48 protein-coding genes, 2 pseudogenes and 1 CRISPR repeat array (2 of these 51 running past the window's edge) are annotated in these 57,671 nt (G+C 61.2%); of the genes and pseudogenes, 45 read left to right on the top strand and 5 right to left on the bottom strand.

The features are described 5' to 3' along the window. From ACYQ0Z_RS08540 to dapA, 27 genes are all read left to right on the top strand, one after another. Positions 1-636, top strand: the 3' portion of a protein-coding gene (locus ACYQ0Z_RS08540) for a phosphatidate cytidylyltransferase (RefSeq protein ID WP_459866739.1). It extends 150 nt beyond the left edge of the window; the window shows 636 of its 786 coding nt (coding positions 151-786); its start codon lies off the left edge, out of view; the stop codon is at positions 634-636. Positions 637-682: 46 nt separating this feature from the next. Beyond that, entirely contained in the window at positions 683-1,837 is a 1,155-nt protein-coding gene (locus tag ACYQ0Z_RS08535; RefSeq protein ID WP_459868817.1) for a 1-deoxy-D-xylulose-5-phosphate reductoisomerase, read from the top strand. A gap of 15 nt (positions 1,838-1,852) precedes the next feature. Then, a complete protein-coding gene (gene rseP, locus ACYQ0Z_RS08530) occupies positions 1,853-3,130 on the top strand; it encodes an RIP metalloprotease RseP (RefSeq protein ID WP_459866736.1) in 1,278 nt (425 codons plus the stop codon). A gap of 12 nt (positions 3,131-3,142) precedes the next feature. Then, the gene (gene ispG, locus ACYQ0Z_RS08525) at positions 3,143-4,237 is read left to right on the top strand and encodes a flavodoxin-dependent (E)-4-hydroxy-3-methylbut-2-enyl-diphosphate synthase (RefSeq protein ID WP_459866733.1); all 1,095 of its coding nucleotides are present in this window, start codon (positions 3,143-3,145) and stop codon (positions 4,235-4,237) included. A 75-nt stretch (positions 4,238-4,312) separates the two neighbouring features. Next, positions 4,313-6,040, top strand: a complete 1,728-nt coding sequence (locus ACYQ0Z_RS08520; RefSeq protein ID WP_459866730.1) for a proline--tRNA ligase — start codon at positions 4,313-4,315, stop codon at positions 6,038-6,040. A 68-nt stretch (positions 6,041-6,108) separates the two neighbouring features. Beyond that, positions 6,109-10,419 (top strand): PolC-type DNA polymerase III, encoded by a 4,311-nt coding sequence (locus tag ACYQ0Z_RS08515; RefSeq protein WP_459866727.1) that lies wholly within the window; start codon positions 6,109-6,111, stop codon positions 10,417-10,419. A gap of 125 nt (positions 10,420-10,544) precedes the next feature. Then, on the top strand, positions 10,545-11,015 hold the full coding sequence (gene rimP, locus ACYQ0Z_RS08510) for a ribosome maturation factor RimP (protein ID WP_459866724.1): 471 nt from the start codon (positions 10,545-10,547) through the stop codon (positions 11,013-11,015). Between the two features lie 41 nt (positions 11,016-11,056). Further along, a complete protein-coding gene (gene nusA / locus ACYQ0Z_RS08505) occupies positions 11,057-12,286 on the top strand; it encodes a transcription termination factor NusA (protein WP_459866721.1) in 1,230 nt (409 codons plus the stop codon). Between the two features lie 37 nt (positions 12,287-12,323). Beyond that, on the top strand, positions 12,324-12,599 hold the full coding sequence (gene rnpM, locus ACYQ0Z_RS08500) for an RNase P modulator RnpM (protein ID WP_459866718.1): 276 nt from the start codon (positions 12,324-12,326) through the stop codon (positions 12,597-12,599). Beyond that, positions 12,592-12,915 (top strand): YlxQ family RNA-binding protein, encoded by a 324-nt coding sequence (locus tag ACYQ0Z_RS08495; RefSeq protein ID WP_459866715.1) that lies wholly within the window; start codon positions 12,592-12,594, stop codon positions 12,913-12,915. The genes rnpM and ACYQ0Z_RS08495 overlap by 8 nt, the downstream gene beginning before the upstream one ends. Beyond that, on the top strand, positions 12,912-15,326 hold the full coding sequence (infB, locus tag ACYQ0Z_RS08490) for a translation initiation factor IF-2 (protein WP_459866712.1): 2,415 nt from the start codon (positions 12,912-12,914) through the stop codon (positions 15,324-15,326). The genes ACYQ0Z_RS08495 and infB overlap by 4 nt, the downstream gene beginning before the upstream one ends. Next, a complete protein-coding gene (locus ACYQ0Z_RS08485) occupies positions 15,323-15,604 on the top strand; it encodes a DUF503 domain-containing protein (protein ID WP_459866709.1) in 282 nt (93 codons plus the stop codon). Before infB ends, ACYQ0Z_RS08485 begins: the two co-directional genes overlap by 4 nt. A 26-nt stretch (positions 15,605-15,630) precedes the next feature. After that, positions 15,631-16,041, top strand: a complete 411-nt coding sequence (gene rbfA / locus ACYQ0Z_RS08480; RefSeq protein WP_459868814.1) for a 30S ribosome-binding factor RbfA — start codon at positions 15,631-15,633, stop codon at positions 16,039-16,041. Then, complete coding sequence (locus tag ACYQ0Z_RS08475) at positions 16,031-17,032, top strand: DHH family phosphoesterase (protein WP_459866706.1); 1,002 nt, start codon at positions 16,031-16,033, stop codon at positions 17,030-17,032. The genes rbfA and ACYQ0Z_RS08475 overlap by 11 nt, the downstream gene beginning before the upstream one ends. Beyond that, complete coding sequence (truB, locus tag ACYQ0Z_RS08470; RefSeq protein WP_459866703.1) at positions 17,022-17,936, top strand: tRNA pseudouridine(55) synthase TruB; 915 nt, start codon at positions 17,022-17,024, stop codon at positions 17,934-17,936. Before ACYQ0Z_RS08475 ends, truB begins: the two co-directional genes overlap by 11 nt. Continuing rightward, positions 17,933-18,865 (top strand): bifunctional riboflavin kinase/FAD synthetase, encoded by a 933-nt coding sequence (locus ACYQ0Z_RS08465; protein WP_459866700.1) that lies wholly within the window; start codon positions 17,933-17,935, stop codon positions 18,863-18,865. Before truB ends, ACYQ0Z_RS08465 begins: the two co-directional genes overlap by 4 nt. A gap of 159 nt (positions 18,866-19,024) precedes the next feature. Next, complete coding sequence (gene rpsO, locus ACYQ0Z_RS08460; RefSeq protein ID WP_459866697.1) at positions 19,025-19,294, top strand: 30S ribosomal protein S15; 270 nt, start codon at positions 19,025-19,027, stop codon at positions 19,292-19,294. 94 nt (positions 19,295-19,388) lie between these two features. After that, entirely contained in the window at positions 19,389-21,512 is a 2,124-nt protein-coding gene (gene pnp / locus ACYQ0Z_RS08455) for a polyribonucleotide nucleotidyltransferase (protein ID WP_459866694.1), read from the top strand. 91 nt (positions 21,513-21,603) lie between these two features. Further along, positions 21,604-22,605, top strand: a complete 1,002-nt coding sequence (locus ACYQ0Z_RS08450) for a polysaccharide deacetylase family protein (protein ID WP_459866691.1) — start codon at positions 21,604-21,606, stop codon at positions 22,603-22,605. Positions 22,606-22,687: 82 nt separating this feature from the next. Beyond that, a complete protein-coding gene (locus ACYQ0Z_RS08445; protein WP_459866688.1) occupies positions 22,688-23,941 on the top strand; it encodes a M16 family metallopeptidase in 1,254 nt (417 codons plus the stop codon). After that, positions 23,928-24,377: a dUTP diphosphatase gene (gene dut / locus ACYQ0Z_RS08440; protein ID WP_459866685.1), complete on the top strand. Its 450-nt coding sequence runs from the start codon at positions 23,928-23,930 to the stop codon at positions 24,375-24,377. The genes ACYQ0Z_RS08445 and dut overlap by 14 nt, the downstream gene beginning before the upstream one ends. A 108-nt stretch (positions 24,378-24,485) precedes the next feature. Continuing rightward, positions 24,486-24,752 (top strand): YlmC/YmxH family sporulation protein, encoded by a 267-nt coding sequence (locus ACYQ0Z_RS08435; protein WP_459866682.1) that lies wholly within the window; start codon positions 24,486-24,488, stop codon positions 24,750-24,752. 145 nt (positions 24,753-24,897) lie between these two features. Continuing rightward, the gene (gene dpsA / locus ACYQ0Z_RS08430) at positions 24,898-25,797 is read left to right on the top strand and encodes a dipicolinate synthase subunit DpsA (protein ID WP_459866679.1); all 900 of its coding nucleotides are present in this window, start codon (positions 24,898-24,900) and stop codon (positions 25,795-25,797) included. Next, on the top strand, positions 25,794-26,396 hold the full coding sequence (locus ACYQ0Z_RS08425) for a dipicolinate synthase subunit B (protein WP_459866676.1): 603 nt from the start codon (positions 25,794-25,796) through the stop codon (positions 26,394-26,396). Before dpsA ends, ACYQ0Z_RS08425 begins: the two co-directional genes overlap by 4 nt. A gap of 110 nt (positions 26,397-26,506) precedes the next feature. After that, on the top strand, positions 26,507-27,526 hold the full coding sequence (locus ACYQ0Z_RS08420) for an aspartate-semialdehyde dehydrogenase (protein ID WP_459866673.1): 1,020 nt from the start codon (positions 26,507-26,509) through the stop codon (positions 27,524-27,526). Positions 27,527-27,542: 16 nt separating this feature from the next. After that, a complete protein-coding gene (gene dapG, locus ACYQ0Z_RS08415; RefSeq protein WP_459866670.1) occupies positions 27,543-28,781 on the top strand; it encodes an aspartate kinase in 1,239 nt (412 codons plus the stop codon). 5 nt (positions 28,782-28,786) lie between these two features. Next, positions 28,787-29,656, top strand: a complete 870-nt coding sequence (gene dapA, locus ACYQ0Z_RS08410; protein ID WP_459866667.1) for a 4-hydroxy-tetrahydrodipicolinate synthase — start codon at positions 28,787-28,789, stop codon at positions 29,654-29,656. A 31-nt stretch (positions 29,657-29,687) separates the two neighbouring features. Here the strand turns inward: dapA and ACYQ0Z_RS08405 are convergent, their stop codons facing one another. Next, positions 29,688-30,908, bottom strand: a complete 1,221-nt coding sequence (locus ACYQ0Z_RS08405; protein WP_459866664.1) for an ISL3 family transposase — start codon at positions 30,906-30,908, stop codon at positions 29,688-29,690. Positions 30,909-31,110: 202 nt separating this feature from the next. Between ACYQ0Z_RS08405 and ACYQ0Z_RS08400 the strand changes: the two genes are divergently transcribed. The 4 genes from ACYQ0Z_RS08400 to ACYQ0Z_RS08385 all read left to right on the top strand — a co-directional run bounded on the left by ACYQ0Z_RS08400 (position 31,111) and on the right by ACYQ0Z_RS08385 (position 37,283). Then, positions 31,111-32,790: a ribonuclease J gene (locus ACYQ0Z_RS08400; RefSeq protein WP_459866661.1), complete on the top strand. Its 1,680-nt coding sequence runs from the start codon at positions 31,111-31,113 to the stop codon at positions 32,788-32,790. 608 nt (positions 32,791-33,398) lie between these two features. Next, a CRISPR array of direct repeats spans positions 33,399-34,034; the repeat unit is 30 nt; unit sequence GTTTGTAGACTACCTATGAGGGATTGAAAC. 165 nt (positions 34,035-34,199) lie between these two features. Further along, a complete protein-coding gene (locus tag ACYQ0Z_RS08395; RefSeq protein WP_459863884.1) occupies positions 34,200-35,486 on the top strand; it encodes an IS110 family RNA-guided transposase in 1,287 nt (428 codons plus the stop codon). 1,146 nt (positions 35,487-36,632) lie between these two features. Next, the gene (locus ACYQ0Z_RS08390) at positions 36,633-36,956 is read left to right on the top strand and encodes a hypothetical protein (RefSeq protein ID WP_459866658.1); all 324 of its coding nucleotides are present in this window, start codon (positions 36,633-36,635) and stop codon (positions 36,954-36,956) included. Between the two features lie 111 nt (positions 36,957-37,067). Beyond that, positions 37,068-37,283, top strand: a complete 216-nt coding sequence (locus tag ACYQ0Z_RS08385) for a WYL domain-containing protein (protein ID WP_459866655.1) — start codon at positions 37,068-37,070, stop codon at positions 37,281-37,283. A gap of 347 nt (positions 37,284-37,630) precedes the next feature. Here ACYQ0Z_RS08385 and ACYQ0Z_RS08380 read toward each other — a convergent pair whose 3' ends face one another. Next, entirely contained in the window at positions 37,631-37,756 is a 126-nt protein-coding gene (locus tag ACYQ0Z_RS08380; protein ID WP_459866652.1) for a hypothetical protein, read from the bottom strand. Between the two features lie 1,078 nt (positions 37,757-38,834). Here ACYQ0Z_RS08380 and ACYQ0Z_RS08375 point away from each other — a divergent pair. Beyond that, positions 38,835-39,254: pseudogene (locus ACYQ0Z_RS08375) on the top strand (N-acetylmuramoyl-L-alanine amidase family protein); the annotation flags it as partial. 97 nt (positions 39,255-39,351) lie between these two features. Beyond that, positions 39,352-40,839 carry an IS1182 family transposase gene (locus ACYQ0Z_RS08370; RefSeq protein ID WP_459866649.1) on the top strand — a complete coding sequence of 496 codons (1,488 nt, stop codon included), beginning with the start codon at positions 39,352-39,354 and terminating at the stop codon, positions 40,837-40,839. Between the two features lie 92 nt (positions 40,840-40,931). Here ACYQ0Z_RS08370 and ACYQ0Z_RS08365 read toward each other — a convergent pair whose 3' ends face one another. Next, positions 40,932-42,101 carry an SH3 domain-containing protein gene (locus ACYQ0Z_RS08365; RefSeq protein WP_459866646.1) on the bottom strand — a complete coding sequence of 390 codons (1,170 nt, stop codon included), beginning with the start codon at positions 42,099-42,101 and terminating at the stop codon, positions 40,932-40,934. Between the two features lie 916 nt (positions 42,102-43,017). Between ACYQ0Z_RS08365 and ACYQ0Z_RS08360 the strand changes: the two genes are divergently transcribed. The 3 genes from ACYQ0Z_RS08360 (at position 43,018) to mgtE (ending at position 45,650) form a co-directional block, all read left to right on the top strand. Further along, positions 43,018-43,158 (top strand): hypothetical protein, encoded by a 141-nt coding sequence (locus ACYQ0Z_RS08360; RefSeq protein ID WP_459866643.1) that lies wholly within the window; start codon positions 43,018-43,020, stop codon positions 43,156-43,158. A gap of 153 nt (positions 43,159-43,311) precedes the next feature. Beyond that, the gene (locus ACYQ0Z_RS08355; RefSeq protein ID WP_459866640.1) at positions 43,312-44,133 is read left to right on the top strand and encodes a HAMP domain-containing protein; all 822 of its coding nucleotides are present in this window, start codon (positions 43,312-43,314) and stop codon (positions 44,131-44,133) included. A gap of 155 nt (positions 44,134-44,288) precedes the next feature. Continuing rightward, the gene (mgtE, locus tag ACYQ0Z_RS08350) at positions 44,289-45,650 is read left to right on the top strand and encodes a magnesium transporter (RefSeq protein WP_459866637.1); all 1,362 of its coding nucleotides are present in this window, start codon (positions 44,289-44,291) and stop codon (positions 45,648-45,650) included. A 141-nt stretch (positions 45,651-45,791) separates the two neighbouring features. On the opposite strand, the gene bcaP is transcribed toward mgtE, so the two are convergent. Next, on the bottom strand, positions 45,792-47,219 hold the full coding sequence (bcaP, locus tag ACYQ0Z_RS08345) for a branched-chain amino acid transporter BcaP (protein ID WP_459866634.1): 1,428 nt from the start codon (positions 47,217-47,219) through the stop codon (positions 45,792-45,794). A gap of 378 nt (positions 47,220-47,597) precedes the next feature. Here bcaP and ACYQ0Z_RS08340 point away from each other — a divergent pair, with 378 nt between their 5' ends. After that, a complete protein-coding gene (locus ACYQ0Z_RS08340) occupies positions 47,598-48,392 on the top strand; it encodes a GAF domain-containing protein (RefSeq protein ID WP_459866631.1) in 795 nt (264 codons plus the stop codon). A 325-nt stretch (positions 48,393-48,717) separates the two neighbouring features. On the opposite strand, the pseudogene ACYQ0Z_RS08335 reads toward ACYQ0Z_RS08340, so the two are convergent. Then, positions 48,718-48,810: pseudogene (locus ACYQ0Z_RS08335) on the bottom strand (alcohol dehydrogenase catalytic domain-containing protein); the annotation flags it as partial. 44 nt (positions 48,811-48,854) lie between these two features. Between ACYQ0Z_RS08335 and ACYQ0Z_RS08330 the strand changes: the two are divergent. The 8 genes from ACYQ0Z_RS08330 to ACYQ0Z_RS08295 form a co-directional block, all read left to right on the top strand. Beyond that, positions 48,855-49,286, top strand: coding sequence for a GNAT family N-acetyltransferase (locus tag ACYQ0Z_RS08330; protein WP_459866628.1), 432 nt, complete (start codon positions 48,855-48,857; stop codon positions 49,284-49,286). Between the two features lie 293 nt (positions 49,287-49,579). After that, a complete protein-coding gene (locus ACYQ0Z_RS08325) occupies positions 49,580-50,272 on the top strand; it encodes a ClpP family protease (protein WP_459868811.1) in 693 nt (230 codons plus the stop codon). Next, positions 50,269-50,493 carry a YlzJ-like family protein gene (locus tag ACYQ0Z_RS08320; RefSeq protein WP_459866625.1) on the top strand — a complete coding sequence of 75 codons (225 nt, stop codon included), beginning with the start codon at positions 50,269-50,271 and terminating at the stop codon, positions 50,491-50,493. Before ACYQ0Z_RS08325 ends, ACYQ0Z_RS08320 begins: the two co-directional genes overlap by 4 nt. A gap of 113 nt (positions 50,494-50,606) precedes the next feature. Further along, positions 50,607-53,027 carry a DNA translocase FtsK gene (locus ACYQ0Z_RS08315; protein ID WP_459866622.1) on the top strand — a complete coding sequence of 807 codons (2,421 nt, stop codon included), beginning with the start codon at positions 50,607-50,609 and terminating at the stop codon, positions 53,025-53,027. Positions 53,028-53,138: 111 nt separating this feature from the next. Further along, positions 53,139-53,867, top strand: a complete 729-nt coding sequence (locus tag ACYQ0Z_RS08310) for a GntR family transcriptional regulator (RefSeq protein WP_459866619.1) — start codon at positions 53,139-53,141, stop codon at positions 53,865-53,867. A gap of 114 nt (positions 53,868-53,981) precedes the next feature. Continuing rightward, the gene (locus ACYQ0Z_RS08305; RefSeq protein ID WP_459866616.1) at positions 53,982-55,049 is read left to right on the top strand and encodes a BMP family lipoprotein; all 1,068 of its coding nucleotides are present in this window, start codon (positions 53,982-53,984) and stop codon (positions 55,047-55,049) included. A 104-nt stretch (positions 55,050-55,153) separates the two neighbouring features. Further along, positions 55,154-56,665, top strand: coding sequence for an ABC transporter ATP-binding protein (locus ACYQ0Z_RS08300; RefSeq protein WP_459868808.1), 1,512 nt, complete (start codon positions 55,154-55,156; stop codon positions 56,663-56,665). Beyond that, positions 56,662-57,671 carry the 5' portion of an ABC transporter permease gene (locus ACYQ0Z_RS08295; protein ID WP_459866613.1) on the top strand. The gene runs 106 nt beyond the window's last position, so 1,010 of the gene's 1,116 nt are visible here — the first part of the coding sequence; the start codon lies at positions 56,662-56,664; the stop codon falls past the right edge of the window. The genes ACYQ0Z_RS08300 and ACYQ0Z_RS08295 overlap by 4 nt, the downstream gene beginning before the upstream one ends.

Raw genomic sequence — 57,671 nt, 5'->3', positions numbered from 1 at the left:
CTCCGGATCGACGTGGCGCTGGCACTGATTGGCGTGTGGGGACTGGTGGCCATGCCCCTGGCGGCCGACTCGCCGGCGTGGACGCGCGGGGTGCTCACCGGCGTGGTGTTTTCCCTGTTTGCCGTTCCCGTCTTGACGGCCAACCGCATTCGCGTTGCAGACGTGGCGTATCTTTTTTTTGGTGCGTGCTATGTTGGCCTTGGCTTTGCGGCCTTTTTGTCCGCACGGCAGGAAGGGCTGGCGTGGGTGCTCAGTGTGATTGCCTGCGTGTGGGCGACGGACACCGGCGCCTATTTTGCGGGCCGCTTCTGGGGTCGCCGCAAGCTGTGGCCGGCGATTTCCCCCAACAAGACGCGCGAAGGATTTCTCGGGGGGCTGGTGTGCAGCATGGCGGTCGCGGCCGTCGCCCAGGCGGTGGGGGACGGCTTCGGGTCGTTGCCCCTGGCGCTGGCCTATGGGGCAGCCGTCGGGGTGATTGCCCCCCTGGGCGACCTGATGGAATCGGCCCTCAAGCGTGCGTACGGGGTGAAGGACTCGGGCCGCCTGCTGCCGGGACATGGCGGTGTCCTCGACCGTTTTGACAGCCTGCTGCTCGTGTTTCCCCTCATCGGGTTGCTTACGGCCGCGTTCGCGTGAACGGACCTGTCGCATGCGGTTGAGACGAGAGGTTGAGGTGACGGATGTGAAGACCATCGCCGTTTTGGGGTCGACCGGGTCGATTGGCCGCCAAACCCTCGACGTGGTTGACCAGCACGCCGGTGACCTTCGCGTTGCCGTGCTCGCGGCCGGTCGCAACGTCGCGTGCCTGGCTGAGCAGGCGCGCCGGTACCGGCCGGACCTGGTTGCGGTGGCCGATCGGGAGGCGGCCGACGCGCTGCGCGGGCAGCTGCCCGCCTCCATTCGCGTGGTGTACGGGGAAGAGGGGTTGATCGCGGCGGCCACCCAACCCGAGGTGGACGTGGTCGTGTCGGCCGTGGTCGGTGCGGCGGGCCTCCTGCCGACACTGGCCGCCATTGAGGCGGGGAAGACCATTGCCCTGGCCAACAAGGAGACCCTCGTGATGGCGGGGGAACTGGTCATGCGCGCGGCCAAGGCACGTGGAGTGACCATTCTCCCGGTCGACAGCGAGCATTCCGCCATTTTCCAATGCCTGCAGGGCGAAAACCCCCAGCGGCTGCGGCGCCTGATCCTCACCGCCTCCGGCGGCGCCTTGCGCGATCGCAACCGCGAGGAACTGGCCGGCGTGACGGTGGCTGACGTGTTGGCCCATCCCAACTGGCAGATGGGCGCCAAGGTGACCGTCGATTCGGCGACCATGATGAACAAGGGCCTCGAAGTGATCGAGGCGCACTGGCTGTTTGGGGTCGACTATGCCCAAATTGACGTGCTGCTCCACCGTGAAAGCGTCATCCATTCTATGGTAGAATGGATAGACGGATCGGTCATCGCTCAACTGGGAACGCCGGACATGCGCATCCCGATCCAATACGCGCTCACGTATCCGGACCGCTGGCCGCTCAAGAGCTCGTCGCTCGACTTGGCGGCTCTCGGCGCCCTCCATTTTGCCCCCGTCTCCTTCGAACGCTATCCGCTGCTGGCGCTGGCGTACGAGTGTGGGCGCCGGGGCGGCACAGCGCCCGCGGTGCTCAACGCGGCGAACGAAGTGGCCGTCGAGGCCTTTTTGCGGGGGGAGATTCCCTTTTTGGCCATCGAGCGGATCGTGGCAGACGTGTGCGCGCGTCATGAGCCGATCGCCGCTCCGTCGCTGTCCGAGATTCTGGAAGCCGACCGGTGGGCGCGGGAGGCGGCCCGGATGGCGGTGGCGGCCACACCATGAAAGCAGGTGATGCGGGTGAACACGATTTTGGCCATTGCCCTCGTGTTTGGGGCTTTGGTGTTCTTCCATGAGCTGGGTCACTTTTTGCTGGCCAAGCGGGCCGGCATCCTGGTGCGCGAGTTTGCCATCGGTTTCGGACCGCGGCTTGTGGCGTTCCGGAGGGGGGAAACGGTCTATTCGCTGCGCCTCTTCCCCCTTGGGGGATATGTGCGCATGGCCGGGGAAGACCCGGAAATGGTTTCCCTTGCCTCCGGCCGTCAGGTTCACGTGCGGGTGAACGGGCAGGGGCAGGTCACCGACATTTACCTCGTGCCACCGGAGGACGTTGCGTCGGCGGCGCCGGTAACGGTGCAGGCGGCCGATCTCGAACGCGCGCTGACGCTGACGGTGGAGGAACCGGACGGCACCGTCCGCCGGTACCCGGTGCATCCGCAGGCCCACCTGCACGAGAAGGGCCGCGCGGTGCAGATCGCGCCGCTCGACCGCCAGTTCGGCAGCAAAACCCTCGGCCAGCGCTTCGCCACCATCGTCGCCGGCCCGGTGGCCAACCTGATCTTGGCCGTGGTGCTGTTTTTCGTCTTCGCCCTCATGACTCCGGCGGTGACTGGCCGGCCGGTGGTGGGCGACGTGGAACCGAACCTTCCGGCGGCGAAGGCGGGCCTGGCGCCCGGCGACCGCATTCTCAGCGTGAACGGGCGCGCGGTGAACGACTGGACCGATCTTCTCGAGGCGGTGCGCGCGTCGGAAGGGAAGCGGCTTGCCCTGGTCGTGGAGCGCGGGGGGCAGCGGCTTGACGTGACGCTGAAACCGGAGCAGCGCGACGGCCGGTGGCTGGTCGGCATCGCCCCCGAGACGCGGTCGCGCACGCTGACGGAGGCGGCGGCCTATGGCGTCACGCAAACGTGGGACCTGTCGGCCAAGATTGTCACCTTCTTGGGTCTCCTGGTCGGCAAGCTGTTCACCGGTGAAGGCCCCGAAGCCGATCTGTCTGGCCCGGTGGGGATCTTTCTCTTCACCGGCGCGGCGGCCGAGCAAGGCCTGGCCAGCCTCGTCCACTGGGCGGCCTTCCTGAGCGTCAACCTGGCCATCTTCAACCTGTTGCCTTTCCCGGCCCTCGACGGCGGACGGCTGCTCTTCTTGGGCATTGAGATGCTGCGTGGCCGCCCGGTCGACCCGGAGAAGGAGAGCCTGGTGCACTTCATCGGCTTGGCATTCCTGCTGCTTCTCATCATCGTGGTGACGTGGAACGACATCCAGAATCTCGACCGGCTGCGGGACATCGTCAACTCGTAGGGGGCGGTAGCCGTGTACCGACGGGAAGAGACGAAACCGGTTTTTGTTGGTGGAGTGCAAATCGGGGGGAACGGGGAGGTCGTCATCCAGTCGATGACGACGACGGACACGCGCGACGTGGAGGCCACGGTCCAGCAGATCTGGGACCTGGCGAGCGCCGGGTGTCAGGTGGTCCGCCTGGCCGTTCCCGACGAGGAGGCGGCGCGGGCCATTCGCGCGATCAAGGAGCGCTCCCCGATTCCCATCGTCGCCGACATTCATTTTGACTACAAGCTGGCCCTGTTGGCCCTCGACAGCGGCGTGGACAAGATTCGCATCAACCCGGGCAACATCGGTTCGAAGGAAAAGGTGAAGGCTGTGGTCGAGGCGTGCAAGGCCCGTGGCGTGCCCATTCGCATCGGCGTCAACTCGGGGTCGATCGAAAAGCCGCTCCTCGAAAAGTACGGCCATCCGACGCCCGAGGCCATGGTGGAGAGCGCCTTGAAACACGTGGAGATCCTCGAGGATCTCGACTTCACCGACATCGTCATCTCTCTGAAGGCGTCCAACGTGCCGATGATGATTGCGGCGTACCAGCGGATGGCAGAAATGCGCCCCTATCCGCTGCATGTCGGCGTCACGGAGGCCGGGCCGGTCTTTTCCGGCAGCATCAAATCGGCCGTGGGCATCGGCACGGTACTGGCGCTGGGCATTGGTAACACGATCCGCGTCTCCTTGACAGCCGATCCGGTAGAAGAGATCAAGGTGGCCAAGGAGATCCTCAAGGCCCTTGGCCTGCGGCGGGACGCGCCGGAAATCGTGGCCTGCCCGTCCTGTGGCCGGGCGCAGATTGACCAGATCGCGCTGGCGACGAAGGTGGAGCAGGCCATCGCCGCGCTGAAGCGGCCGATCAAGGTGGCGGTCATGGGCTGCGCGGTCAACGGCCCTGGTGAAGCGCGCGAGGCCGACGTCGGCGTGGCCGGCGGGAAAGGGGAAGGCCTCATCTTCCGCAAGGGGAAAGTCGTGCGCAAGGTAAAAGAGGACGAGCTCTTCGAGGAGCTTATGAAGGAGATCGATGCCCTGATCCGCGAGGAAGGTGAAGCGGTCGGGGAGGCAGCGAAGGAGTAATTAAATAGAACACCGATGTAGAACACCGATGCGGACCACGTTTCACAATTGGGACGACGAGCGAGGAGGTCGGTTATGCGGCAGCGTCATTTGTTGGTTCCCACCCTCCGCGAAGTACCGGCAGACGCGGAAATCGCCAGCCACCGGCTGATGTTGCGCGCCGGGCTGATGCGTCAGGTGGCGGCGGGGATCTATACGTACCTTCCGCTTGGCTGGCGTGTGATCCAGAAGGTGATGACCATCATCCGCGAGGAGATGAACCGCGCCGGGGCGCAGGAACTTCTTCTGCCTTCCCTGCACCCGGCCGAGCTGTGGCAGGAAAGTGGGCGCTGGGAATACTACGGACCGGAGCTGATGCGCCTCAAAGACCGTCACAACCGCGACTTTGCCCTCGGCCCCACCCACGAGGAAGTGGTGACAGCGCTCCTCCGCGACGAGGTAAAGTCGTACAAGAAGCTGCCCATCACGGTCTACCAGATTCAGACCAAGTTTCGCGACGAGCGGCGCCCGCGCTTCGGTGTGATGCGCGGCCGTGAGTTCATCATGAAGGACGCCTACTCCTTCGATGTGGACGAAGCAGGGCTTGACAAGAGCTACCAGGCCATGTACGAGGCCTACATGCGCATCTTCACCCGCTGCGGGCTCAAATTCCGTGCCGTGGAAGCCGACGCGGGGGCCATCGGCGGGACCAGCACCCATGAATTCATGGTGTTGTCCGACGTGGGCGAAGACACGCTCGCCTACTGCACGAACTGTTCCTACGCGGCCAACCTGGAGAAGGCCGAGGTGGCCGCGCCCCGTGTGGACAAGCCGTCCGGCGGCGTTGCGGAGCGCCAGCGGGTAGCCACGCCGGGCGTGCGCACGGTGGCCGAGCTGGTCGCGCACCTGGGGGTCACGGCCGAACAGATCATCAAGTCCGTGCTCTTCCTGGTTGACGGCCGGCCCGTCCTCGTCCTCGTGCGCGGCGACCATGAAGTGAACGAAGTCAAAGTGAAAAACCTCTTCGGCGCCAATACGGTGGAAATGGCCGATGACGAGACGGTACGCCGGGTGATGGGCGCGCCGGCGGGGTTCATCGGCCCGGTGAACGCCCCGGAGACGGTCCCCGTGGTGGCCGACCGCGCCGTGGAAGGGGTGGCCGACGGGGTCGTGGGGGCCAACGAGGCTGACGCCCACTTCGTTCATGTGGTGCCGGGACGCGACTTTGCCGTCTCCCGCTATGCCGATCTGCGCAACATTGCCGAAGGAGACCCGTGCCCGCGCTGCGGCGGGACGATCGCCTTCGCCAAGGGCATCGAGGTGGGCCATGTCTTCAAACTCGGCACGAAATACAGCGAGGCGATGGGGGCGACGTTCCTCGACGAGGAGGGACGCGAGCGGCCCATGATCATGGGCTGCTACGGGATCGGCGTCACCCGTGTTGTGGCGGCGATCATCGAGCAGCACCACGACGAAAACGGCATCATCTGGCCGGTCTCGGTGGCGCCCTTTGCCGTTCATGTGGTGCCGGTCAACTGGAAGGATGAGGCCCAGCGCGCGGCGGCGGAGCGGCTCTATGCGGCCTTTAACGCCGCCGGGATCGAGGCGCTTCTCGACGACCGCGACGAGCGTGCCGGCGTGAAATTCAAGGATGCCGACCTGATCGGCCTTCCCCTGCGCGTCACCGTGGGCGGCAAGGTGGCCGACGGGCTCGTGGAACTGAAGGTGCGCGCCACCGGCGAGCAGGAGGACGTGCCACTGGATGAGGTCGTCGAGCGCGTCCGCCGCCGTCTGGACGAGCTGGAAGCGCCGACGCGCGTGTGACGAATTCCAGATCCACAGTCAAGAAAGCCGACGGGGAGCAAACCAGAAACCCAACGGGGAGGAGAACCGTGAAGGCGCACCATCGGGGACGGGAAGCGTACGCTTCCCTGCTTGCCCATGTGGCCATCGACGACCATCTGCGCCAGACGCTGGACGGCGGGGAGCTTTTGCGCCTCGAAGTGTGGCGCAAGAAGCGGCTGTGGCGCATCCACGTGCGCTTTGACCGTCTCCTGCCGCCCGACGTTTATCGCGCGTTCGCCCGTGCCCTGCGCGAACGCTTTGCCGATCTGGCCGCCGTCGACCTGTGGCTTTGCTACCGCGAAACGGCCGACCCGGCCACGGCGGTGGCGGCCTATTGGGCGGTGGCGGTGGAAGAGGCCTTCGTTGACTGCCCCACGCTCGTGGCCGCCCTTTCCCCTCGCCAGCCGGCAGTGGAAGGGAATGCGATTCGCGTTGGCGTGCCCAATGAGGTGGTCCTGGGGCACATCAAGCGCAAGCAGGGCGACCGCCTGTTGGCCGAACGCCTCTCTGCCCTCACCGGCGTGACCCTCGCCGTACGCTTCACCGTGGAAGAGGCCGGCGAGGCCCTGCAGGCCTTCCGCGAGCGGCGCGAGCAGGAGGAGCGCGCGATGGTCGACGCCATGCTGCGCGCCGAGGAGAGCAGTTCACGCGGCGAGGCCCCGCCCAAGGGGGGAGCCGCCGGCGAAGCCGACGAGACGGTCCTGTACGGGTACACCATCGCCGAGGAGCCGGTGCCGCTGAAGACGGTGCAGGAGGAGGCGCGCCGCGTCGTCGTGCAGGGTTGCGTCTTCGACGTGGAGACGCGCGAGTTGAAGACGGGGCGCACCCTGGTCACCTTCAAGCTGACCGACTACACCGACTCGATCCTCGTCAAGGCCTTTGCTCGCGACAAGGAGGAGCTGGCCCGTCTTTCCGGCATCGCCGAGGGGATGTGGGTGCGCGTGCGGGGCAGCGTGCAGCTCGATCCCTTCGTGCGCGACCTCGTCCTGAGCGCCTCGGACATCAACCGCGCCGAGGCCCCCGAGCGCCGCGACACGGCCGAGGAGAAGCGGGTCGAGCTGCATCTGCACACGCCGATGAGTGCCATGGACGCCGTGACGCCGGTGAAGAAGCTGGTCGAGCGGGCGGCCAAATGGGGCCATCCGGCCATCGCCATCACCGACCACGGCGTGTGCCAGGCCTTTCCGGAGGCGTACGAGGCGGGTCAGAAGTACGGCGTGAAGATCCTCTACGGGATGGAGGCGTACCTCGTCGACGACGGCGTGCCTATCGTCTACAAGCCGGCGCCGCGCCCGCTCCTTGACGACACTTATGTCGTCTTCGACATCGAGACGACGGGCCTTTCTTCCGTCGATGATCGGATCATCGAGATCGCCGCCGTCAAGGTGCACAGGGGCGAGATCATCGACCGCTTCGAATCCTTCGTCAATCCGCACCGTGCCATCTCTCCCAAGATTCAGGAGTTGACCGGCATCACCAACGAGATGGTCCAGGACGCTCCGGAACCGGAGGAGGTGCTGGAACGGTTTCGTGCCTTTGTGGGCGATGCGGTGCTGGTGGCCCACAACGCGCGTTTCGATACGGGCTTTCTCACCGTCAACTACCGGCGCATCGGCCAGGAGCCGCTGACCAGCCCGGTCCTCGACACGCTGGAGCTGGCCCGGGCGCTCTATCCGAACCTGCGCAACCACCGCCTGAACACACTGTGCGAAAAGTTCGGCATCCCCCTCGTGCAGCACCACCGCGCCGTCTACGACGCCGAGGCCACCGGGTACCTGCTGTGGAAGATGCTCCTCGACGCCAGGGAACGGGGCCTTGCCACCCTGGATGAACTCAACCGGCTCGTCGGCACCGGCGATGTCTCCCGCCAGCGTCCCTTCCACGCCACGATCCTGGTGCTCAACGCGGCGGGGCTGAAGAATTTGTACAAGCTGATCTCCCTGTCCCATCTGAAATACTTCCACCGCACGCCGCGCATCCCGCGCAGCGTGCTCCTCGAGCACCGCGACGGTCTCCTCATCGGCTCGGCCTGCGACCAGGGCGAGGTGTTCGAGACGGCGATGCACAAGTCGGAGGATGAGCTGGAAGAGGTGGCCGCCTTCTACGACTACCTGGAAATCCAGCCCGTGGCCAACTACCGGCACCTCATCGACAAGGACCTGGTGCGCGACGAGGAGCACATTCGCGACATCCTGCGCAAGATCGTCCGCGTTGGCGAGAAGCTGGGCAAGCCCGTCGTGGCCACGGGGAACGTGCACTACTTGGATCCCCATGACGAGGTTTACCGCCGCATCCTCGTTCATGCCCTCGGCGGCTCGTCGCCGCTGGACCCGCAGCGGCTGCCCCCGGTTTACTTCCGCACCACCGACGAGATGCTGGAGGCTTTCGCGTTCCTCGGCGAGGAAAAGGCCCGGGAAGTGGTCGTCACCAATCCCCGCCGCATCGCCGATTCCATCGAGGACCTCAAACCGTTCCCCGACGAGCTGCATGCGCCGGTGATCGAGGGAGCCGACGAGGAGATCCGCCGCATGGCCTACGAGACGGCGCGGCGCATCTACGGCGACCCGCTGCCGGAGATCGTCGAGCAGCGCCTGGAGAAGGAGCTCAACAGCATCATCAACCACGGGTATGCCGTCATCTACCTCATCTCGCACAAGATTGTCAACAAGTCCCTCGAGGACGGCTACCTCGTCGGCTCGCGCGGCTCCGTCGGTTCCTCTTTTGTGGCGACGATGACGCGCATCACCGAGGTCAACCCGTTGCCGCCGCACTATGTTTGTCCGTCGTGCCATTACAGCCAGTTTTTCACCGACGGGTCGGTTGGCTCGGGCTTCGACCTACCAGACAAGGATTGCCCGCGTTGCGGAACGGAACTGAAGAAGGACGGTCACGACATCCCCTTCGAGACGTTTATGGGCTTCAAGGGGGACAAGGTCCCGGACATCGACCTCAACTTCTCCGGCGAGTACCAGCCCATTGCCCACAAATATACCGAGACGCTGTTTGGTCGGGATTACGTCTTTCGCGCCGGGACGATTTCCACTGTTGCCGACAAGACGGCCTATGGTTTCGTGATGAAGTATGTTGAAGACAACGGGCTCAAGCTGCGCCAGGCGGAGATCGACCGCCTTGCCCGCGGCGTGACCGGCGTGAAGCGGACCACCGGCCAGCACCCCGGCGGGCTCATGGTCATCCCGCAGAACAAAGAGGTGTACGACTTCACGCCGATCCAGCATCCGGCCGATGATCCGGATACGGAAACGATCACGACGCATTTCGACTACCATGCCATCAGCGGGCGCCTGCTCAAGCTGGACATCCTCGGGCACGATGATCCCACGGTGCTGCGCATGCTGCAGGACCTCACCGGCATCAATCCGAAGGAGGTTCCCGTCGACGATCCGAAGGTACTCGGGATCTTCAGCAGCACCGAGCCGCTGGGTGTGACGCCGGAGGAGATCGGCACCAACGTCGGCACGCTGGGTATCCCCGAATTCGGAACGAAGTTCGTGCGCCAGATGCTGGAGGACACGCGGCCGAAGACCTTTGCCGAGCTGGTGCGCATCTCCGGGCTGTCCCACGGCACTGACGTGTGGCTGAACAACGCCCAGGATCTCATCCGCAGCGGGACGGCGAAGCTCTCCGAGGTCATCTCCACGCGTGACGACATCATGGTCTACCTGATCCAAAAGGGCATGGAGCCCTCGCTGGCCTTCAAGATCATGGAGCGCGTGCGCAAAGGGAAGGGCCTGGGAGAAGAGGAGATTGCCGCCATGCGCGAGCACGGCGTGCCGGAGTGGTACATCGAATCGTGCCAGAAGATCAAGTACATGTTCCCCAAGGCCCATGCCGTCGCCTACGTGCTGATGGCCGTGCGCATTGCCTGGTTCAAGGTGTACCGGCCGATCGAGTTTTACGCCACCTACTTCACCGTCCGCGCCGACGACATTGATCTCGCCCTCGTGCGCCGCGGCCCCGACGCGGTACGGGAGAAGATCCGCGAGCTGAACGAAAAGGGCGCCAGCGCCACGCCGAAGGAGAAGAACCTGCTGACCATCCTCGAAATGTGCCTGGAGATGCTGGCGCGGGGCTTTTCGTTCCAGAACGTCGACCTGTACCGTTCCGACGCGACCCAGTACCTCGTCGACGGCAACACCCTCATCCCGCCCTTCAACGCGCTGCCCGGCGTCGGGACGGCGGCGGCGAAAGCCATCGTCGAGGCGCGGGAGGAGGGGCCGTTCCTGTCCGTCGAGGACCTGCAGCAGCGCGCCCGCGTCTCCCGTGCCGTGGTGGAATTGTTGGCCGAGCAGGGGATCCTGCGCGATCTGCCGGAGACGAACCAGTTGTCGCTTTTCTGAAACGGTTTATTGTCGACGGATGCGGAGCATGCTATAATAGACGTCGTATGGCGCCGGAATAACCGTTGTCGACAAGAGTGGGGCAACCCACTCTTTCTTGTTAGGCAAAGCAGGGAGGGTTCGTCGTGAGCCAATCGATCGAAGCGCTCGTCGAGCAATTGGCGGCGCCGATTTTGGAAGAAGAGGGCTGCGAGTTGGTCGACGTCGAGTTTAAACGGGAAGGCAGGAGCTGGTACCTGCGCCTCTATATCGATAAGGAGGGCGGCGTGGATATTGAGGACTGCAGCCGGGTGAGCGAGCGGCTTTCCGCCCGCCTGGATGAGGTGGATCCCATCCCCCAGGCGTATTTCCTGGAGGTGTCTTCACCGGGAGCCGAGCGACCACTGACCAAACCGCGTCACTTCCACTGGGCGGTGGGGAAGGCGGTCCACGTCACCACGCGCCAGCCGCTCGATCGCCAGAACGTGTTCCAGGGCTATCTGACATCCTTTGACGGCCAGACGCTGGTCATCGAAGACCTGGACGACGAGGGTTCGGTGTACACCATCCCCTATGACCTCGTGGCCAAGGCCCGTCTGCTCGTCGTGTGGGAATGACCGGACCACGGTGAAGGGTTGAAAGGAGGAACCGTCGCGTCATGAACGCCGACTTTATCCAGGCGCTCAACGATCTCGAACGGGAAAAGGGCATCAGCAAGGACACGCTAATCGAGGCCATTGAGGCGGCGCTCATTTCGGGCTATAAGCGCAATTTCAATTCCGCCCAGAACGTGCGCGTCGACATCAACCGGGAGACAGGCGAAGTGAAGGTGTACGCGCGCAAGACCGTGGTGGAAGAGGTTACCGACCCGCGCCTGGAGATCGCCCTCGACACGGCGAAGGAAATGAACCCCAACTACCAGCTTGGCGACATCGTGGAGATTGAGGTGACGCCGCGCGATTTCGGGCGCATCGCCGCCCAGACGGCGAAGCAGGTGGTGACCCAGCGTATTCGCGAGGCCGAGCGGCAGATCATCTACCACACCTTTGTCGATCGCGAGCACGACATCATCACCGGTATCGTCCAGCGACGCGACAGCCGCTACCTGTACGTCGATCTGGGGCGCACGGAGGGCCTCCTGCCGCTTCACGAGCTCATGCCGACCGACGACGTGAAGCAGGGCGACCGCATCAAGGCCTACATCACGCGCGTGGAAAAGACGACCAAGGGGCCGCAGATCCTCCTGTCGCGCACCCATCCCGGCCTCTTGAAGCGCCTGTTTGAACTGGAGGTGCCCGAGATCTACGACGGCGTCGTCGAGATCAAGGCCGTGGCGCGGGAGGCTGGCGAGCGCTCGAAAATCGCCGTCACCTCGCACGACCCGAACGTCGACCCCGTGGGAGCCTGTGTCGGGCCGAAGGGGATGCGCGTGCAGACGGTGGTGGGCGAGCTGAACGGGGAGAAGGTGGACATCGTCCGCTGGTCCGATGACCCGGCAGAGTTCATCGCCAACGCCCTCAGCCCGGCGAAGGTCGTCCACGTTCTCATCGACCGGGACAGCAAGGTGAGCCGTGTCATCGTACCCGACCACCAGTTGTCCTTGGCCATCGGCCGACGCGGGCAAAACGCGCGCCTGGCGGCGAAGCTGACGGGCTGGAAGATCGACATCAAGAGCGAGACGCAGGCCCGCGAGGAGGGGCTGTGGGATCCCGAGGCCGAAAACACCGCCGGCGAAGACGACGCGTGGGCTGCCGATGAGGTGTGGGAGGCGGACACCGACACGGCTGGCATAGCCGTAGACGCGGAACCGGAGGAAGAAGGCGCAGCGGGGGATGCGGCCTCCGATGTCTCCGATGACACCGTCACGGACCCGACCGAACCGCGTTGAGCCGCCCGGGGCCGAGGGAGAAAAGGAGGAGAGCGCAATGCGGCCGAAAAAGGTTCCCATGCGCAAATGTGTCGCCTGCCAGGAGATGTTTCCCAAGAAATCGCTGATCCGTGTGGTGCGCACGCCGGAAGGGAATGTCATCGTCGACCCGACGGGGAAGGCGAACGGCCGTGGCGCGTACCTGTGTGGCCAACGCGCCTGCTTTGCCCAGGCCCGGAAGAAAAAAGCCCTTGAACGGGCCTTGAGCGTGGCCATTCCGGACGAGGTATACCAAGAATTAGAAGAAAAGTGGGTGGGCAAGACCGATGCGTGATCCCTTTCACCAGCTTTTGGGACTCGCCTATCGCGCCGGGCGCGTGGTGACGGGCGATGAGCTGGTGCTCAGGGCGGTGCGCCGGGGCCGGGTGCGCCTGGTCATTCTGGCCGCCGACGCGTCGGAGCGAACGCGGAAGAAGTGGCAGGACAAGTGCGCCTTTTATGCCGTTCCCCTGGTGGTGACATCGGACCGAACACAGTTGGGAGAGGCGTTGGGGAAGGAGGAGCGCGTGATCGTCGGCGTAACCGATGAGAACTTTGCACGCCGGCTGAGGGAGCTGGCCGGGAACGACTCACTGGGGGTGAAAGCATGAGCAAGATGCGCGTGTACGAATACGCCAAAGAACGCAACGTCAGCAGCAAGGACCTGATCGCCATCTTGAAGCGCCTCGATGTGCCGGTGGCCAACCACATGAGCGTGATCGATGAAGAAACCCTGCGGAAGCTGGACGACTATTTCAAAAAGGCCAGCGAGCGCAAACCCGGGGACAAACGCCGTCGCCGTCGCCGGAAGCGCTCCGGTGGGATGCGAACCGCGGAAGGGCAACAGACCCAACAACCGCAGCAGACGGCCCAGCAGGGCGCGACCCATCGCGACAAGCCCGGCGAGGGAGCGGTAGCCGAAACGGTGGACAAGGCGGGCCGCAACGAAGGGAAAAAGGCGGGCAAGCCCGGCGAGGCGGCCAAGGAGGAGCGCGCGAGCCAGCAGGGCGCAGTGGCGCAGGAGGCGGAGCGGAAGCCGGCGGCGGCCGTGAGCGAGACGGCGAAGGAGGAGCCGACATCCGTAAACGAAGAGGAGCTCGACGATCGCTTCCTCGACGACGACGAGATGGAGCGCCGCTTCAAGCCCAAGCGGACGAAACCCGCGCCGAAGCGGTTTGACGACAGCAAGCCGGCCGGCAAGGGCAAGAAGGGCAAGGACACCAAGAAGGCGGAGAAGGCTCCCGAGCCGAAGAAACCGGAGAAGAAAACACCGGAGAAGATCGAAATCAGCGGCGACCTTACCGTCGGCGAACTGGCCAAGAAGTTGAACAAGGAGCCGGCGGAAATCATCAAGAAGCTGATGGCACTCGGGATTCTGGCGACGATCAACCAGACCGTTGACAAGGACGCCATCTACCTCATCTGCGAAGAGTACGGCGTTCAGGTGGAGGAAAAGGTTGTCATTGACGAGCTGAACTTCGAGACGATCGAGGAAGTGGACGATCCGGCCGACCTGGTGGAACGACCCCCAGTGGTGACGATCATGGGTCACGTCGACCACGGGAAAACGACGCTCCTTGACGCCATTCGCCACGCCAACGTGGCGGCGCAGGAGGCCGGCGGCATTACCCAGCACATCGGGGCGTACCAGGTGGAGGTGAACGGGAAGAAGATCACCTTCCTCGACACGCCTGGCCACGAGGCGTTCACGGCGATGCGCGCCCGGGGGGCCAAGGTGACGGACATTACCGTTCTGGTCGTGGCCGCCGACGACGGCGTCATGCCGCAGACGGTGGAGGCGATCAACCACGCCAAGGCGGCGGGCGTGCCGATCATCGTCGCCGTCAACAAGATTGACAATCCGGAGGCCAACCCCGATCGCGTCAAGCAGGAGCTGACCGAGCATGGCCTTGTCCCCGAGGAGTGGGGCGGCGACACGATCTTCGTGCCGATCTCGGCGCTGAAGAAGCAGGGCATTGACGAACTTCTGGAGATGATTCTCCTTGTGGCCGAGATGCAGGAACTGAAGGCCAACCCGAACAAGCGCGCCCGCGGAACGGTCATCGAGGCCAAGCTGGACCGCGGCCGTGGCCCGGTGGCGACGGTGCTGGTGCAACACGGCACGTTGCGTGTGGGCGATCCGATCGTCGTTGGCAACACCTACGGCCGTGTGCGGGCGATGACCAACGAGCGCGGCGAGCGGCTGAAGGAGGCCGGCCCGTCGACGCCGGTGGAGATCACCGGCCTCAACGACGTGCCGTCGGCCGGTGACGCGTTCATGGTCTTCGAGGACGAGCGCAAGGCGCGGGAAATTGGCGAAGCCCGGGCCGAGCGGGCGCGGGAGGCCGAACGTCAGGCGTCGGCCAAGGTCAACCTCGACGATCTGTTCAAGAAGATCCAGGAAGGCGATATCAAGGAGATCAACGTCATCATCAAGGCCGACGTGCAAGGGTCGGTGGAGGCGCTGAAAGGGGCCCTCGGCAAGATGGATGTCCAGGGCGTGCGCGTCAACGTCATCCATGCCGCCGTCGGGGCGATCACCGAATCCGACGTCAACCTGGCCGCCGCGTCGAATGCCATCATCATCGGCTTTAACGTCCGGCCGGAACCGTCGGCGCGCAGCGCGGCGGAGCGGGAAAAGGTGGACATCCGCCTGCACCGCATTATCTACGAGGTGATCGACGAGATCGAGGCGGCGATGAAGGGGCTCCTCGAGCCCGAGTACCGCGAAGTGCTCGTCGGCCGGGCCGAAGTGCGTCAGGTGTTCAAGATCTCCAAGGTCGGTACGGTGGCCGGTTGCTACGTTACCGAGGGCAAGGTGGTGCGCGACGGGATTGCGCGCTTGGTGCGCGACGGCGTTGTCATCTACGAGGGCAAACTTGAATCCCTGAAGCGCTTCAAGGACGATGTGCGCGAGGTAGCCCAGGGGTACGAATGCGGCCTGACGCTGGAAAACTTCCAAGACATCAAAGAGGGAGACGTTATTGAGGTCTCCCGCTTGGAGGAAGCGTCGCGCGCGTGATTGTCGCCTGTCTCGCCTGCGAGTGCTTCCTCCCGGGCTGCCGGTCGCTAAAAGAGAAGCGCGGGGTCGTCAAGCGCGTCCTGAATCGGGTGAAGAGCCGGTTTAACGTGTCCGCTGCCGAGGTGGATTATTGGGACCACTGGCAGCGGACCACCCTGGCCTTCGCCGCGGTGGCCGGCGAGCGCCGCTTTCTCGAAGCGGAACTGGAGCGTGTGCGACGGTTTGTCGAAGCCCACGACGGACTGGAAGTCTTGCGCGTCGACCTGATGTACCTCTAGGGGGCAATGGAAGCGAGGTGGAAACCGTGCCCAACTACCGTATCCAGCGTTTGGCGGAACGGATCAAAGAAGAGCTGAGCGACATCCTCCAGCGCGAGTTGAAAGACCCGCGCTTAGGGTTTGTCTCCATTACCGATGTGGAGCTCACGCGCGACCTGCAGGTGGCCAAGGTGTATGTCAGTGTGCTGGGCAGCGAGGAGGAGAAGGCCAAATCGCTGGAGACGCTGCAGCGCGCAAAGGGCTTCTTGCGCACCGAGATTGGGCGGCGCATCCAGATGCGCCACGTGCCCGACCTGCTGTTTAAATTTGACACCTCCATCGAGCATGGCGCCCGCGTCCACGAACTGCTGCTCGAGCTGGAACGCAAAGGGGAATTGGGCCAGGACGGCGAGGGGGCCGGCGAGGCGGAAAAGGAGGAGCGCGCCGATGACCGATGAGCTGGCGCGCACCTTGACGGAAGCGGTGCGCTTTCTGCAGGATCGCGACGACTTCCTTGTCGTTGCGCACACCAACCCGGACGGCGATGCCACCGCTTCGGTGCTGGCGATGGCCTGCATCCTCGAGCGGATGGGCAAGCGGTACACCCTGGCCAACGAGGGCGAGACGCCACGGCGCTATGGCTTCTTGCCGCGCGCTGACCGCATCGTGAACCATCAGCTTCATCCGCTGGCGCGGACCTATGGAACCGTGATCGCCCTAGACTGCGCCGATCTGGATCGGATCGGCGAGGTGCGTGCCGTGCTGGCGCCGGATGCGGCGGTACTCAACATTGATCACCACGTGACGAACACCCGCTACGGCGCCGTCAACCTGGTCGTGCCCGACGACGCCGCCACGGCCCAGGTGGTGTATCGCTTGGCCAAGGCCGCAGGGATTGTCCTTGACGAGGAACTGGCCACCTGTCTGTACGCGGGCATTCTCTCCGACACGGGCGGCTTCCGCTACGCCAACACCACCGCCGAGGTGCTGCGCGTCGCCGGCGAGCTCGTTGCCGCCGGCGTACGCCCCGATGCCGTGGCCGAGCGGATTCTCGAACTGCTTACGGAACCGCAGCTGCGCCTTCTGCAGCGCGTTCTGCCGTCCCTGGAGCGTCACGGCGACGGGCGCATCGCCTGCCTCACTGTCACGCTGGAGGACCTGGCCGCGGCCCAGGCCACGCGAGGCGACCTGGAAGGGCTGGTCGCCTACGCCCGCAACCTGGAGGGCGTGGCGGTGGGCGTGCTGTTCCGCGAGGACGCGCCCGACGCCGTGAAGGTCTCCCTGCGCGCCCGCGAGCCGGTCGACGTGGCGCGCATTGCCCAGGAATTCGGCGGCGGGGGACACGTGCGGGCGGCAGGCTGCACGCTGCGTGTTTCTCTCGGTGAGGCCAAGCGACGCGTCATCGAGCGGCTGGAGCGCGAAACGGAGGGGCTGCCCCTTGTCCCTTGACGGCATCCTTCCGCTGTACAAGCCAACCGGCCTCACGTCCCATGACTGCGTCGCTCGCGTGCGGCAGGCACTGGGCCTCCGTCGCGTTGGCCACGGCGGCACGCTTGATCCGGAGGTGGATGGCGTGTTGCCCCTGCTCATTGGCCGGGCCACGCGCCTTGCCGAATACCTGCTCGACCTGCCGAAGGCGTATGAGGGGGAGATGGTGTTCGGCGTGGCCACGGACACGCAGGACCAGACCGGCACCGTGGTGGCGGAGGAGACCGTCTCGCTTACCCCGGATGCAGTGGCCGGGGCCATGGCCCAGTTTCGCGGCGAGATAGAGCAGATTCCACCGATGCACTCGGCGGTGAAGGTGGGCGGCATCCCCCTCTACAAGCTGGCGCGAAAAGGAAAGACGGTGGAACGGAAGCCGCGCCGGGTGACGATCTACGAGCTTCGGCTCCTCGACGGCGACTGGACTCCGCCCCACCCGCGGGCGCGCTTCTACGTGTGCTGTTCCAAGGGCACCTACGTGCGCACCCTGTGCGTGGATATCGGCAAGGTATTGGGCGTCCCGGCCCATATGGCCCGGCTTACGCGGGTGCAAAGCGGTCCGTACGCGCTGGAGGACTGCGTGACGCTCGAAGCGGTGGAGGCGGCGGCTGCCGCCGGAACGGTTGCACAGTTCCTGCGCTCCCCCGAGGAAGCGGTGGCGCACCTGCCGCGCATCGACGTGGGTGAGGCGGAAGCCCGGGCCGTGCGTCACGGACGAGGGATCGACTCCCGCGCGTGGAACCTTGCACCGGGGCTGGTGCGTGTGCACGATGAACGCGGCCGTCTCTTGGCCATTCACCGCGTCGAGCCCGGTAAACGGTTCACCGTTCCGCAGAAAGTGCTCGCGGCTGGAGGGGAATCCGCGTGAACGTGCACACGGTCGCGTACAACGCCCTGCCTGCCTCGGTTCGCCCCCACGTCGCCGCCATCGGGTATTTTGACGGTGTCCACCTCGGGCACCAGGCGGTGGTCCGCCAGGCGATCAAACGGGCCCGCGAACTGGGCGTGCCGGCATCGGTGATTACCTTTCACCCCCACCCGCGCGAAGTGCTGGGCCGGACCGGGTACACCCGCTACATCACGCCCCTGTCCGACAAGCTGGCCCTCTTGGCCAACTTGGGCGTGGAGGAGGCGTACGTGATCCGCTTTGACCGCGCCTTTGCCGCCGTCGACCCAGAAGGGTTTGTGGCGCGCTACCTCGTGCCGCTTGCGGTGCGCGGCGTCGCCGTCGGCTTTGATTTCTCCTTCGGCCACCGTGGTCGGGGCACACCGGAGACGCTGGTCCGCCTTGCTGCCGGACGGTTCCCCGTTGACGTGGTTGCGCCGGTGACGGTGGCGGGGGAGAAGGTCTCCAGCACAGCCATCCGTGCGCAGCTACTCGAAGGCCGTGTCGACGAGGCGGCGCAACTCCTCGGACGCCCGTATTCCATTACTGGCAGGGTGGTGGCCGGCAACCGCATCGGCCGTACCCTCGGCTTTCCCACGGCCAACGTCGAGACGGCCGAACCGTACGTCATTCCGGCGCACGGCGTCTATGCGGCCGAGGTGGCCTGGCGGGGGACCGTGTACGAGGCCGTCGTCAACATCGGCGTGCGACCAACGGTGACGAATCGCGCCGAACCCACCATCGAGGCCCATTTGCTCGATTTTGCCGGCGACCTCTACGGGGAGACGATTGCCGTCCGCTTTTTGCACTACCTTCGTCCCGAGCGGCGGTTTTCCGATCTCGACGCCCTGCGCGCACAGATTGCCCGGGACATCGAAGCGGCGCGCACGTGGCGAAAAACAAAGGCCTGATCCATTTACTCCCGATGGGGGCTGTGCTATAATCAATCCGGATGCCGTTTGCATCGCCACGTTCAGGGTGGGGCAGACGGCATGGAACCGCAACGCGGAACGCCGCTTCACCAACGGCGCTCTGGGTTGCCGGGGATTTTCGAGGAGGAGGTGACGACGATGGCGCTGACACAGGAGCGCAAGCAGGAGATCATCAACGAGTTTAAGCTTCACGAGTCGGACACCGGGTCGCCGGAAGTGCAGATCGCCATCCTGACGGAGAAGATCAAGAACCTGACCGAGCACCTGAAGGTGCACAAGAAGGATCACCATTCCCGTCGCGGCCTGTTGAAGATGGTCGGCCAACGCCGGCGGCTCTTGAACTACCTGCGGGAGAAGGACTACGCGCGGTATCGCCAGGTGATTGAAAAACTCGGTTTGCGTCGTTGAGCACAAGCGGGGGCTACCCCGCTTTTTCTCCATTTCCTCTGGGGGTCCAGCTTACGGCATTGGTGAAGCGCAGAGAGGAGGCTATCCGATCTCGATGAGCCATGTGTTCTCAATGGAACTGGCTGGCCGCCCGCTTTCCCTCGAATTCGGCAAGGTGGCCAACCAGGCGAACGCGGGCGTGCTCGTCCGCTACGGCGACACCGTCGTCTTGGCCACGGCGGTCGCCTCGAAAGAGCCGAAAGACCTTGACTTTTTCCCGCTGACCGTCAACTATGAAGAGCGTCTCTATGCCGTGGGGAAGATCCCCGGCGGCTTTATCAAGCGCGAAGGGCGGCCGAGCGACAAGGCCATCCTGGCCAGCCGCCTGATCGACCGGCCGATCCGTCCGCTCTTTCCCGAGGGTTTCCGCAACGAGGTGCAGGTGATCGTCACGCCGCTGTCCGTCGACCAGGACTGCTCGCCCGAGATCGCGGGGATGATCGGGGCGTCGGCGGCGTTGACGGTGTCGGACATCCCCTTTGACGGGCCCATCGCCGGGGTGATTGTCGGCCGCGTCGACGGCCAGTTTGTCATCAACCCGACGGTGGAGCAGGCCGAAAAGAGCGACCTCCACCTCGTCGTTGCCGGCACGAAGCACGCCGTCAACATGGTCGAGGCCGGCGCCGACCAGATTCCGGAAGACACGATCCTCGAGGCGATCCTCTTCGGCCATGAGCAGGTGAAGGAGATTTGCCTGTTCCTCGAGGAGATCCGCGCGCAAATCGGCAAGCCGAAGATGGAGCCCGAGCTCTACGAAATCGACCCCGAGCTGGAAAAGGCCGTGCGCGCCTACGCGACGGACAAGCTGCTCGAGGCGATCCGCAAACCGGAAAAGCAGGAACGGCAAGCGGCCATCGACGCCGTCAACGAGGAGACGCTCCAGCATTTTGAGGCCCAGCTGGCCGACCGCGACGAAGAGGAGCAGAAAAAGGCCCTCATGATGGTCAAGGACGCACTGCACAAGATCCTCAAGGAGGAAGTGCGCCGCCTGATCATCGAGGAGAACACCCGGGTGGACGGACGGGCCCTTGACGAGATCCGGCCCATCTCCTGCGAAGTTGGCTTGCTTCCGCGGACGCACGGGTCGGCCCTGTTCACGCGCGGCCAGACCCAGGTGCTCAGCGTTTGCACCCTGGGGGCCAAGGGCGACATGCAGATGCTTGACGGAATCGACCTGGAAGAGTCGAAACGCTTTATGCACCACTACAATTTCCCGCCCTACAGCGTCGGGGAGGTGCGTCCCATCCGCGGCCCGGGACGCCGTGAGATCGGCCACGGAGCCCTCGGCGAGCGCGCGCTGGAGCCGGTGATCCCGTCGGAGGAGGAGTTTCCCTACACCATCCGCCTCGTCTCCGAGGTGCTTGAGTCGAACGGCTCCACGTCGCAGGCCAGCATCTGCGCCAGCACGATGGCCCTCATGCACGCCGGCGTGCCGATCAAGGCGCCGGTGGCGGGGATCGCCATGGGTCTGGTCAAGGAAGGCGACCAGGTACGGGTGCTGACCGACATCCAGGGCATCGAGGACGCCCTCGGCGACATGGACTTCAAGGTGGCCGGTACGACCAAGGGGATCACCGCCCTGCAGATGGACATGAAGATTGCCGGCATCGACCGCGAGACGCTCCGCGTCGCCCTGGAGCAGGCGCGCAAGGCGCGGCTGTACATCCTCAACAAGATGCTCGAGACGATCCCCGAGCCGAACAAGACCGTCTCGCCGTATGCGCCCAAGATCCTCGTCATGCAGATCAACCCCGACAAGATCCGCGAGGTCATCGGCCCGAGCGGCCGCGTGATCAACCGCATCATCGACGAGACGGGCGTGAAGATCGACATCGAGCAGGACGGCCGCATCTACATTACCCACGTCGACCCGGCCCAGAACGAGAAGGCCAAGAAGATCATCGAGGACCTCGTGCGCGACGTCGTCGTCGGCGAATCCTACGTCGGGACGGTCAAGCGCATTGAGAAGTTCGGCGCCTTCGTCGAGATCCTGCCCGGCAAGGAAGGGCTGGTGCACATTTCGCAGCTGGCCGAAGGGCGCGTTGGTCGGGTGGAAGACGTGGTCAAGGTGGGGGACACCATCGTCGTCAAGGTGACGGAAATCGACTCCCTCGGGCGCATCAACCTGTCGCGCAAAGCGGTGCTGCAGGAGCAGGCCGCCCAGGGAGCCAAGTCGTGACGGAGCAAAGAGAGGCGTTCTGCCTCTTTTTTATTGTGTTGGGCATGCATCTTCCCGCCCGGACATAGGCATGGAGGAGGGGGGATGATGCGTGCACATCCGACGCGACCGGCGCGGCGCAGGGCGACTGACGCTGGCGCTCTTCGTTGCGTTTTGCGTGCTGTGGGTCCTCGCTTCCGGTGGCCCGCCTGCGCGCGATTGGGCGGTCCTGGCGCCCGAGGTGTCGAACGAACCCCTGGACGACGCGTGGATGGCCAAGGTGCGGCAGCTGGCCGCCACGCGGCGCGAACCGCCCGTCGACGCCCGCCTTGACCCGGTGTGGAAGGCGATTCCCGGCTACAATGGCCTCGAGGTGGACGTGGAGCAGTCGTACTGGAAAACGCGGGCCATGGGTGTGGTGAGTCCCGAGGTGCTCGTGTTCCGGCAGGTGCCGCCGAAGGTGCACCTCGACGACCTCATGCCGGCGCCGATCTATAAGGGCAATCCGCAGAAACCCGCCGTGGCCCTGATGGTCAACGTGTCGTGGGGCACGGAATGGATCGCCCCCATGCTGGAGGTCCTGAAACGGGAAGGGGTGCGGGCCACCTTTTTCCTCGACGGCTCGTGGGTGGCCAAAAACCCGGACGTGGCCAAGCAAATCGCCGAAGCCGGCCACGAGATCGGCAATCACGGCTATTCCCACCCGCTCTTCAGTCGCATCCCCACTGCGCGCATTGAGCAGGAGATCGCCCGAACGAACGAGGTGATCGAGCGGACGGTGGGGGTTCAGCCGACGCTTCTCGCCCCGCCGGCCGGCGACTACGACGAGCGCACCGTGCGTTTGGCCTGGCAGGCCTTCGGGATGAAGACGATCCTGTGGACCCTGGACACCGTCGACTGGAAACGGCCGCCGGCTTCGACGATCGTGCGGCGCATCGTTCCTCATGTGCACGGGGGTGTCCTCATCCTCATGCACCCGACGGAACCCACGGTGCAGGCCCTTCCGGCGTTGATCCGCGGCATCCGCAACAAGGGGCTTGTCCCGACCACGGTGAGCGCCTGCCTGTCGCCGGAGCGGATGGAGACGCCCTCATCCCCCGATGGGAAACCGTGACCGAGGGAACCCGGCTTCGATTGAAAGCCGGTAAACCCGTTTGCTATAGTGAATACCGAAGCTACGGCGAAGGAGGATGTGCGTGATTCAAAAGCATACCCTGGACAATGGTTTGCGCGTCATTACCGAATCCATCCCTTCCGTGCGTTCCGTATCCATCGGCGTATGGGTGGGAACGGGTTCAAAATATGAAACCCGCACCACGAACGGCATCTCGCACTTTATCGAGCACATGATGTTTAAGGGCACCACCCGCCGGACGGCGCGACAGATCGCGGAGGCCTTCGATCGCATCGGCGGGAACGTCAACGCGTTCACGTCGAAAGAGTATACCTGCTACTATGCCCGCGTGCTCGACCAGCACGTGGAAATCGCCCTCGATGTGCTGGCGGACATGTTTTTCCACTCCCTGTTTGACGCCGCGGAGCTGGAGAAAGAGAAGAACGTCATCATCGAGGAAATCCGCATGTACGAGGACACGCCCGACGAACTCGTGCACGACCTCATCGCCGCGGCGGCCTTTCCCGGCCATGCCTTGGGGTTCCCCATTCTGGGCAGCGAGGACAATTTGCGCGCGTTTACCCGTGACGACGTGCTCCTGTACATCGAAGACCACTATCACGTGGAAAACACGGTGATCACCGTTGCCGGCAACATCGACGATACGGTGCTCAAGCGAATCGAGAAGCACTTTGGCGCCTTTTCCCGCCACAGCGAGCGCAAGGCGCCCCCGCCGCCGGCATTTGAGGCCGGTATGGCCGTGCGCGTCAAGGAGACCGAGCAGGCCCACCTGTGCCTGGCGTTGCCGGGGCTCCCCCTGGACGATCCGGACATCTACTCGCTTATCCTGCTCAACAATGTTCTCGGCGGGAGCATGAGCTCACGCCTGTTCCAAGAGGTGCGCGAGGAACGGGGCTTGGCCTATTCCGTTTATTCCTATCATTCCGGCTATCGTGACGGCGGCTTGTTTACGATCTATGTCGGCACGGCTCCGCGTCAGGTGGATCAGGTGGTCGACCTCGTCACGAACATTCTGCGCGATGTCAAGGAGCGGGGCATTACCGACGCGGAGCTGGAAAACGGCAAAGAACAGCTAAAAGGAAGCGTCGTGCTGAGCCTGGAGAGCACCAACAGCCGGATGAGTCGCTTGGGCAAAAACGAATTGTTGCTCGGCCGGCATTATACCATCGACGAGATTCTGGCGCGCATTGAAGCGATCAACCAGGAGACGGTTCGGCGGGTCGCCCAGCGTGTGCTGTCACACCCCCTCGCGCTGGCGATGGTGAGCCCGCTTGACGCGCCGCCGGCCACCTACCGGAGGGATGCCCTTGTATAAGGTGATGATCAAGCGCCTGCCTGGAAACGAAGACTTGCCGCTCCCCGCGATGATGACCGCCGGCGCCAGCGGCTTTGACCTGCGGGCCGCCGTAACAGAGCCGGTGACGCTCCAACCCGGCGAGCGTGCGTTGATTCCCACGGGCATTGCCATCGCCATGCCGGAAGGACTGGAGGCCCAGGTGCGCCCCCGTAGCGGCCTGGCCCTCAAGCACGGCATCACCTGCCTCAACTCGCCGGGTACGATCGACGCCGACTATCGCGGGGAGATCGGTGTCATCCTGATCAACCTCGGACAAGCCCCCTTTACCGTCCATCGCGGCGACCGCATTGCCCAGCTGGTGTTCCAAACCGTCCCCCGCGTGGCGCTCGTGGAGGTGGAGGTGCTGCCGGGCAGCGGGCGAGGAAGCGGCGGTTTTGGGCACACCGGCGTGTAAAAGGTGAAGGATCGCCCCCAGGAAGGGGGCATTTTTTGTGCCTGCCGATGGGTCCCAGGCAACGCGGACGGGCGGCAACATATACATAAACCGCGAGGGGGGATGGCCATGCGCTTTCGGGAGTTGAAGGAGAAGGAACTGATCGATTTTGACCGCGGCGAACGTCTTGGCGTGCTCGGGGATGCCGACCTGATCCTCGACCCTTCCGGACGAATTGAGGCCATTGTGCTTGCGGCCCCGTCCCTGTTCGGCTTTCCCCGGCGGCGTGCCGCCGTTGTCATCCCCTGGGATGCGGTGTTGTCTGTGGGCCCGGACCTCATCATCGTGCGCAGCAGCCAGGCGGAAACCGGCGGCCTGCACACGTCGGCGGAATAGCGCGCTCGGGTTTGTGGGCGATTCACCCCTGGAAGCGCACCGGAATACAATGCACCAGACTTGGCGCGATCCCGGTTGCGAACGATCTTTGTGGTTTTCAATTGCCATATTTTCGAGTACAATGATCTGAAAGGGGAACGCCCGCATGTTGACGGGAATCCACATCGCGTTTGCCGGAGGAGATGCCCGTCACCTGGAGATCATCCACAAATGCGTGGAACTGGACGCAACGGTGACGCTGTTTGGCTATGACAACCTCAACCCCCCGCCGGTGGGCACGACGAATGGGCGTTGGGTTCCCGGTGAGCTGACCAGCATTGACGTGTTGGTGCTTCCGGTTGTGGGAACGGATGACAACGGCCATGTGGAGAGCATCTTTTCCTCCAGCACGCTAGTGTTCCGCGATGAACACGCCGCCCAGCTCAAACCGTCTACACTGGTGTTCACCGGGATGGCCCGCCCCTATTTGGTTCAGCTTTGCGAGCGGCACCGCTTGCGGCTCGTCCAATTGCTCGACCTGGACGAGGTGGCCATCTACAATTCCATCCCCACGATGGAAGGCGCCCTCATGATGGCCATTCAGAACACGGACATCACCCTCCACAACGCGCGCACCATCGTGCTGGGACTCGGCCGCACGGGCTTTACCCTGGCCCAAGGGCTCAAGGCGCTGGGGGCGCATGTGCGCGTTGGCGTGCGCCGTCCTGAACACTACGCGCGTGCCTTCGCGATGGGGTATGCGCCCTTTTATTTGCGCGAGCTGGCCAAGTGCGTGCACGACGTGGACATCGTCTTCAACACCATTCCGGCCCTCGTGCTCACGGCGGAAGTGATCGCGCGCATGCCGCCGCATACCGTGATCATCGACTTGGCGTCGCGCCCCGGTGGCACCGATTTTCGGTACGCGGAAAAACGCGGCATCAAGGCCCTTCTTGCCCCTGGTTTGCCCGGGATCGTCGCCCCGAAGACAGCCGGAAAGATCTTGGCCAACACGATCGCCCGGCTGATCCTCGAAGAAATGGGGAACCAGGAGGTATCACCGTGAACCTGAAGGGGAAAACCATCGGCTTTGGTCTGACCGGATCGCACTGCACGTATGCCGAGGTGATGCCGCAGATCAGGCGGCTGGTGGACGCCGGCGCCACGGTGATCCCGGTCGTCACCCACACCGTCGCCACGACGAACACGCGATTCGGGGACGCCAACGACTGGTTGCGCCGGCTGCGCGAAATCACGGGCCGCGACGTGATCGATTCCATCGTCAAGGCTGAGCCCCTTGGGCCGTCGAAAGCCCTTGACTGTATGGTGATCGCCCCCTGCACGGGAGCGTCGACGGCCAAACTGGCCAATGCCATTACCGACAGCCCGGTGCTGATGGCGGCCAAGGCGACGATGCGCAACGGGCGGCCGGTTGTGGTGGCCATCTCGACCAACGACGGCCTGGGACTCAACGCCGCCAACATTGCCAAGCTCATTGCCGCTAAGCACATCTATTTTGTGCCCTTCGGCCAGGACGCGCCCGACACGAAACCCAACTCCCTCGTGGCGCGGATGGCCCTGATCCCGGAAACGGTGGCGGCAGCCCTGGAAGGCCGGCAACTGCAGCCCGTTCTCATCGAAACGTATCGCTATGCCCAGGCGTAGGGGAACTTGCTACGCTCCTGCGCCTTTTCTCCAGTTGATGCGAGAGACTCCCGCGTAACCGCTTGGGGAGCGGGGAGCGCGGCATTCCGTATGGGAGAGGAGAGGACGACGTGGCACACAGGCGGTTGAACGTTGCTGTAGTGGGTGCAACAGGAGCCGTTGGACAGGAGATTTTGCGCCTGTTGGAGGAACGCCGGTTTCCCGTCGGGGAGTTGCGACCGCTCGCCTCGGCCCGGTCGGCGGGGAAAACGGTCAACTTCTGCGGCCAGTCGGTGACGGTGCGGGAGGCAACGCCAGAGGCCTTTGACGGCATCGATCTGGCCCTGTTCAGCGCGGGCGGCGCGACGAGCAAGGCCCTGGCGCCTGAAGCCGTGCGGCGCGGGGCCGTGGTAATTGACAACTCGTCGGCCTTCCGCTACGATCCGGACGTTCCCCTCGTCGTGCCGGAGGTCAACGCCCATGCCCTGGCCCGTCACACGGGGCTGATCGCCAATCCCAACTGCACCACCGCCATCCTCGCCGTGGCCCTGTGGCCGCTGCATAGGGCCTTCCGGGCCAAGCGGGTGATTGTCAGCACCTACCAGGCGGCCAGCGGGGCGGGAGCGGCGGCGATGGAGGAGCTCGTGCGCGAAACCGGCCGCGTGCTCCGCGGGGAAGCGGCACGGTGCGAGGTCTTTCCCCATCCCCTTGCGTTCAACGTCATCCCGCAAATCGACGCCTTCCAGGAGAACGGCTACACCCGCGAAGAGATGAAGGTGGTCTGGGAGACGCACAAGATCTTCGGTGACGATACGATTCGCATCAGCTGCACCGCCGTGCGCGTGCCCACACTGCGCGCCCACGCCGAAGCGGTAACCGTCGAGTTCGAGCGACCGGTCACCCCCGAGTCGGCTCGCGCCGTGCTTGCGGAAGCCCCGGGCGTCGATGTCGTCGACAACCCGACGGAGCGGCACTATCCCATGCCCTTGCGTGCCACCGGCAAGGGGAACGTCGAGGTCGGCCGCATCCGCAAGAACCTGGCCTTTGACAACGCCCTCGACTTCTTCGTCGTCGGCGACCAGCTGCTCAAAGGTGCCGCCCTCAATGCGGTGCAGATTGCCGAACATCTCTTCTTACGGGATGAGGCGTGAGGGGGGCGGACGGCACATGCGCATCCTGGTGCAGAAGTTTGGCGGTACCTCGGTCAACGCGCCGGAAAAACGCGCCCGGGTCATCCACCACGTGCGCCGCGCCATGGAGGAAGGATACCGCGTTGTCGTTGTCGTGTCGGCCATGGGGCGGCGCGGCGAGCCCTATGCGACCGATACGCTCCTTGACCTGGTGCGGGACGAGGAGGGTGTGCTCCTTCCCCCGCGCGAGCGCGACCTCTTGATGCACTGCGGGGAGATCATTGCCGGTGCCGTGCTAGCGGCCGACTTCGCGCGGGCGGGGCTCAAGGCGCGCGTTCTTACCGGCGGACAAGCGGGCATCGTAACCGATGACGAGCATACCAACGCGCACATTGTCAGCATCAACCCCAAGCGGATCCGCGACGAGCTGGAACGGTGCGATGTGGTGATCGTTACCGGCTTCCAGGGCCAAACGCCGGAAGGGGAGATCACCACCCTCGGACGGGGCGGCAGCGACACGACGGCCACGGCCCTCGGCGTAGCCTTGCGCGCGGAATACGTGGACATCTTCACCGATGTCGAGGGCGTGATGACGGCGGACCCGCGCATCGTGGAAGACGCGCGTCCCTTGTCGACGGTGACGTTCTACGAGGTGTGCAACTTGGCCTACCAGGGGGCCAAGGTGATCCACCCGCGGGCGGTGGAGATTGCCATGCAGACGAACACGCCGATCCGCATCCGCTCCACCTTCTCCGACGACCCCGGGACGCTCGTCACCAGCGTTGCGGAAAAGAATCGCATCGCTGCGGAGTTCCGCGACCGCCCCATCACGGGGATCGCCTATGTGGCCAACATCACGCAGGTCAAGGTGCCGGTGCCCGAAGGCGAGTACGACGCCCACCTCAAGGTGTTCAAGGCCATGGCCGAGCACCGCATCAGCGTCGACTTCATCAATGTCAATCCCACGGCGGTGGTGTACACGGTGGCCGACGAGGAGGCCGAGCGCGCGGCGTCCATCCTGCGCGAGATGGGCTTTGCGCCGCAGCTGGTGCCGCACTGCGCCAAGGTGTCGGCCATCGGGGCGGGCATGGCCGGTGTGCCCGGCGTGATGGCCTTGATCACCGAGGCGCTGACCGAGGAAGATATTCCCATCCTCCAATCGGCCGACTCGCACACCACAATCTGGGTGCTTGTCAAGCAGGAAGACATGGTGCGGGCCGTGCGCGCCCTGCACCGGAAGTTCAACCTCCATAAAATCGGTGAGCAGGAGGCGTAAACGGCGTGCTGTTCGGACGACTGATCACCGCGATGGTGACGCCTTTCGATGACAATTTGCGGGTGGATTACGCGGCGGTGGAGCGCCTTCTCGATCACCTGTTCGCCACGGGGACGGACAGTGTCGTGGTGGCGGGAACGACGGGGGAGGCACCCACGCTGAGCAAGGAAGAAAAGCTCGAGCTGTTCCGGTTTGTTGTGGAAAAAGCCCGGGGGCGCGGCAAGGTGATTGCCGGGACCGGCGGGAACAACACGGCGGAGGCGGTGAAGCTCACCCAACTGGCCGAGGAGGCCGGCGTGGATGGCATCCTGAGCGTCGTCCCGTACTACAACAAGCCGTCCCAGGAAGGCTTGTATCAACACTTCCGTGCCATCGCCGAAAGCACGCGCCTGCCGATCATCTTGTACAACATTCCCGGCCGCACCGGCATCAACATGAGCGCGGAGACGGTGGTGCGCTTGTCGGCCATCGACAACATCGTCGCCGTGAAGGAATCGAGCGGAAACCTGTCGCAAATGGCCACGATCATCGAACAGACACCCGATGATTTTCTGCTGTATAGCGGAGATGACAACCTGTTGCTGCCGGCCATGTCCGTCGGGGCGGTGGGGGTTGTCAGCGTGGCGTCGCATGTGGTCGGGCGGGAGATGAAGGAGATGATCGAGACCTTCCTGACGGGCGACGTGACCCGCGCCGCCGCGTTGCATCGCAAGCTGCTGCCGCTATTTGAGGGCCTGTTTATGGCGCCGAACCCGGTGCCGGTCAAGGCGGCCCTTAACATGATGGGCATTCCCGTCGGTGGTGTTCGTCTTCCGCTTGTTCCTTTGGATGAAACGCAGCAGAAAAAGCTGGCTACGTTGCTCCCGCGCCGCTAACCGGTCGGGAGCCTTTTCTGTTTGAACGGCTCTAAGTCAATAACTGTGGATGGGAGGTCAACCAAGCCAAGGGTATAAAAGCGAGGAGCATCTTCCGCACATAGATTTCGCGGTTGCGGAACCCGTAGCTGATTCGTTTGAGCAGCTTGATCTTGGTGTGCACGCCTTCCGTGTAGCCGTTCGAAACACGCCAGGTGTGGTAAGCCAGAATCGCCTCGCGCCAGCGGCGGAGCGTGCGTCCCCACTGCAGGAGCGCGGCATCGCTTGCCGACTGGGCCTCAAAGATCACGCGGTCCAGGATGGCTGCGGCTTCGTCTCGATTGGAAGCACGGTAAACGTCTCGCAGCTGCTCTTTGACCCAGTGAAAGTGGGCCACGTTCTTGTGATGCTTCCGAATGGCGGCAAGCTGGGCAGCTTGGCGTTCGGTGAGGTCGTCCTCGTTCTTCAAAAGCGGCCATCGAGGCAGGCGTACCCCGGTCACCTGCTGTTCCACTAGCCGTGCTTCGTCAACCCGCCGATTCGCGTCCTGGATGACGTGAAACGGATCCGCCACGATGACAGCGCCGGGCAAAGCGCGCTTCACGGCATGGCGCCAAGCATCCTTCAGGTCGATGCACACGGCCCGAATCCGCCGACGAACCGTCTCCGGCAGCTGGCGCAAAAAGCGCTCCAGTGTTTTCATGCGGTCATCCGGCAAGATGGCCAAAAGGCACCGTTTTGGCCACACGCATGTGACCGTAACCATCATGTCACGGCCACGATAGCTGTGTTCATCAATGCTAAGCACGAAGGCATCGACATCCCGGAGGGCTTCCTCGAGATTTACCTGCTGGTCTATGTACCGAAGGAGCAGACGGCGCAAGGTGCTGCTGCTTGTTCCGCTTTCCTGGGCGGCACGACGGAAACTGCCCGCTTTCAGGCGCTGGAGCAAAAGGGCTTCGGCCCGTTCGGTCCTGCGTGCCCAGGGGCGAATACCAGGAAAGCGTTCGGTGAACACTTTTCGACAGGCCGTGCACTGGAAGCGCCGGGGACGTACCCAGAGGTAAACCGGTTTCTCGTTGCACCAGGTGTGCAGCTTCCGTTTCCATTCGCGCGCACGATCGTAGACGCGGCGTGTCAGCTGTCCACAATCCGGACACCGCGCTTCCTTACGCGGCCGACCGGCGTAGATGTGAATACCATCGGATTGATGCACGATACGGTAAACAATCCACGATTGTAAGCCGAACATTTCTGCGGTAAGCTTGTTCATAGGCGGTCGCGAGCCTCCTTCGGGATGTGATGTGCCTAACTATCCCTTGGCTCGTCGACCGCCTTTTCCTCTTAGATCCCACACTTTTTAGCGTAGAGCCTGTTTGAACTTGCCACATCCGCCCTCGTTGGGTATAATGGGGCCAAGTGACTGGGTGCGGCTCGAACGGTGTAACGGCAACCCCTTATAGGAGGGGCACCAGTTGTCGAAGGTTCATCATCGCAAGTTGCTGATCTTTGCATTGGGCGGGCTCGGCGAGATCGGCAAGAACATGTACTGCGTCCAGTACGGCAACGATATTGTCGTGATCGATGCGGGGCTGATGTTTCCCGAGGAGGAGATGCTCGGGATCGACATGGTCATCCCGGACATCACCTACCTCGAGGAAAACAAGGAAAAGGTTCGGGGAATTTTGCTCACGCACGGGCACGAGGACCATATTGGTGCGCTGCCCTATGTACTGAAGCGGCTGAACGTTCCGGTGTTCGGTACGAAGCTGACGCTCGGGCTGGTAGAAGCAAAGCTGCGTGAGGCGGGCATCCTCAACCAGACGAAGCGGGTGCTGATCCACCCCAAGTCGGAAATCCGCCTCGGTGTATTTCGGGCGACGTTTTTCCGTACGAACCACAGCATTCCCGATTCGGTCGGCATTTGCTTGGAAACGCCGGAAGGGATTGTTGTCCATACAGGCGACTTCAAGTTCGATCAGACGCCGGTTGGCGGACAGGTGGCCGATTTGGCCAAAATGGCGGAAATCGGGGAGCGCGGTGTGCTCGCCCTCCTGTCGGATAGCACGAACGCCGAGCGCCCCGGTTTTACGGGATCGGAACGTCTGGTCGGCGAAGCGATCTTGGACGTCTTTCGCAAGGCCAAACGGCGCGTTGTGGTGGCCACCTTCGCGTCAAACATTCACCGCATACAGCAAGTGATCGACGCGGCTGCCGCAGTGGGACGCAAGGTGACGATTGTCGGCCGGAGCATGGTCAACGTCGTACAGACGGCCATCGACCTGGGGTACCTGAAAGTGCCTCCGGGCATGCTGGTGGATCCTGACGACATCAACAAGCTCCCCGCGCACAAGGTGGTCATCTTGTCCACGGGGAGCCAGGGCGAGCCCATGTCCGCGCTCACTTTGATGGCCCGGTCCGCGCACAAAAAGATCGACATTTTGCCCGGCGATACGGTCATTATTGCTGCCACGCCCATTCCGGGCAATGAACGTTTTGTCGGGCGGACGGTTGACCAGCTTTTCCGTATCGGTGCCGAGGTGGTCTACCACGCGGCAGGCACGCATCCGGGCGTGCACGTTTCCGGCCACGGCAGCCAGGAAGATCTGAAGCTGATGCTCAACCTGATCAAGCCGAAGTACTTTATTCCCATCCACGGCGAGTACCGCATGTTGCGCATGCACGCCAAGCTCGCCGAACAGGTGGGAATTCCCCAAGAGAACATCTTCATCTTGGACAACGGCGACACCGTGGAGATTGCGGGCGGCAAGGCCCGTTACGGCCCGAAGATCCCCGCGGGCAATGTGCTCATCGATGGGTTGGGTGTCGGCGATGTGGGCAACATCGTCCTGCGAGACCGCAAAGTCCTGTCTCAAGACGGAATTCTCGTGGTTGTCGTTACACTGAGCAAACAGGACGGCAAAATTCTGTCCGGTCCCGACATCATCTCCCGCGGGTTTGTCTATGTCCGGGAATCGGAGGAACTGTTCGAGGAAGCCAACCGCATCGTCACGCAGACGCTTTCCAAGTGCATTGAGGAAAACATCCAAGACTGGACGACGCTTAAGAATAACGTGCGCGATGCGTTAGGACGGTACCTTTATGACGTGACCCGTCGCCGCCCGATGATTCTCCCCATCATCATGGAAGTATGATCTCGCCGAGCCACACGGGAGCCGGGAATCCTTGCGCTGCAAGGGTTCTCGGCCTCGTCTTTTTTTGAGTCCCCCGTTTGACCACATTTTGACCACCTTTAGTAGACTAAAGCGATTTGCGGGTGTCATCGAGGGCGTGCAGGGCACTTTCGAAATGGTCGGCGAGACGCTTCTGCATGTTGGGGAGAACGTGCGAGTACGTGTCAAGGGTAATGGTTACGCTCGCGTGTCCCAGAGGTTGGTACAGCGGATCAAACGTGCATTGGACACGTTGAATGAGGGAGAACGGGAATTAATCGAGCTAAAATATTTTTCGACGCTTATTCGCTCGGACTTAGCCATTTACGAAAAGCTTGGCTATAGTAAACGGCAGGGGAGGCGCATTAAGGCTGCTGCTCTTCGCAAATTGGCGATAGCCTTAAACTTGATCTGATTGTCGTCGACCTCCAGTAGTGCAAAAACCCCTGGGGGTCGACGACATGTCTGCGAACTCTCCAGAACTCGAAAATGCGCTTGTCATATGGATTGTTGTGGTGTAGAATGTTTTCGTAAGATTTCGTTCTTATTTCGTCATTTTTTGGTATCCCACGATGATAGGGTTTTCTGGGGTTTGTAGACTACCTATGAGGGATTGAAACTGGTGATCGGTGCCATGACGGCGGCGATCGGGAGCCTGATGTTTGTAGACTACCTATGAGGGATTGAAACTGGACGGCGAGGGTAAGAGGCTGCGCGTGGCCTACTTGTTTGTAGACTACCTATGAGGGATTGAAACTGGAGTACGGCATGCACCTGCTCCGGCAACGTGAAGAGGTTTGTAGACTACCTATGAGGGATTGAAACCGTGGGGAGGGCGGTTTCGCCGCCCTCCTTCACCAGGTTTGTAGACTACCTATGAGGGATTGAAACTGAAGATCCTTTTGGCTTTTGAATACTTGAAATACGCGCGTTTGTAGACTACCTATGAGGGATTGAAACGCTTTTACACACATCACAACCCTAGAAAATGAGGAGTTTGTAGACTACCTATGAGGGATTGAAACCGGAGCGCCGCACGAAGGGGAAGGTAGCTCAACTCCTGTTTGTAGACTACCTATGAGGGATTGAAACCGTTCGTTTCGCTCCAGCGCGTGCGGCGCCAGCTCGTTGTTTGTAGACTACCTATGAGGGATTGAAACATCAGAAAATCCGGATCGCTGAGCGCTTTCTCGATCGTTTGTAGACTACCTATGAGGGATTGAAACACGAACGCCCTCAGTTCATCGAGCATCCGTCTCGCGCGGTTTGTAGACTACCTATGAGCATTCCTGTAATGAAACAAACGGGGGTTTGAACAAAACGAAAACCTCCTGATATCGTGGTGGTGTCGAAAGAATCCACCACCACGAAAATCAGGAGGTAGTACCCCTATGATAGCACAAAATCGCAAGCTTGCCACCATTAACGATTCCACGCTCATCGTAGCCGTTGACATCGCGTCCCAGAAACACGTGGCACGTGCGATTAACTGGCGTGGGCACATCCTTGGCGAACCGTTGATCTTTGACAACCGACTTGAGGGGTTTGAGGTGTTCTTAAAGTGGATCCGCCAGCTGCAGGCGAAACACGGGCTTTCAGAGGTCGTGGTCGGCATGGAGCCGACCGGTCATTACTGGCTGAACCTTGCCGCTTATTTGCGTGCTTGCGATGTCCCGGTCGTCCTTGTCAACCCCTTCCATGTCAAGCAAACCAAAGAGTTTGTAGACAACTCGCCGACCAAAAACGATCGCAAGGACGCCTTGGTCATTGGCAAGCTCATCAAAGACGGGCATTTCGTCATTCCCACATGGCCGCAAGGCGATTTCGCCGAGCTGCGCGGCCTTGTTCATCTCCGCCACCAGCTCATGAAGAACCTTCAGCGCCTGCACGCGCGCATCCGCCGCTGGTTGGACCAGTACTTCCCGGAGTTCCTAGATGTGTTCCCGGACTGGGAAAGCAAAACGGCCCTCGTGTCGCTTCGTCTCTTCCCGCTTCCGCAAGATGTATGTGCGTATACGCCCGAGGAGCTGGTTCGCCAGTGGCGAGAACACGGGGTACAGCGGGCCGTGGGACTTTCGCGCGCTCGTTCCTTGCGCGCAAGCGCCGAGCGTTCCATCGGTCTGACCCAAGGCCTGCATGCCGCGCGCCTTTCGCTTCACTGCTGGTTGCAAGAATACGACCTCCTGCGCCAGCAGCTTGAGGAGATTGAGCAGGCAATCGCAGAGCTCCTCAAGCGCATTCCCGGGGCTATGGAAATGCTGAGCATTCCCGTCGTCAGCGAAATGACGGTGGCGGGGTTTCTGGCCGAGACGGGTGACTTGCGCCAATACCGCGACTGGCGGCAAATTCGCAAGCTGGCAGGGCTGAACATCGTCGAAAACCGCTCCGGGAAACACGTAGGCAAAACGCGCATTTCCAAGCGCGGACGTGCGCGCCTGCGCGCGCTTCTGTACCGCTGTGTCTTCGTGCTGGTGGCCAAAAATGCGGAGTTCCGGGCCTTGCATCGCTATTACACGAAGGAACGCCCAAACCCGCTGAAACCCAAACAATCTCTCGTTGCGTTGTGCTGCCGGTTGATTCGCCTGCTCTATGTTCTGGGGACGCGCAAGATCCGCTACGATGCCAGCCGAATGCCCAAACCTCCGCAATCCATTGCGACGGTAGGTCTCGTCGCCTAGGGTCAGGAATGCTCCTGATGGTGTGACGAACGCCTTGATCCGTTCTCGCTCATTCGTGCACGCAGAGAGCCGGTATTTCAATCCATTCGGGCTGAGACCCTGCCTAGGAGCAAACGTGGCCTCCTCCCTCGACAGGTTGGACGAAGGAATGTGGTGGGCACAAGACTCCGTGAGATATGGGAGGGTAGCTGCGAGGGAAAACAGGGGAGGCCTAGGAACGGCCTAATAAATGGAAGTTCGTTGATCTTTTCCCTCAACAGCACCCCTCAAACCAATATTCAACTTATAATCAACAAATAGGAAATAATTCTGATTTCGCCGAGGGAGTAAACGTGCAAATGGGTGAGCAAAACGAAGAAAATAGCTTTTTGCTTGAGGGAGGGATTGAAACTCACTATTCGGCAGGAAGTTTTCGCCGTACACGAAAAGTTTGTAGACTACCTATGAGGGATTGAAACTTGGTCTTTCGTTTGCACACCCCACTCAATGGTACCAAGTTTGTAGACTACCTATGAGGGATTGAAACTTGCTGAAAACGTACCGTGTCGTCTCTCCCATCGGGGTTTGTGGCGACCAATTCCCGAGGATCGTTGACCACATTGACCACATTTTTGACCACACACTGTTTGCGCCAGAGTTACTCGAAGTGCATTTGGGTGAATTGATAAGGTTGAAGTGTGCTCCCTGAACAGGGTGTAAAAATGGAGAAAGCCGAGAACCCTTGCAGCGCAAGGATCCTCGGCTTCCGTGTGGCTCGGCGAGATCATACTTCCATTTTAATCCTCGCTCTTCGCTCTAGTGATCGTGATGCAAAAAGATTGTTCTGACGCGGTTTGGGAGTGGGTCAGACGACGATGCCCGCGTTGCTGCGGTAAGCGGGTTTATTGACAACTCCAACAACGCTGTGAAGATCAAAGGCTATCCCAAGAAGCCAGAAAAGTGGAATATACATTGAATAGTGAATTGAGCGCCACCGGGTATGGGAACTACGCGCAAAACAAGATGCCGACTGCATGGAGAATTGTCTGTAAAGGTGCTTGCGGTGGGTGCTTTTGGTCACGTGTCCCTCAACTGTGTGCGAGATGGTTGTCGTGACGGGTTATGGGATCGTATGCGGTACAGCTTGCTTGTAAGGAGTGAGGTGACTTGTCGAGAAATGCAAAGGGTTCATGGATCGGCATCGGATTGCTATCCTTAGCCTTGTTGATTGCAATTCTTTTGGATCTAGATACAATTTCCTACGCATTAGGAACCATGTTATCAGCAGCTTTATGGTTTGCAATTGGAAGTTACTTTCCAAAAAGACTCTCCGCGTATTCCACGGGACAAAACATTTTTTTGGGTGTGACCGTCGTATTGATCATGTTCATTACCGCAATATTAGTAGTAAAAACAGTAAAAACAGACCAAGGCATGCTTTCCGGATTAGTTAAGATGGCCACCCACTTATTAACCGAACGTGCGTCCTAATGGTGAAGAGGAGGCGAATGCCCGGCCATGAGCCGGGCTTTTCTGTTGCCCACGTTTCGGGTACAATACGAACAGGTGTTCCTAATACGAACGTGTGTTTGGTGATGCCCCATGCTCCGCGATCTCCAGCGTTACCTGGTCCGTCGCCAGCCGGTGGACATCGTCTACATCGATCGTGCCGGCCGGTTTAGCCAGCGCCGTGTGCGGCTGCTGCACGTCGATGCCGACCACGTCCGGGCCTACTGTTACGAGCGTCGCGCCGTGCGCACGTTTGCGGTGGCCAACATCCTCGCGGCCATGCCGGCCAGGGAGGGCGGTGCTGCGTGACGAAGCAGGACGACCGCACGCCGCAGTTCAATCCGATACGCCTCGTCCTCTGGAGCCAGACCGACGTGTGCCAGTGCCTCGGCCGTGGAACGTGGCGGTGGAACGACGGCCGGCTGACTTGCCTTTGGTGCGGGAAACCGAAGTATTTGGACCCGCAGGTGAATGGTGAATCTAGATGGAACTCGACTTAGAGACTTCTATCAGACTGCAGCCAAACTTCCTTGTTGCCGAAGCAGTCCGGAGCTGTCGCGTTTGTCTGCAGTCTGAAGCCCGGCTCTTGGCCGGGCTTTTATCCATGGGTTAATTTTTGAGGATAGGAGGGAATTTTTTTCTAAAGACAATGAATCTCAGCATCGGTCACGACGGTCGCAGCGATTGTCGAAGAAGCCGTCCCTTCCTTCCAACACGATCACGAGCAGGATGAACAACACGAGGATAAACTCAAAGTCATCAAATCGCCTGAAAAAACTCATTCTAGATCCCCCCTTTCCATTGCGGTTGCTATACTGTATGAAGTTGGACAATTAAATGGTTTTGAACATTTGTCCGTCTTGTATCGCCCATTTTAATACCCCTAGTCACACCCATTTTTGCCCCAGGATTCTCTGACTCCAGATTTAGGTTCCAACCGGGACGCAGTGTGCAGCAAGCGGTGCGCCGTGCCAGGGGTATGTGGAAGCCGGCTGGCGCTATGTGGTGGATATGGACCTGGAAAAGTTTGCCCAACGGGCGGACTACGACATTCTGATGGTGCGGATGTGCTTCTTGACGCAATGGAAAAGATCGAAGACGATCCGCCAAAACCGGATAGCCCTTGAAGGGTACTGGTGTCGGGGTCTTTCTCCACAAATGAATAAGGTCACCGGCCTTGCTTACGGGCGAACCGCCACGCGAACCGTTTCATCAACAAACGAGCGGTTTTCGAGGTTGAACCATTCCTGCATTTGGTCTTCCAGGCGACATCCATCGAGTGGACGAGCGTGTAGACTGTGTGTCTCCCGGTACTTTATCTACACGGTGAACCCCCGGCATGTGCCGGGGGCGTTGTGTGTGGAAGGACATGGTATTCCAAGAAGGACAAATGTTTAACCATTTAAACTTACAACTGCATATATTGAAGTAACCGAAATGGGAAGGAGGTCTAGCATGGGCCTCTTTAGGCGATTTGACGATTTTGAGTTTATCCTCGTGCTATTCATTCTGCTTGTCATCGTGCTGGAAGGAAAAGATCACCACTGTGACTAGGGATCTGGTATAGGGATCCCGTTATCTTCCCTCCATATTGAAAAAAATTAAAACATAAAAAGGCTTGCAATGAGAAAATGGTTTGCACTCAAGAGAATCCCGGCTCACCGGCCGGGATTTTCTGACTTTCCGTTTGCTTTGGGTAATGAGTCGGATCGGTCCAATGTCGGGCTTCTCCGGGGCAGAAGTCAGAGAAGTGGAATATTGGTTTATATAGCTTGGGGTAGGCTGACTGGGGTATAGCGGTTGACAACGCTTCCCGTGTTTTTCCGTTTTCATTAATAACGTGTTGCAGGGTGAGGGGAGATGATCCGCATTTTCATCGATCCCGGACACGGCGGTTCCGATCCCGGCGCTGTGGCGAACGGGCGTGACGAGAAGAACCTGACGCTGGGTATTGCCGTTCGCCTGCGTGCCATCCTGCTCGGGGAGTACAGGGGAGTGGAGGTCCGCCTGAGTCGTGAGACGGACACGACCGTTTCCCTCAAGCAGCGGGTTCACATGGCCAACAGCTGGGGGGCCAACTGCTTCCTCAGCATACATATCAACTCTGGCGGTGGTACGGGCTTCGAGTCGTACGTTTACACGGACGCGCTTCCGGCGTCTGTCACGTACCAGAATATCATCCATCCCGAGATTGTGGCGGCCGCGGGTTTCTCTAATCGGGGCAAGAAGCGGGCGAATTTCTATGTCCTGCGTGAGACAGCAATGCCCCCGGTGTGTACCGGGGGCATTCAGCGTGTAGACAAAGTACCGGGAGGTACAAGGTCTACACGCTTTTTTGTCGAATAGAGTTCTTATCCCATCATGCAGAGGTGGCCACATGCTGAGAAAACAATCGGCCGAAGGCCGTTACCAGCTTACCGTTGTTTCGTTGGACGAATTGGTGCCTCAGGATCACCTGGTTCGCAAAATCGAAAACGCCATCGACTTCTCGTTTATCTACGAACTAGTGGAAGATCGTTACTGCCCAGACAACGGAAGACCCAGCATCGATCCCGTTGTCCTCATCAAAATGGTGCTCATCCAGTATCTGTTCGGCATCCGTTCCATGCGTCAAACCATCAAAGAAATCGAAACCAATCTCGCCTACCGGTGGTTTCTGGGATACGATCTCACCCAGCCCATCCCCCATTTCACGACGTTTGGAAAAAACTATGTCCGCCGATTCAAGGGTACCGACCTCTTTGAAAGGATCTTCACGCGCATTCTTGAAGAAGCCTGCCATCATGGGCTGGTCGACCCTTCCGTGTTGTATATCGATTCCACCCATGTCAAAGCCAACGCCAACAAGAGAAAATTCATCAAGCGGCTTGTCCAGGAAGAAGGCAAGAAATATCAAGAACTTCTCGAAGAGGAAATCAACCAGGACCGCGAAGCGCACGGGAAAAAGCCGTTGCCAAAAAAGTCTAAAGCCGTCTGGAAGGAGGTGAAAAAAAGCACCACCGATCCGGACAGCGGCTGGTTTGTCAAAAACGAAAAGGAACAGACGTTCGCTTACTCCTTCCATGCGGCCAGCGACCAAAACGGCTTTGTCGTCAGTGCCGTCGTCACGGCCGCCAACGTTCATGACAGTCAGGTTTTCCCGGATGTGTTCGAGCAAGCTGTCAAGCACGTCGGAAAGCCCAGCGCTGTCGCGGTGGATGCGGGGTATAAAACGCCTTATATCTGCAAGTACCTCTTGGACCAACAGGTCCGTCCGGTCATGCCGTATACCCGTCCCCACACAAAAGACGGAAGGTATCGAAAGCAGGATTACGTGTACGATGAGTACTACGATTGCTATCTTTGTCCTGCCGGACAAGTGCTTACCTACGAAACCACGACCCGTGAGGGTTACCGAATCTACCGTTCCGATGCCACGACCTGTCGATCTTGTTCATTCCGCTCCCAGTGCACAGAAAGCCACGACGCGGTTAAGCGTGTGAGCCGCCATATCTGGGCCCATTACATGGAAGAAGTGGAGCACTTGCGCCATACAGAAGTGAATAAACGCCTATATGCACGCCGAAAGGAAACGATTGAGCGTGTATTTGCGGATCTCAAGGAGAAGCATGGCTTGCGTTGGACCACGTTGCGAGGGTTGGAAAAAGTGACAATGCAGGCGATGCTTGTTTTTGCTTGTATGAATTTAAAAAAGCTGGCGAATTGGTTATGGAGGTTAGGAAAAACAGGGCGCCATGCCCTTCATTTCGGTGTCCTTTTCGTACTCAGACGACATGAAAACTCCCTCGGCTGCGTTGGCACCGAGGGTGTTTGTCTGCAGTCTGAATGCCCCCGGTGTGTACCGGGGGCATTATACGGGGGATAGCTGAACGAGGCAAGGGGAAGAGGGAGACCTGCCTGTTTTCGCGTATGATTCGGTGGCCATGCTTGCCGCGGCGATATCCCAGCGTTCTGTGCTTAGCGCAGGTAGTTCATCGGATTGACTGCCTCTTGGTTCTTGTAGACCGTAAAATGCAGGTGCGGGCCGGTGGCGTTCCCCGTCGAGCCAACCAACGCGATTATCTGCCCACGCCGTACCTGTTGGCCCACCCGGACAAGAATGCCGCCTTCCTTGATGTGGCCGTACAGCGTCCACAAGCCACCGCCGTGATCAATGATGACCGTATTGCCATAATCATTCATGTAGCTGGCGGCGATCACCTTGCCGTCCTCTGCCGCCACAATGGGCGTTCCCTCCGGCGCCGGGATGTCAATGCCGTTGTGCAGGCTTAGTTTCCCTGTAAGGGGGTGCGTGCGGTAGCCAAACTCTGATGAGATGCCGTGGGCCGACGGCACCGGCCAGGCGAATGCGGTGGCCGTATCCGTGTCGACCGGTCGCACATACTGGCTGGACACCCAACCGGTGAGGCCGTTGAGGAGGCGTACGAATAGCCAGCCATTCTGCTGTTCCTGCACCGACAGGTAGGTATCGCGTTTCGCCGTGGTGATGATGGCGTAATCGGTTCCCGGTCCGGACCGCACATTGAGGACGGAGGCGGTCACAGCGACCGTTTGGGTGGTCGTTTGGGTGGAGGGCGCTTGGTTGACGTGCAGGTATTGGCTTGCGACCCACCCTTTCAGGCTACCGGTTTGGACGAGCCACCAGCTCCCCCGTTCCTCAAGAACCGCGACCTGTGTGCCGTTAGGCAGGGAATGAATAACAGTGTACTGGGTTCCTGGACCGCTTCGGACGTTGAGGCGAGAAGCGGTAACGGTAGCGATTTTGGTGGTAGGGGTTGTTCCGCCTGTTGGCGGATGTCCGGCATTTGCTTGTGAAGGCGCCGGAATGTCGACGGGTTGCACATACTGGTTGAACACCCAGCCGGTGAGGCCATTTGGCAGGCGTACGGCCAGCCAGCTTCCCTGCTGTTTCTGCACCGTCAGGCGCGTGTTGCGCGGAACTTTGGTGATGATGGCGTAATGGGTACCCGGCCCGGCTCGCACATTGAGGACGGAGGCCGTGACAGTGACCTGGGAAGTCGCCTTGGCATGAACCATAGAGAGCGGGTGGGGAACCTCCAGGGATGACGCGAGAAGCGCGACCGCCAATGCGACCGCCAAACGAGGCGTTTGGAAACGGGCATTCATGGCGAATCGACTCCTCATTTGAAGTTTGTTCCATCATTACATCATTCGACATTGATCCGAAAAATCCTGTCTGTTTCAGAAAAGGAATTGTCGACGCATGCAGGAGTCAGCTCCCCCGGGCACGGGAGCTTCCGGCTGATGAAAATTGCGCCTCGGCGTCGGCTTCCGGATGGATTTCCTGTTCGCAGTCGGGAAGAACACCCGGTTCTCTACGGCAATTGCGCTATCGTTGGCCGGATCCGCATAGACCAAGGTCTCCTCGCCGCATGGACCTGGCTCGTGCCGCGTCAGCTACGTTATCTGATGCGGCGCGATAGTGATGTACGCTCGCGCGGAAAAAAACAAAAACCGCGTGTCGCTGGGTATTTGGCGATTTCAAGCCGGACAAGGCAAGCATAGAGTAAGATAAGGTCGACCCCGAGGGATGCAACCAGCATGGCGTGGGACAGGGTCGATCGAAACAACGGTGAGATGGAGGTGGAACCGTGTCCCGTCGCCGAGGGTTCTTTGGTGGAGGGTTTTTCCCCATCATTATCGTGATCATCGTGCTGTTGCTGTTTTTCAACGACGGTTTCTTCGATGACGGTTGCTGCTAGCCGTACCGCACATGGAACAAAGCCGCCACTGCACGGGCGGCTTTTGTTACGTTCGGAGGCATTGGCTTGACGGTTATCGTATTCTGTGGGGGTGTTCCATGGTTTCCCCTCCCGAGACGAAAGTCCTATTTGCTTTAAGATTTGTCGGGTTTACTTTATGTAAGGAAGAGGATAAAAATGGCAAATAAAAAGCGACGGATGCAGGGGATACTTGATTTACTCGTAAAGAAGAAATTGTTAGGAACGTTTCTTTTGATCTTTCTCTTGTTTGCCGTCGCGAATGCTTTCGTCTGGTGGGGACAGAGGAATGTGGTCAGCATGTGAAAGCGATGCAAGAGGCCGGTTTGGTCATGGAACGAATGGAAAATTTCAAGGCGCAAAATCGCGTGGTGTTCATTCGCGTGCTGGAGTATGCAATGAATCCCTCACCGGACAAGCTCGAAGCCTTCAGCTCCGAATAAAGGAAACTGCAAAACCTCGCGCAACAGCTTTCGCAAGCGCTGTCGGGTTCGGATCGCGCCGTTTTCCAAAACGTGTTGCGCCAATATGAACTGTATCGGCAACACATCTACGCAAAGCTGTTGCCTGCCATCGTAAGCGGGAATATGGCGGAAGTGCGGCGTTCAGTGGCGGAGACGGCGAGCCTGGGCAAGGCGATGAACAAGGACATTGACTCGCTGGTCGGGGCGATGGAGAAGCGTTTTCGGACGGTTTCCGATCGCGGACTGGACTACGCCCGAACCACTGTTGTCGTGCTGACGGTGGGGCTGATCTTGTCTGTCGTTCTGGGCCTGAGCCTCGCGGTGCTGTTCACCCGGTACCTGACGCGGGCCCTGGGACACATTACCGAGGTGGCCCAGCGCGTGGCCCAAGGCGAACTGCGCATCGAACCGCTGCCCATTCGCTCGCGCGATGAGCTGGGTTGTCTGGCCCAGGCCATCAACGAGATGGTGGACCAGTTGCGGGGAATGATCCATAACGTGCAGGACGCCGCCCGGCAACTGGCCGCTTCGGCCGAGGCGCTGTCAGCCGGAGCCGAGCAGACGTCGCAGGCGGCACAGGAGATTGCGCAGTCCGTGCAGGCGGTGGCCGGCGGTGCCGAGGCGCAAGTGCGGGCGATGGAGGAAAACGTCGGGTCTCGGCTCGCGGCCGCTCCTGTGGGACTGGGGATAGGGCCTTGCGTGCGGGTCCCGCGGCACACTGCGTGGGATTTTTCTTGTTCGCTTCGGGGGAACAATAAGCAGGCCGGGGGATGTGCAACATTCATGATGAGGAAAGGGACGAACACGTTTTCCTACGCCCCTCCGATCGCGCTGGCATTCACCTTGCTCTTGTTCCCGCTTACCCTTTCCTTTCGGCAGATTATTCTAAGCCTTTTCTTCAGGCGGGGACGCGATTGTGGGCCAAGGACACCTGGGCACCCGCCTCAGTTTTGATTACCGGTGCCGCACTGGTGATGGACGTTAGGGTTACCGTTGTTGTCAGCATCAGTTTCGGCGTGTTTGCTCTTACCTCGGCGTGCCCGGGAGGCGCGTTGAGGTGGCCGCCCCGCGGTTTTGTCGGCCATGTTCGACGAAAGGAGGTGAACCCCTTGGTCCAACCCAATGCCAACGTCCAGGTGGCGGAGTGGCTTACCCTTCTGCGCCAAGGGAACGCGTATGCCGTCCGCGAGTGGCTCGACGAATTACAGCCGTACGATCTGGCGCAATTGTACCTCGCGCTATCACCGGGGGAGCGTGGCCGGCTGCTCCGCCACCTCACGAAGGACGAAATCGCCGCGTTCCTCGAGGAACTGGACATCCGCCACCAGGCGGAGCTGATCGACAGGCTGGGGCTTGCGCAGGCGGCGGAAATCCTCAGCAGCATGTCGCCGGATGACCTGGTCGCCCTGCTCGGCCGCCTCTCTGCTGAAAAAGCCAAGACCCTTTTGACGTCGATAGATCCCACCCACGCCGCGCGCGTGAAGCAACTGATGGCGTACGCCCACGAGACGGCCGGTGCGATTATGACCGATCGCTTTGTATGGGTTACGTCCGACATCACGGTGCGGGAAGCCTTTGAGAAGCTGCGCGACTTTGCCGACGTGGCCGAAGTCCTGAATTACTTGTACGTGGTTGACCAGGACAGACGATTGGTGGGTGTTCTCTCCATTCGTGACCTGCTGCAGGCCCGCGAGGAAACGCCCGTGGCCGACATTATGTATGAGCGGGTCATCAGCGTCCCTGCGGACATGGACCAGGAAGAAGTGGCCAGTGTCATCGAGCGCTACGACTTCGTGGCCGTGCCGGTTGTGGACCACAAGAACCGCCTGTTGGGGATTGTTACCGTCGACGACGTGCTGGACGTCATCTTCCATGAGGCCGGGGAAGACTTGGCCAAGTTGTCCGCCACCAGCCAGAAAGCCGTCGACCTTCGCACTTCGCCGCTGCAAGGGGCCCGGCGGCGGCTGCCCTGGCTGCTATTGCTGCTGGTTATCGGCATTCTCACCGGCTCGATTGTGAGCCGTTATGAGGATACGCTGAAACGGGTTGTCGCGCTCGCCTTTTTTATGCCCATGATCGCCGGGATGACGGGCAATACCGGGACGCAGTCGCTGGCCATCGTCATTCGCACCATCGCCGAAGAGGGCCTCCCTGCGCGGATCATTTTTCGCCTGGCTGCGCGGGAGGCGGGCAGCGGGATCATCATCGGCCTAGTCTGCGGGGCGGTTGTGGCTGTGGTGGCCGGCTTGTGGCAGCACAACCTCGCCCTCGGGGCCGTTGTTGGCCTCACCCTCTTCTTGACGCTAATTGTGGGAACACTGGCCGGCACGCTCATCCCCATCGTCCTCCATTTTCTCCGCATCGATCCGGTGGTGGCATCCGGACCGCTGATCACCACGCTGAACGACGTGATTTCCCTGCTCATCTATTTCAGTATCGCCCGGCTCTTCCTTTCCTGGTTTCTCGCGTAACGCCCCCTGCGTCTTTCGGCGGGCGACATGGCCGGACCTTTGAGGTGTGCCGGCACAATGAAACCGCCCGGGAAACCAAGTTCCACGGGCGGTGTTGTTGCGCGGGGGGACCGCTCTTGGATGCGCGGTTTGTCCCTCGTTTTACTGGCTGTGATGGGGTCCGCCTTCCACAGTTGGCTGTGCGAGTGCAGCGGGCTGTGCTAGATTGCTGTTCCGGAAACCGTAGAGGAAGTAGATGGCGAGGCCAGCACCGATCCAGATGAAGAAGGCGATCCAGGTGATCAGCGGCAAGTTGAACAACAGGAAGAGGGCCACCAGGGAACCGAGAACCGGTGTGAACGGCATGCCGGGAACGCGGAACCCGCGCGACAGGTCGGGCTGCTTGTAGCGCAGCACGAGGACGCCAATCTGAATGAGCACGAAGGCGGTCAGCGTGCCCATGTTGACGAGCTCGGCCAACCGACCCAGCGGAATGAAGCCGGCCAGACCGGCGGCGAACAGCCCCGTGATCCACGTGTTGATGTGCGGCGTCTTAAAACGCGGGTGGACGCGGGAAAACATACGCGGGAGCAGACCATCGCGCGACATCGCGTAAAAGATGCGCGTTTGCCCGTAGGTCATCACGAGCATCACCGTGGTAATGGTGACCACCGCCGAAGCGGAGATGATGCCGGCCAGCCAGTTCTGCCCCACCGTCTCCAGGGCAAAGGCCACCGGTGCGCTGTTGTTCAGCTCGGTGTACGGAATCATTCCGGTAAGCACGGCGGCCACGGAGATGTAAAGGAGCGTGCAGATGGCCAGCGAGCCAATGATCCCGATGGGCAGGTCGCGCTTCGGATTTCGCACCTCTTCGGCCGCCGAGCTGACAGCGTCAAAACCGGCGTAGGCGAAGAAGACGACGGCCGCGCCGCTAAACACGCCCGCCCATCCGAAGGGCATGAACGGCGTCCAGTTCTCCGGCTTGACGTAGAAAGCGCCGACAAAAATGAACAGGAGCACGATGGCGATCTTCAGGAACACAATGAGGTTGTTGAACCGGGCGCTTTCCTTCACGCCGCGGGTGAGCAGCCATGAGAGAAACAGGATGATCAGCACCGCCGGCAGGTTCACGATGCCGCCCTGGGATGGATCCTTCACCAGGACGTCCGGCAGCGCCAGTCCAAACCCGCTCAGGAGGGACTGGAAGTAGCCGGACCACCCGACGGCCACGGCGCTGACGGCCAGCGTGTACTCGAGGATGAGGTCCCAGCCGATGATCCAGGCCAGGAATTCGCCCAGAGTGGCGTAGGTGTAGGTGTAAACGCTCCCCGAAACAGGGACGGAGGACGCGAACTCCGCGTACGACAGCGCGGCGAAGGCGGCGGCGAGACCGGAGAGGATGAACGAAAGGATCAGTGCGGGACCAGAATACTGGGCTGACACTACGCCCGTGAGGACAAAGATTCCCGTTCCGATGATGGCGCCGATGCCGAGCAGCACCAGGTCTAAGGCGCCAAGGGCACGTCGCAGCGACGTTTTTTCACCTTCTTGCAGCAGGTGGGCAATCGGTTTCTTGCGCCATAAGCTCATGCTCCTCTTACCTCCAAAATTTTTTGAGTATTATTTGTTTTAATGAAGAGAATCATATGAAAGATACTTACATCATATCTGAAAGTGCTTTCATGAGTCAATATTTTTTGATCGGTGAATTTTACCGTCGTTCTTTCGTTTTCTCATTGAATGGCGCTCCCACGGCGCGGTATGCGAAATGCAAACTCGTGTTGCGGAGGGACTCGCGCGTGATCCCGCGGATCATGTACGAAAGAAGGCCGCGTGCGTTCCGCAGTCATCGAACGAGGCGGAAGGCGAGGGGAGGGGGAATCGCGTTCTCGGCGGCATTGCCATGGCATATCGTAGACGATGGATGAAACGGCGACGCGGCATAGGGTATGCACGGGGGGTACAGCGATGCCGATCGCGGAAATTCTGCCAACGATCTTGCAAATTCTCAAGAATCCTCCGCCATGGTTTGGGGATGCGTTGGGCGTGATCTGTTGCGTCTTTCTTTTTCTGGCATTATGGGATATCAGAAAAAAGACATTACGCGCGTACGAAAATTTATCCACAAGGGAGGAGAGGCTATCAAAAGTATACGAGGATTTGATTAACGAGCGAGAAAAATATACATATTCAACGAATTTGTCTAAACAATATAAAACAACATTGGAGAACATCATTGATTTCATGAAAGACTTAAATGATTTGCGTAATGATGTTGATTCTGTTGAGGTCATCAGCAAAGCGGAACATATTATTCAGCGGGCGGTGGAGTCCTTGGCGTCCGATGTGAAGCAACTTGCCGGGGAGCGGCACAGATGCGGTTTTTGGGTATACATTGCAGAAACGAACACGCTAAACCTCATCACGGCGAGTTCGGGCTTTCCTCCGAACTACATCGGGAAGAAATTGAACAAGGACAAGTCCATTGTCGGACGTGCATTCCGAACCGGCGAGATTGAAAATGTGTCGAATGTCCATGAGGATCCGGAGTGGGAACCCAACCCTCAATCCAATAGTCCCTATACGGCCCTCATCTGTATTCCGATTGCCGATATTGGGGTCCTGACCATTGATGCGCTGAACCCCATGTCCCGCGATCACGAATTGATTGGCGAAGTGTACTGTAAGGTGATTGAGGGAGCGGTAATTGAACTAACCCAAGCCCTTCCCCATATCGTAAAGAAGGAGACCGTTGACTCTTGAGAGAGTATTTTTTATTTTTCTAGGGAGGGATAAAGTGTTGAAAATTCCCTCACTGAGTCGGTTGTTATTGCTTCATGCAGCCGCCCGGATTGCCCAGAATCGCGGGTTAATTAACAAAAAACAGTACGCAGATATCATCGCAAACATTCAAAACCATTCGGGTGCAGCGACGGAATCGGGTAAGGAAACAAAGACGAAAATGCTGAAGTAGATCACGATTGAGCCCTTCATCAATGATCCCGTTGAGCACCGTATCGAAGATGGGGATGGGCAGCTCGACATTCGGCAGCCCTGTCCAATCCGCCGATGCCGTAGATGGCGACCACAGCGTTTCCTGGCCGGACAAGCAGTATTCACATTCGCCACACGCGGAGGAAAGCCACGGAATCCCGACCCGGTCGCTCATGTTGAGGGAGGTGTGGATTTCCGGATTTTCTCTTATCCAGGAAAGGGGAGAGTAAGGTGGAGACGATCGCGATCCGTGAGCTGTCGACGGAGGACGAGTGGCGACAGGCGTTTCCCGTCTTGCGCCAACTGCGCCCCCATTTGGACGAGGCCACCTACCTCGCGTCCGTGCGTGAGATGCGCGAGCAGGGGTATACCCTCTTCGGCCTGTTTTGCGGGAAAGAGCTGGCCGCCGTCGCCGGGGTCATCCGGCTCACCAACCTGTATTACGGGCGGCATGTGTGGGTTTACGACCTGGTGACGCGGGAGGACCGGCGATCCCGCGGGTACGGGGAGGCGCTGCTGCGCCACATCCACGAGTGGGCGAAGCGGTGCGGCTGTGGGGTTGTCGCGTTGTCTTCAGGCCTCCAGCGTACGCGGGCCCACCGGTTTTACGAGGAGAAGATGGGATACGAAAGGACCAGTTACGTGTTCAAGAAGACGCTCTAACATGGCGGAGATCCACGACCTTCCGTTTTCCGTTGCACCTGTGCGGGGGGGTTAGAGACGGCCGAGGCCAGGGGGCGTGCTGCGCACGAAAGGGCCTGCGGTTTGGCCGGGAATGAGGGGCAGAACGGCGGCGCATACTACGGACAACGTTTGCATGAGGAGGAACGGGTATGCGTCCCGATGAACGGCACAACATGGGGCACGAGGGGCCGGCTGCGCCGCGCGGCGTAGCGGGAACGGGCGAACGCTACGAAGCAGACCAACCGGAACCGCCTCAGCCGCAACAGCCGCCGATGGCACCGGCCCCGCCGGTGGTCGGCACCCTTCAGGCCTTGGGGCAGACCAACGTCCCACAACTGGAAAGCAACATCTACTGCCTGACCATCATTGGGCAGATCGAGGGCCATCTGCAACTTCCCCCCCACAACAAGACGACCAAGTACGAACACATCCTCCCGCAGCTGGTTGCCGCCGAACAGAATCCCCACATCGAGGGGATCCTCATCCTCCTGAACACCGTCGGCGGAGACGTGGAGGCGGGGTTGGCCATCGCCGAGTGCATCGCGTCCTTGACCAAGCCAACGGTATCCCTCGTGCTGGGTGGCGGACACAGCATCGGCGTGCCCATCGCCGTGGCGGCGGACCATTCGTTCATCGCCGAGACAGCCACAATGACCATTCACCCGATCCGCCTCACCGGCTTGGTAATCGGGGTGCCGCAGACCTTCGATTACATCGACAAAATGCAGGAGCGTGTCGTCCGGTTTGTGGCCCGCCACTCCAAGTGCTCGGAGGAACAGTTCAAGGAGCTGATGTTCAAAACGGGGGAGCTGACGCGCGACATCGGTACCAACGTGATCGGGCCGGATGCGGTCAAATACGGGCTAATCGATGCCGTCGGCGGACTGGGCGAGGCCATCGCGGAGCTTAACCGGCGCATTGAGGCGCACCGCGAGAAACGGAAACGGGACGTGACGGTGCAATGATTCACTACGCGGCGCTTCCATTGGAGCTCGTCTTTGAAGGGGTTGAAACCTACCGGCCCGACCTGGTGGAAACCCGTGTGGGCGGGGTGACGATGCTGATCGAGCGGACCGGTCCCGCGGAGGGGCGCATTGTGCGCCTCATCAGCCCGAACCCGCAGGATTTCCTGAACCCGCAATTCGCGCCCGGCACCATGGTGCGGTTTGCTCCGCAGTGGGGATAAAACCTGCGGTTCCGGTGGCGTGGTATTCAATGGTATACTAAGGACGAGCGATTCCCAAGAGCAGCCGCTTCCAGACGGCTGCTCTTTGTGCATCAAGGGCGGTGAGAGCGAACGTGCGGAGCGCGAAAAACGAAAAACGCCCGCGGGAACGGGCGGGCGAGGTGATTCGCCTGGAACTGGCGGCCCTATTGGTGCTGCTGTTGTCCGTCGTGACGTTGGGACAGTTCGGCGCCGTGGGGCGCGCGCTCACCTATTTGTGCCGCGTATTGGTGGGGACGTGGAACGTGGTGCTGCCCCTGGCGGGCATCGCCGCGTCACTGTATGCCATGGTGCGTTTGCGCTGGCCCAGGGGGTTCACCCGGCGCCGCGCCGGCATCCTGCTCCTGTTCGGGTGCCTGCTCGTCAGCACGCATATCCAGTTGTTCGACGCGCTGTCGGACAACGGGCGTTTCCCCACGTCCATCGTCGCGGCGACGGCCAAGCTGGTGTGGGCGGAGCGCAGCAGCGACGTTCCGACCGACATCGGCGGCGGGATGGCGGGGGCCATCGGTCTCGCCCTGCTGATGTTCCTCTTCGATCGGGAAGGCACGCCGGTGGTGCTGGCTTTTTTGTTCCTTTTCGCGCTGCTGTTGTCCACCGGGCTGACGTTCACCCGACTGATCCAGGGCCTGGTTGCTGCGGCGCAACGCCTCGGCACCGAGGTGCGAAATTGGGCGGTGCGGCAGGCGGGCCAGTGGCGCGCCCGCAGGTGCACGCTGCCCTCGCTCCGCGACCGCTTTGCCCGCAAGCGAGGCCAAGGAGCAACGCCTCCTGAAGGCGTGGCGCCATCGGCCAAGGGCAGGGGAGAAGAGGCCCCGCCGCTGGTGATCCACGATTTTGCCGACGTCGCCTACCGGCAGGATGGGCTGCGCGCTGCGGAACGGCAGGAGTCTACGCCGGAGGGCTCCCTGGCGTCGCGACGCGGGTATGCACCGCCGGCGGGCGATGGGGCGAGGACGGGATCTCCCACTGGGGAGAAGGAGGGACCCGGTCCGGCGGGAGAGAGCCGGGGTCCCGCCGCCCCAACGGCCAAGCCGCTGACGCCGGAGGAGCGCGAGGCACGGCGCTTGGCGGCGCAGCGATACCAGCTTCCCCCCTTCTCCCTCCTGCAGAAAGGCACCGGGCGCCACAGCGGGCGGGAGCACCGCGACATCGCCGCCAACGCGCGGAAGCTGGAAGAAACGTTGGAAAGCTTTGGTGTGTCGGCGCGCGTCGTCTCCGTCCACCGTGGGCCGGCGGTGACGCGTTACGAGGTGCAGCCCAGCATCGGCGTCAAAGTGAGCCGCATCGTCAGCCTGGCCGATGACCTGGCTCTCGCCCTGGCGGCGCGGGACATTCGCATCGAAGCGCCCATTCCCGGCAAATCGGCTGTCGGCATCGAAGTCCCGAACAACGAGATTGCTCTCGTGACGCTGCGCGAGGTGTTGGAAAGCGCGGCGTTCCACGAGTCGCTGTCGAAGCTGACCATTGCCCTGGGGCGGGACATCTCCGGCGAACCGGTGGTGGCCGATCTGGCCAAGATGCCGCACCTCCTCATCGCTGGAGCGACGGGGAGCGGCAAGAGCGTGTGTATCAACAGCATCGTGGTGAGCCTCTTGTATAAGGCCAAACCCCACGAAGTCAAGCTCATGATGATCGACCCCAAGATGGTTGAGCTGACGGTGTACAACGGCATTCCCCACCTGCTTACCCCTGTGGTGACCGATCCGCGGCGCGCCGCGCAGGCACTGAAAAAAGTGGTGCAGGAGATGGAGCGTCGTTACCAGCTTTTTGCTGAGAAGGGAGCCCGGGACATCCACCGGTACAATCAGATCATGGCCGAACAGGAAGGCGGGTTGGAACCGGTCCTGCCGCAGATTGTCGTCATCGTCGACGAGTTGGCCGATCTGATGATGGTGGCCCCCGGTGACGTCGAGGACGCCATCTGCCGCCTGGCGCAGATGGCGCGAGCGGCGGGCATTCACTTGATTATCGCCACACAGCGGCCGTCGGTGGACGTGATCACCGGCGTGATCAAGGCCAACATTCCGACACGTATCGCCTTCGCCGTTTCGTCGCAGGCCGACTCGCGGACCATCCTCGACATGGCCGGAGCGGAAAAGCTCCTTGGTCGCGGGGACATGCTCTATCTCCCGGTCGGTGCGCCGAAGCCGGTACGCGTGCAGGGTGCGTTCGTATCCGACAGCGAAGTGGAAGCTGTGGTCTCCTACGTCGGGAACCAGCAGGAACCGCAATATGCTGAGGAGATGATGCCCGCGCCGGAGAAGGAAGGGGAGCTGGCGGTCGATGACGACCTGTATGAGCAGGCCGTCCAGCTGGTCATCGAGGCCCAGTCGGCCTCGGTCTCCATGCTTCAGCGCCGCCTGCGTATCGGTTACACCCGTGCAGCGCGACTGATCGACATGATGGAAGCCAACGGCATCGTTGGGCCGTATGAGGGCAGCAAGCCGCGCGAAGTGTTGGTGAAAAAGGGGGATACGCGCATCTCCTCCTAAAGGGTTGGATTTTTCCAGCCCTCTTTTTTATGGCCGAGCAGGATTTCGCGTGTGTTCGTCGAAGAAATCATACCGGTCAGACGTCATACCTTCAGGTGAAGGGAGGACACCATGCGTTTTGTTTCCCGCCCACTGTACCTTCACGTCATCGACTGGATCAAGGAACAGATCCGTGAGGGACGGTTTACGCCCGGCGAGCGGCTGCCGTCGGAATTTGAGCTGGCCAAACAGCTCGGGGTAAGCCGCACCACGCTGCGGGAAGCGCTGCGCATTCTGGAGGACGAAAACATCGTGGTTCGCCGGCACGGTGTTGGCACCTTCGTTCATCCGCGTCCGTTGTTTTCGAGCGGCATCGAGGAGCTGTTCAGCGTCACGGACATGATTGCCGCCCACGGAAAACGGCCAGGAACCCATTATTTGTTTACCGGTCGGGTAAAAGCGCAGGCGGAGGATCGGGAAAAACTGAACATAACAGAAGAAGATGAGGTGTATGTGATTGAACGCCTCCGCACCGCAGACAACGAGCCGGTCGTGTACTGCATCGACAAGATTCCGGCGCGATTGCTTCCGGACCCGGTGCCGCTGCATTACACGTCCATTTTTCAGCTCCTGGAACGTGAGGCCGGCGTTACCATCAGTTATGCGGTAGCCGAGATCGAACCGGTGGGATACCACGAAAAGGTTTCGTCCCTCCTTTCCTGCGCGCCGGAGACGTCCCTTCTCCTGTTGAAGCAGGTGCACTACGACAGCCAGGAAAACCCAGTGCTCTACTGCTTCAACTATTTTCGCGCCGATCGGTTCTGCTTCCGGGTTGTGCGCCGGCGCCCGCTTGCGCGCTAGTGCGCGCGACCGATTTTGTAAGGGTTTTCAATCTCTGGTGTCCACCCTCCCTGAAGTCTGACCCGGTTCCCTTTGATTGGTAACCATCATACAGAAGGAGGTTGTCGGTTTTCCATGATCCGAGCAAAGAAATGGGTTACTGGAGCAACGGCGGCGGTGCTCGCGCTCGCCCTTGTGACGGCGGGATGTGGCACGGCGAAGAACGAGAACAACGCGCAAGGCGGGGATGGCGGCAAAACCTTCCGCGTGGCCATGGTCACCGATACCGGCGGGGTGAATGACAACTCATTCAACGAAAGCGCCTGGAACGGGTTGCAGAAGCTCCAAAAAGACAAGGGCGCCGAGGTCAAGTACGTGGAAAGCAAGAGCGATGCCGACTACGTGCCCAACCTGACCTCGTTCGTTAAAGACGGTTACGACCTGACGTGGGGCATTGGCTATCTGATGGGCGACGCGGTGAAGGAAGTGGCCAAGAAGAATCCGGACGCCAAGCTGGGCATCGTCGACTTCGACCTGACCAAAGAAGGACTGAAAAATGTGGTCAGCGTCACGTTCAAAGAGCACGAGGGTGCTTTCCTGGTGGGCGTCATCGCCGGGATGATGACGAAAACGAACAAGGTCGGGTTTGTCGGCGGCATGGAGTTTGACGTGATCAAGCGTTTTGAGAATGGGTTTAAAGCAGGGGTCAAGACGGTCAACCCCAAAGCCAACGTGGTCGTCGTGTACACGGGGGCCTTCAACAAGCCCGATCTTGGGAAGCAGACGGCAGCGTCGATGTACGACCAAGGGGTGGACATCATCTTCCACGCGTCGGGGCAGACGGGTGACGGCGTGTTCAACGAGGCCAAGGAGCGCCGCAAAGCGGGCAAAACCGTATGGGTGATCGGTGTTGACAAAGACCAATCCCTCACCTTCGGCACCGATGTGACGCTCACCTCGATGATCAAGCGCGTGGACAATGCCGTGTACACGGTTTCCGAGAAGCTGATGAACGGCGAGTTTCCCGGCGGGCAGGCGCTGCAGCTGGGGTTGAAAGAAGACGGCGTCGGCATCCCGGAAACTACCAAGCAGAACGTTCCGGCTGACGTGCTGGCCAAGGTGGAGGAATACAAGCAGAAGATCATCAATGGTGAGATCAAGGTGCCGGCCACGGACAAGGAATACCAGGCGCAGTTTCAATAATGGGCCACGCAAGCAGGCGACAGGGCTGGGTTCGACCGGCCTTGTCGCCTTGCTTACGGCTTGACGCGAAGGGAGGGTGTGCGGTGTCCGAGTATGTGGTGGAGATGCGGGGGATCACCAAGCGATTTCCCGGCATCGTGGCCAACGACGGCATCGATTTGCGGGTGCGCCGCGGCGAGATTCACGCGCTCTTGGGGGAAAACGGCGCCGGCAAGTCGACGTTGATGAACATCCTGTTCGGCTTGTACCAGCCGGATGAAGGGGAAATTTACATCAAAGGGAAAAAGGTGGCCATCACCGATCCCAATGTGGCCAATGAGCTGGGCATTGGCATGGTCCATCAGCACTTCATGCTCGTCGAGCCCTTCACGGTTACGGAAAACATCGTCCTGGGTGCCGAGCCGCGACGGGGCATGACTATCGACACCGCCGCCGCCGAGGCCAAGGTGCGCGAGCTGTCGGAACGGTACGGGCTCAAGGTGGACCCGCGGGCGAAAATCCGCGACATTTCCGTCGGCATGCAGCAGCGCGTGGAGATCCTCAAGACGCTGTACCGCGGTGCGGACATTCTCATTTTTGACGAGCCCACTGCCGTCCTCACGCCGCAGGAGACCCGCGAACTGATTGACATCATGAAGAACCTTGTGCGCGAAGGCAAGTCGATCATTCTCATCACCCACAAGTTGAAGGAGATCATGGCCGCCGCCGACACGGTAACCGTGATCCGGCGCGGGAAGGTGGTGGGGACCGTTCCGGTGCGCGAGACAAACCCGGACCAGCTGGCGGCGATGATGGTGGGCCGCGAGGTGGCGTTCCGGGTGGAAAAGGCGCCGGCCAAACCCGGGCCGGTGGTGCTCGAGGTGCGCAACGTGACGGCCCTCGACAACCGCGGCGTGCCGGCGCTCAACGGGATCAGCTTCGAGGTACGCGCTGGCGAAATCCTGGGCATCGCCGGCGTTGACGGGAATGGCCAGTCGGAACTAATCGAGGTGCTCACCGGGCTGCGCAAGGTGACGGGCGGCGAGATCCGCCTGAACGGCGAGCCGATCCATAACCGCTCGCCGCGCGCCATCGCCGAGCGCGGCGTGGCGCATATCCCGGAGGACCGCCACAAGCGCGGGCTGGTACTGGACTTTTCTATCGGCGAGAACATGGTCCTCGGCACGTACCACAAAGCGCCGTTCAGCCGCAGGGGGTTGCTCCGCCACGAGGCCATCACAGCGTATGCGCAGAAGCTGATTCAGGAATTTGACGTGCGCACGCCGAGCGTGGACACCCCGGCGCGGGCGCTGTCAGGCGGGAACCAGCAGAAGGCGATCATCGGGCGGGAAATCGACAAGGATCCGGTGCTCCTGATCGCCGCCCAGCCCACGCGGGGGCTGGACGTCGGGGCGATTGAATTCATTCACCGCCGGCTGGTGGCGGCGCGCGATGCGGGAAAGGCGGTCCTGCTCGTGTCCCTCGAGCTGGATGAGATCTTGAATGTGGCCGACCGCATTGCCGTGATTTACGAGGGACGCATTGTGGGCGTGGTGGACGCCAGCGCCACCAACGAGAACGAATTGGGCCTGCTGATGGTCGGCAGCAGGTCGCAGGGGAAGGAGAGGGGCCAATGAACGGAGCGGACAGCCGCAGCCTGCAAACGCGCCTCGGGCGCCTGTTCCTCAAGGACTCGGCGTTGGTGCCCGCGGTTTCCGTGGTGCTGGGCCTGGCCGCGGGGGCGCTGCTCATGCTGGCCGGGGGCTACGACCCGGTGGCGGCGTACAGCGCGCTGTACGAAGGGGTCTTCGGCAACCTGTACAACATGGGCGAGACCATCCGGCAAATCACGCCCCTCATTTTTACCGGGCTGTCGGTGGCGTTTGCCTTTCGTACGGGTCTCTTCAACATCGGGGCGGAAGGGCAATTCCTGGTTGGCTCGCTGGCCGCGGTGTGGGTTGGCGCGGCCATTGACGCGCCCGCGGGTGTGCACGTCCTGTTGGCCCTGCTCGCCGGGGGGCTGGCCGGTGCCCTGTGGGGGGCTGTGCCCGGGTACCTGAAGGCCAAGCGCGGTGTCCATGAAGTGATCACCACGATCATGATGAATTGGATCGCCCTGTACCTGACCAATTACCTGATTCGCGCGTATCTGAAGGCCGACGCCGAACGTTCCGTGGAGATCCGTCCAACGGCGAGCCTGCAGGCGGATTGGCTGAGTGCCTGGTTTGACGATGCGCGCATCCATCTGGGCATTGTGCTGGCGCTTCTTGCCCTCGCGGCCTATTACGTGGTGCTGTGGAAGACGCGGTGGGGATTTGAGCTGCGCGCCGTGGGGCTCAACCCCTATGCCGCCGAGTACGCCGGGATGGACGTTTCCCGCAGCATCGTGTCGGCGATGATGGCCAGCGGTTTGCTCGCCGGGCTGGGCGGCGCGGCGGAGGCGCTGGGCGTGTACGGGTACATGGCCATCAGCGCCATCTTCCCAGGCTACGGCTACGACGGCATTGCCGTCGCCCTTCTTGGCGGCAACACCCCGCTGGGCATCCTCCTGGGCGCGACGCTCTTTGGCGCGCTCAACTACGGGGCCAACACGATGCAACGGCTGGCGGACGTGCCCATCGAACTGATCCGTGTGGTCATCGC

Source organism: Calditerricola yamamurae (assembly GCF_054654135.1).
The sequence above is the reverse complement of the archived record's forward strand: the minus strand, read 5'-3'. Positions and strand labels throughout refer to the sequence as shown.

Coding starts and splice junctions, on each gene's coding strand:
- ACYQ0Z_RS08495 (WP_459866715.1), top strand. CDS start 12,592: ATGCGTGATCCCTTTCACCAGCTTTTGGGACTCGCCTATCGCGCCGGG.
- nusA (WP_459866721.1), top strand. CDS start 11,057: ATGAACGCCGACTTTATCCAGGCGCTCAACGATCTCGAACGGGAAAAG.
- ACYQ0Z_RS08405 (WP_459866664.1), bottom strand. CDS start 30,908: ATGAACAAGCTTACCGCAGAAATGTTCGGCTTACAATCGTGGATTGTT.
- dapG (WP_459866670.1), top strand. CDS start 27,543: ATGCGCATCCTGGTGCAGAAGTTTGGCGGTACCTCGGTCAACGCGCCG.
- ACYQ0Z_RS08395 (WP_459863884.1), top strand. CDS start 34,200: ATGATAGCACAAAATCGCAAGCTTGCCACCATTAACGATTCCACGCTC.
- ACYQ0Z_RS08370 (WP_459866649.1), top strand. CDS start 39,352: ATGCTGAGAAAACAATCGGCCGAAGGCCGTTACCAGCTTACCGTTGTT.
- bcaP (WP_459866634.1), bottom strand. CDS start 47,219: ATGAGCTTATGGCGCAAGAAACCGATTGCCCACCTGCTGCAAGAAGGT.
- ACYQ0Z_RS08380 (WP_459866652.1), bottom strand. CDS start 37,756: ATGAGTTTTTTCAGGCGATTTGATGACTTTGAGTTTATCCTCGTGTTG.
- ACYQ0Z_RS08385 (WP_459866655.1), top strand. CDS start 37,068: ATGCTCCGCGATCTCCAGCGTTACCTGGTCCGTCGCCAGCCGGTGGAC.
- dut (WP_459866685.1), top strand. CDS start 23,928: ATGCCCTTGTATAAGGTGATGATCAAGCGCCTGCCTGGAAACGAAGAC.
- ACYQ0Z_RS08520 (WP_459866730.1), top strand. CDS start 4,313: ATGCGGCAGCGTCATTTGTTGGTTCCCACCCTCCGCGAAGTACCGGCA.
- infB (WP_459866712.1), top strand. CDS start 12,912: ATGAGCAAGATGCGCGTGTACGAATACGCCAAAGAACGCAACGTCAGC.
- ACYQ0Z_RS08320 (WP_459866625.1), top strand. CDS start 50,269: ATGATTCACTACGCGGCGCTTCCATTGGAGCTCGTCTTTGAAGGGGTT.
- ACYQ0Z_RS08310 (WP_459866619.1), top strand. CDS start 53,139: ATGCGTTTTGTTTCCCGCCCACTGTACCTTCACGTCATCGACTGGATC.
- ACYQ0Z_RS08435 (WP_459866682.1), top strand. CDS start 24,486: ATGCGCTTTCGGGAGTTGAAGGAGAAGGAACTGATCGATTTTGACCGC.
- ACYQ0Z_RS08305 (WP_459866616.1), top strand. CDS start 53,982: ATGATCCGAGCAAAGAAATGGGTTACTGGAGCAACGGCGGCGGTGCTC.
- ACYQ0Z_RS08325 (WP_459868811.1), top strand. CDS start 49,580: ATGGCACCGGCCCCGCCGGTGGTCGGCACCCTTCAGGCCTTGGGGCAG.
- ACYQ0Z_RS08300 (WP_459868808.1), top strand. CDS start 55,154: ATGCGGGGGATCACCAAGCGATTTCCCGGCATCGTGGCCAACGACGGC.
- pnp (WP_459866694.1), top strand. CDS start 19,389: ATGAGCCATGTGTTCTCAATGGAACTGGCTGGCCGCCCGCTTTCCCTC.
- rpsO (WP_459866697.1), top strand. CDS start 19,025: ATGGCGCTGACACAGGAGCGCAAGCAGGAGATCATCAACGAGTTTAAG.
- dpsA (WP_459866679.1), top strand. CDS start 24,898: ATGTTGACGGGAATCCACATCGCGTTTGCCGGAGGAGATGCCCGTCAC.
- rnpM (WP_459866718.1), top strand. CDS start 12,324: ATGCGGCCGAAAAAGGTTCCCATGCGCAAATGTGTCGCCTGCCAGGAG.
- ACYQ0Z_RS08340 (WP_459866631.1), top strand. CDS start 47,598: ATGCCGATCGCGGAAATTCTGCCAACGATCTTGCAAATTCTCAAGAAT.
- ACYQ0Z_RS08475 (WP_459866706.1), top strand. CDS start 16,031: ATGACCGATGAGCTGGCGCGCACCTTGACGGAAGCGGTGCGCTTTCTG.
- ACYQ0Z_RS08365 (WP_459866646.1), bottom strand. CDS start 42,101: ATGAATGCCCGTTTCCAAACGCCTCGTTTGGCGGTCGCATTGGCGGTC.